The 54,478-nt window shown below is 59.2% G+C and carries 62 protein-coding genes (2 of these 62 cut by a window edge); 36 read left to right on the top strand and 26 right to left on the bottom strand.

Translation table 11 applies throughout. From position 1 onward, the window contains the following. A protein-coding gene (glnA, locus tag ACR0LI_RS03375) for a type I glutamate--ammonia ligase (RefSeq protein WP_480718007.1) crosses the window boundary here: on the bottom strand, positions 1-508 show its start. It extends 899 nt beyond the left edge of the window; only the first 508 of its 1,407 coding nucleotides appear in the window; the start codon lies at positions 506-508; its stop codon lies beyond the left edge, outside the window. Between the two features lie 41 nt (positions 509-549). Continuing rightward, a complete protein-coding gene (locus ACR0LI_RS03380; RefSeq protein ID WP_152458342.1) occupies positions 550-888 on the bottom strand; it encodes a P-II family nitrogen regulator in 339 nt (112 codons plus the stop codon). Positions 889-1,059: 171 nt separating this feature from the next. Here ACR0LI_RS03380 and ACR0LI_RS03385 point away from each other — a divergent pair, with 171 nt between their 5' ends. From ACR0LI_RS03385 to tig, 3 genes are all read left to right on the top strand, one after another. Then, positions 1,060-2,661, top strand: a complete 1,602-nt coding sequence (locus tag ACR0LI_RS03385; protein ID WP_480718008.1) for an NAD(P)H-hydrate dehydratase — start codon at positions 1,060-1,062, stop codon at positions 2,659-2,661. A 308-nt stretch (positions 2,662-2,969) separates the two neighbouring features. Continuing rightward, complete coding sequence (locus ACR0LI_RS03390; RefSeq protein WP_171631603.1) at positions 2,970-4,094, top strand: porin; 1,125 nt, start codon at positions 2,970-2,972, stop codon at positions 4,092-4,094. A gap of 184 nt (positions 4,095-4,278) precedes the next feature. Then, positions 4,279-5,610 carry a trigger factor gene (gene tig, locus ACR0LI_RS03395; RefSeq protein ID WP_171631608.1) on the top strand — a complete coding sequence of 444 codons (1,332 nt, stop codon included), beginning with the start codon at positions 4,279-4,281 and terminating at the stop codon, positions 5,608-5,610. 101 nt (positions 5,611-5,711) lie between these two features. On the opposite strand, the gene ACR0LI_RS03400 is transcribed toward tig, so the two are convergent. The 6 genes from ACR0LI_RS03400 to rpsF form a co-directional block, all read right to left on the bottom strand. After that, complete coding sequence (locus tag ACR0LI_RS03400; RefSeq protein ID WP_171631612.1) at positions 5,712-6,566, bottom strand: acyl-homoserine-lactone synthase; 855 nt, start codon at positions 6,564-6,566, stop codon at positions 5,712-5,714. Positions 6,567-6,673: 107 nt separating this feature from the next. Then, positions 6,674-7,375, bottom strand: a complete 702-nt coding sequence (locus ACR0LI_RS03405; RefSeq protein WP_171631615.1) for an autoinducer binding domain-containing protein — start codon at positions 7,373-7,375, stop codon at positions 6,674-6,676. A gap of 236 nt (positions 7,376-7,611) precedes the next feature. Then, entirely contained in the window at positions 7,612-8,097 is a 486-nt protein-coding gene (locus ACR0LI_RS03410) for a lytic transglycosylase domain-containing protein (protein ID WP_171723044.1), read from the bottom strand. Between the two features lie 156 nt (positions 8,098-8,253). Next, the gene (gene rplI, locus ACR0LI_RS03415) at positions 8,254-8,874 is read right to left on the bottom strand and encodes a 50S ribosomal protein L9 (RefSeq protein WP_480487922.1); all 621 of its coding nucleotides are present in this window, start codon (positions 8,872-8,874) and stop codon (positions 8,254-8,256) included. Between the two features lie 12 nt (positions 8,875-8,886). After that, positions 8,887-9,114 (bottom strand): 30S ribosomal protein S18, encoded by a 228-nt coding sequence (gene rpsR / locus ACR0LI_RS03420; RefSeq protein WP_005608650.1) that lies wholly within the window; start codon positions 9,112-9,114, stop codon positions 8,887-8,889. Between the two features lie 28 nt (positions 9,115-9,142). Further along, complete coding sequence (rpsF, locus tag ACR0LI_RS03425; RefSeq protein WP_152458335.1) at positions 9,143-9,496, bottom strand: 30S ribosomal protein S6; 354 nt, start codon at positions 9,494-9,496, stop codon at positions 9,143-9,145. Between the two features lie 283 nt (positions 9,497-9,779). Here rpsF and ACR0LI_RS03430 point away from each other — a divergent pair, with 283 nt between their 5' ends. Together ACR0LI_RS03430 and ACR0LI_RS03435 are read left to right on the top strand one after the other, a co-directional pair. Next, complete coding sequence (locus tag ACR0LI_RS03430) at positions 9,780-10,298, top strand: hypothetical protein (RefSeq protein ID WP_171167615.1); 519 nt, start codon at positions 9,780-9,782, stop codon at positions 10,296-10,298. A gap of 125 nt (positions 10,299-10,423) precedes the next feature. After that, positions 10,424-10,996 carry a YceI family protein gene (locus tag ACR0LI_RS03435; RefSeq protein WP_171631627.1) on the top strand — a complete coding sequence of 191 codons (573 nt, stop codon included), beginning with the start codon at positions 10,424-10,426 and terminating at the stop codon, positions 10,994-10,996. A 60-nt stretch (positions 10,997-11,056) separates the two neighbouring features. Here the strand turns inward: ACR0LI_RS03435 and ACR0LI_RS03440 are convergent, their stop codons facing one another. Continuing rightward, positions 11,057-12,283: a cytochrome b/b6 domain-containing protein gene (locus tag ACR0LI_RS03440; RefSeq protein WP_480718009.1), complete on the bottom strand. Its 1,227-nt coding sequence runs from the start codon at positions 12,281-12,283 to the stop codon at positions 11,057-11,059. Between the two features lie 174 nt (positions 12,284-12,457). On the opposite strand from ACR0LI_RS03440, the gene fabD reads away from it, so the two are divergent. From fabD to mltG, 7 genes are all read left to right on the top strand, one after another. Further along, positions 12,458-13,396: an ACP S-malonyltransferase gene (gene fabD, locus ACR0LI_RS03445; RefSeq protein WP_480718010.1), complete on the top strand. Its 939-nt coding sequence runs from the start codon at positions 12,458-12,460 to the stop codon at positions 13,394-13,396. A gap of 43 nt (positions 13,397-13,439) precedes the next feature. Beyond that, complete coding sequence (fabG, locus tag ACR0LI_RS03450) at positions 13,440-14,177, top strand: 3-oxoacyl-[acyl-carrier-protein] reductase (protein WP_152458330.1); 738 nt, start codon at positions 13,440-13,442, stop codon at positions 14,175-14,177. Between the two features lie 206 nt (positions 14,178-14,383). Further along, complete coding sequence (locus ACR0LI_RS03455; protein WP_008756330.1) at positions 14,384-14,617, top strand: acyl carrier protein; 234 nt, start codon at positions 14,384-14,386, stop codon at positions 14,615-14,617. A gap of 138 nt (positions 14,618-14,755) precedes the next feature. Continuing rightward, positions 14,756-15,295, top strand: coding sequence for a GNAT family N-acetyltransferase (locus tag ACR0LI_RS03460; RefSeq protein ID WP_171631641.1), 540 nt, complete (start codon positions 14,756-14,758; stop codon positions 15,293-15,295). A gap of 123 nt (positions 15,296-15,418) precedes the next feature. Continuing rightward, positions 15,419-16,162 (top strand): 1-(5-phosphoribosyl)-5-[(5-phosphoribosylamino)methylideneamino]imidazole-4-carboxamide isomerase, encoded by a 744-nt coding sequence (locus ACR0LI_RS03465; RefSeq protein WP_171631644.1) that lies wholly within the window; start codon positions 15,419-15,421, stop codon positions 16,160-16,162. 183 nt (positions 16,163-16,345) lie between these two features. After that, positions 16,346-17,611: a beta-ketoacyl-ACP synthase II gene (gene fabF, locus ACR0LI_RS03470; protein ID WP_171631648.1), complete on the top strand. Its 1,266-nt coding sequence runs from the start codon at positions 16,346-16,348 to the stop codon at positions 17,609-17,611. After that, the gene (gene mltG, locus ACR0LI_RS03475; protein WP_480490465.1) at positions 17,612-18,769 is read left to right on the top strand and encodes an endolytic transglycosylase MltG; all 1,158 of its coding nucleotides are present in this window, start codon (positions 17,612-17,614) and stop codon (positions 18,767-18,769) included. Between the two features lie 81 nt (positions 18,770-18,850). Here mltG and ACR0LI_RS03480 read toward each other — a convergent pair whose 3' ends face one another. Next, the gene (locus ACR0LI_RS03480) at positions 18,851-20,116 is read right to left on the bottom strand and encodes a DEAD/DEAH box helicase (protein ID WP_480490464.1); all 1,266 of its coding nucleotides are present in this window, start codon (positions 20,114-20,116) and stop codon (positions 18,851-18,853) included. Between the two features lie 298 nt (positions 20,117-20,414). Further along, complete coding sequence (locus tag ACR0LI_RS03485; RefSeq protein WP_480490463.1) at positions 20,415-20,951, bottom strand: winged helix-turn-helix transcriptional regulator; 537 nt, start codon at positions 20,949-20,951, stop codon at positions 20,415-20,417. A 40-nt stretch (positions 20,952-20,991) separates the two neighbouring features. Here ACR0LI_RS03485 and ACR0LI_RS03490 point away from each other — a divergent pair, with 40 nt between their 5' ends. The 3 genes from ACR0LI_RS03490 to ACR0LI_RS03500 all read left to right on the top strand — a co-directional run bounded on the left by ACR0LI_RS03490 (position 20,992) and on the right by ACR0LI_RS03500 (position 23,169). Then, complete coding sequence (locus tag ACR0LI_RS03490; protein ID WP_480718011.1) at positions 20,992-21,366, top strand: VOC family protein; 375 nt, start codon at positions 20,992-20,994, stop codon at positions 21,364-21,366. Positions 21,367-21,545: 179 nt separating this feature from the next. Next, the gene (locus ACR0LI_RS03495; protein WP_480490459.1) at positions 21,546-21,890 is read left to right on the top strand and encodes a hypothetical protein; all 345 of its coding nucleotides are present in this window, start codon (positions 21,546-21,548) and stop codon (positions 21,888-21,890) included. Then, positions 21,799-23,169: a DNA-packaging protein gene (locus ACR0LI_RS03500; RefSeq protein ID WP_480718012.1), complete on the top strand. Its 1,371-nt coding sequence runs from the start codon at positions 21,799-21,801 to the stop codon at positions 23,167-23,169. Before ACR0LI_RS03495 ends, ACR0LI_RS03500 begins: the two co-directional genes overlap by 92 nt. 25 nt (positions 23,170-23,194) lie before the next feature. Here ACR0LI_RS03500 and ACR0LI_RS03505 read toward each other — a convergent pair whose 3' ends face one another. Next, complete coding sequence (locus ACR0LI_RS03505; protein WP_480718013.1) at positions 23,195-23,683, bottom strand: hypothetical protein; 489 nt, start codon at positions 23,681-23,683, stop codon at positions 23,195-23,197. 521 nt (positions 23,684-24,204) lie between these two features. On the opposite strand from ACR0LI_RS03505, the gene ACR0LI_RS03510 reads away from it, so the two are divergent. The 16 genes from ACR0LI_RS03510 to ACR0LI_RS03585 all read left to right on the top strand — a co-directional run bounded on the left by ACR0LI_RS03510 (position 24,205) and on the right by ACR0LI_RS03585 (position 36,879). After that, complete coding sequence (locus tag ACR0LI_RS03510) at positions 24,205-25,365, top strand: phage portal protein (RefSeq protein WP_480718014.1); 1,161 nt, start codon at positions 24,205-24,207, stop codon at positions 25,363-25,365. Then, positions 25,358-25,576 (top strand): GTA head formation protein, RCAP_rcc01685 family, encoded by a 219-nt coding sequence (locus ACR0LI_RS03515; protein WP_171723054.1) that lies wholly within the window; start codon positions 25,358-25,360, stop codon positions 25,574-25,576. The genes ACR0LI_RS03510 and ACR0LI_RS03515 overlap by 8 nt, the downstream gene beginning before the upstream one ends. Before the next feature lie 26 nt (positions 25,577-25,602). Then, positions 25,603-26,148 carry an HK97 family phage prohead protease gene (locus ACR0LI_RS03520; protein ID WP_253283233.1) on the top strand — a complete coding sequence of 182 codons (546 nt, stop codon included), beginning with the start codon at positions 25,603-25,605 and terminating at the stop codon, positions 26,146-26,148. A 34-nt stretch (positions 26,149-26,182) separates the two neighbouring features. After that, complete coding sequence (locus ACR0LI_RS03525; RefSeq protein ID WP_480718015.1) at positions 26,183-27,361, top strand: phage major capsid protein; 1,179 nt, start codon at positions 26,183-26,185, stop codon at positions 27,359-27,361. Between the two features lie 170 nt (positions 27,362-27,531). Next, entirely contained in the window at positions 27,532-28,131 is a 600-nt protein-coding gene (locus ACR0LI_RS03530) for a head-tail connector protein (protein ID WP_480718016.1), read from the top strand. Next, on the top strand, positions 28,128-28,466 hold the full coding sequence (locus ACR0LI_RS03535) for a phage head closure protein (protein WP_171723058.1): 339 nt from the start codon (positions 28,128-28,130) through the stop codon (positions 28,464-28,466). The genes ACR0LI_RS03530 and ACR0LI_RS03535 overlap by 4 nt, the downstream gene beginning before the upstream one ends. Then, the gene (locus ACR0LI_RS03540) at positions 28,463-28,876 is read left to right on the top strand and encodes a DUF3168 domain-containing protein (RefSeq protein ID WP_171723059.1); all 414 of its coding nucleotides are present in this window, start codon (positions 28,463-28,465) and stop codon (positions 28,874-28,876) included. Before ACR0LI_RS03535 ends, ACR0LI_RS03540 begins: the two co-directional genes overlap by 4 nt. 20 nt (positions 28,877-28,896) lie before the next feature. Next, complete coding sequence (locus ACR0LI_RS03545; protein ID WP_171723060.1) at positions 28,897-29,310, top strand: phage major tail protein, TP901-1 family; 414 nt, start codon at positions 28,897-28,899, stop codon at positions 29,308-29,310. A gap of 4 nt (positions 29,311-29,314) precedes the next feature. Then, positions 29,315-29,635: a gene transfer agent family protein gene (locus ACR0LI_RS03550; protein WP_171723061.1), complete on the top strand. Its 321-nt coding sequence runs from the start codon at positions 29,315-29,317 to the stop codon at positions 29,633-29,635. Next, positions 29,632-29,841, top strand: coding sequence for a rcc01693 family protein (locus tag ACR0LI_RS03555; RefSeq protein WP_209832770.1), 210 nt, complete (start codon positions 29,632-29,634; stop codon positions 29,839-29,841). The genes ACR0LI_RS03550 and ACR0LI_RS03555 overlap by 4 nt, the downstream gene beginning before the upstream one ends. Further along, positions 29,828-30,490 carry a phage tail tape measure protein gene (locus ACR0LI_RS03560; RefSeq protein WP_480718017.1) on the top strand — a complete coding sequence of 221 codons (663 nt, stop codon included), beginning with the start codon at positions 29,828-29,830 and terminating at the stop codon, positions 30,488-30,490. Before ACR0LI_RS03555 ends, ACR0LI_RS03560 begins: the two co-directional genes overlap by 14 nt. Positions 30,491-30,505: 15 nt before the next feature. Next, positions 30,506-31,138 carry a DUF2460 domain-containing protein gene (locus tag ACR0LI_RS03565; RefSeq protein ID WP_171723064.1) on the top strand — a complete coding sequence of 211 codons (633 nt, stop codon included), beginning with the start codon at positions 30,506-30,508 and terminating at the stop codon, positions 31,136-31,138. Next, positions 31,138-32,025: a DUF2163 domain-containing protein gene (locus ACR0LI_RS03570; RefSeq protein WP_480718018.1), complete on the top strand. Its 888-nt coding sequence runs from the start codon at positions 31,138-31,140 to the stop codon at positions 32,023-32,025. Before ACR0LI_RS03565 ends, ACR0LI_RS03570 begins: the two co-directional genes overlap by 1 nt. Continuing rightward, on the top strand, positions 32,022-32,468 hold the full coding sequence (locus ACR0LI_RS03575) for an NlpC/P60 family protein (RefSeq protein ID WP_210092500.1): 447 nt from the start codon (positions 32,022-32,024) through the stop codon (positions 32,466-32,468). The genes ACR0LI_RS03570 and ACR0LI_RS03575 overlap by 4 nt, the downstream gene beginning before the upstream one ends. Further along, positions 32,468-36,583, top strand: a complete 4,116-nt coding sequence (locus tag ACR0LI_RS03580; protein WP_480718019.1) for a baseplate multidomain protein megatron — start codon at positions 32,468-32,470, stop codon at positions 36,581-36,583. The genes ACR0LI_RS03575 and ACR0LI_RS03580 overlap by 1 nt, the downstream gene beginning before the upstream one ends. Continuing rightward, on the top strand, positions 36,583-36,879 hold the full coding sequence (locus ACR0LI_RS03585; RefSeq protein WP_152458306.1) for a DUF7742 family protein: 297 nt from the start codon (positions 36,583-36,585) through the stop codon (positions 36,877-36,879). The genes ACR0LI_RS03580 and ACR0LI_RS03585 overlap by 1 nt, the downstream gene beginning before the upstream one ends. Here the strand turns inward: ACR0LI_RS03585 and ACR0LI_RS03590 are convergent. Continuing rightward, a complete protein-coding gene (locus ACR0LI_RS03590; protein WP_171631697.1) occupies positions 36,860-37,198 on the bottom strand; it encodes a TraR/DksA family transcriptional regulator in 339 nt (112 codons plus the stop codon). The two genes, ACR0LI_RS03585 and ACR0LI_RS03590, sit on opposite strands and share 20 nt — an antisense overlap. Positions 37,199-37,281: 83 nt before the next feature. On the opposite strand from ACR0LI_RS03590, the gene cysE reads away from it, so the two are divergent. Beyond that, positions 37,282-38,091 carry a serine O-acetyltransferase gene (gene cysE / locus ACR0LI_RS03595; protein WP_152458304.1) on the top strand — a complete coding sequence of 270 codons (810 nt, stop codon included), beginning with the start codon at positions 37,282-37,284 and terminating at the stop codon, positions 38,089-38,091. Between the two features lie 4 nt (positions 38,092-38,095). Here cysE and ACR0LI_RS03600 read toward each other — a convergent pair whose 3' ends face one another. The 7 genes from ACR0LI_RS03600 to ACR0LI_RS03630 all read right to left on the bottom strand — a co-directional run bounded on the left by ACR0LI_RS03600 (position 38,096) and on the right by ACR0LI_RS03630 (position 44,410). Then, positions 38,096-38,338, bottom strand: coding sequence for a hypothetical protein (locus ACR0LI_RS03600; RefSeq protein ID WP_480718020.1), 243 nt, complete (start codon positions 38,336-38,338; stop codon positions 38,096-38,098). A gap of 154 nt (positions 38,339-38,492) precedes the next feature. Continuing rightward, the gene (locus tag ACR0LI_RS03605) at positions 38,493-39,800 is read right to left on the bottom strand and encodes a pyruvate dehydrogenase complex dihydrolipoamide acetyltransferase (RefSeq protein WP_480718021.1); all 1,308 of its coding nucleotides are present in this window, start codon (positions 39,798-39,800) and stop codon (positions 38,493-38,495) included. Positions 39,801-39,814: 14 nt separating this feature from the next. Continuing rightward, positions 39,815-41,188: a pyruvate dehydrogenase complex E1 component subunit beta gene (locus tag ACR0LI_RS03610; protein ID WP_171631707.1), complete on the bottom strand. Its 1,374-nt coding sequence runs from the start codon at positions 41,186-41,188 to the stop codon at positions 39,815-39,817. A 15-nt stretch (positions 41,189-41,203) separates the two neighbouring features. Further along, positions 41,204-42,193 (bottom strand): pyruvate dehydrogenase (acetyl-transferring) E1 component subunit alpha, encoded by a 990-nt coding sequence (pdhA, locus tag ACR0LI_RS03615; protein ID WP_171115415.1) that lies wholly within the window; start codon positions 42,191-42,193, stop codon positions 41,204-41,206. A 170-nt stretch (positions 42,194-42,363) separates the two neighbouring features. Further along, positions 42,364-42,663 carry an FtsB family cell division protein gene (locus ACR0LI_RS03620; RefSeq protein WP_171115419.1) on the bottom strand — a complete coding sequence of 100 codons (300 nt, stop codon included), beginning with the start codon at positions 42,661-42,663 and terminating at the stop codon, positions 42,364-42,366. 140 nt (positions 42,664-42,803) lie between these two features. Beyond that, positions 42,804-43,148 (bottom strand): lysozyme inhibitor LprI family protein, encoded by a 345-nt coding sequence (locus tag ACR0LI_RS03625; RefSeq protein ID WP_480718022.1) that lies wholly within the window; start codon positions 43,146-43,148, stop codon positions 42,804-42,806. Between the two features lie 71 nt (positions 43,149-43,219). Next, positions 43,220-44,410 (bottom strand): phosphoglycerate kinase, encoded by a 1,191-nt coding sequence (locus ACR0LI_RS03630; RefSeq protein WP_480718023.1) that lies wholly within the window; start codon positions 44,408-44,410, stop codon positions 43,220-43,222. A 133-nt stretch (positions 44,411-44,543) separates the two neighbouring features. Between ACR0LI_RS03630 and ACR0LI_RS03635 the strand changes: the two genes are divergently transcribed. Further along, positions 44,544-45,050 (top strand): peptidylprolyl isomerase, encoded by a 507-nt coding sequence (locus ACR0LI_RS03635; RefSeq protein WP_152458298.1) that lies wholly within the window; start codon positions 44,544-44,546, stop codon positions 45,048-45,050. Then, a complete protein-coding gene (locus ACR0LI_RS03640; RefSeq protein ID WP_171723071.1) occupies positions 45,043-45,600 on the top strand; it encodes a peptidylprolyl isomerase in 558 nt (185 codons plus the stop codon). The genes ACR0LI_RS03635 and ACR0LI_RS03640 overlap by 8 nt, the downstream gene beginning before the upstream one ends. A gap of 62 nt (positions 45,601-45,662) precedes the next feature. On the opposite strand, the gene aqpZ is transcribed toward ACR0LI_RS03640, so the two are convergent. The 6 genes from aqpZ to ACR0LI_RS03670 all read right to left on the bottom strand — a co-directional run bounded on the left by aqpZ (position 45,663) and on the right by ACR0LI_RS03670 (position 50,756). Then, positions 45,663-46,352 (bottom strand): aquaporin Z, encoded by a 690-nt coding sequence (gene aqpZ, locus ACR0LI_RS03645; RefSeq protein ID WP_171639294.1) that lies wholly within the window; start codon positions 46,350-46,352, stop codon positions 45,663-45,665. Positions 46,353-46,464: 112 nt separating this feature from the next. Continuing rightward, positions 46,465-47,274 carry a M90 family metallopeptidase gene (locus ACR0LI_RS03650; RefSeq protein ID WP_480490435.1) on the bottom strand — a complete coding sequence of 270 codons (810 nt, stop codon included), beginning with the start codon at positions 47,272-47,274 and terminating at the stop codon, positions 46,465-46,467. A gap of 121 nt (positions 47,275-47,395) precedes the next feature. Next, complete coding sequence (locus ACR0LI_RS03655) at positions 47,396-47,896, bottom strand: bactofilin family protein (protein ID WP_117868644.1); 501 nt, start codon at positions 47,894-47,896, stop codon at positions 47,396-47,398. Further along, positions 47,886-49,217, bottom strand: a complete 1,332-nt coding sequence (locus ACR0LI_RS03660; RefSeq protein WP_480718024.1) for a DUF5930 domain-containing protein — start codon at positions 49,215-49,217, stop codon at positions 47,886-47,888. The genes ACR0LI_RS03655 and ACR0LI_RS03660 overlap by 11 nt, the downstream gene beginning before the upstream one ends. A 174-nt stretch (positions 49,218-49,391) precedes the next feature. After that, the gene (locus ACR0LI_RS03665) at positions 49,392-50,234 is read right to left on the bottom strand and encodes a ferritin-like domain-containing protein (RefSeq protein ID WP_480718025.1); all 843 of its coding nucleotides are present in this window, start codon (positions 50,232-50,234) and stop codon (positions 49,392-49,394) included. A gap of 60 nt (positions 50,235-50,294) precedes the next feature. Beyond that, positions 50,295-50,756, bottom strand: coding sequence for a peroxiredoxin (locus ACR0LI_RS03670; protein WP_171115431.1), 462 nt, complete (start codon positions 50,754-50,756; stop codon positions 50,295-50,297). An 80-nt stretch (positions 50,757-50,836) separates the two neighbouring features. Between ACR0LI_RS03670 and ACR0LI_RS03675 the strand changes: the two genes are divergently transcribed. Both ACR0LI_RS03675 and queA read left to right on the top strand, forming a co-directional pair. Beyond that, the gene (locus ACR0LI_RS03675) at positions 50,837-54,211 is read left to right on the top strand and encodes a YhdP family protein (protein ID WP_480718026.1); all 3,375 of its coding nucleotides are present in this window, start codon (positions 50,837-50,839) and stop codon (positions 54,209-54,211) included. Between the two features lie 42 nt (positions 54,212-54,253). Further along, a protein-coding gene (gene queA, locus ACR0LI_RS03680; protein WP_171631735.1) for a tRNA preQ1(34) S-adenosylmethionine ribosyltransferase-isomerase QueA crosses the window boundary here: on the top strand, positions 54,254-54,478 show its start. Its footprint extends 822 nt past the window's final position; the window shows 225 of its 1,047 coding nt (coding positions 1-225); the start codon lies at positions 54,254-54,256; its stop codon lies off the right edge, out of view.

The raw sequence follows: 54,478 nt of genomic DNA on the forward strand, positions 1-54,478 counted from the left end.
TGTTGCCCATCTCATATTCGGTGTCGGTGTTCCACGACGCATCCGTTGCATCAATTTCGAAGGATACCTTGTTGATGCTGTTGGAAAAACGAACGTCATCGAACAGGAAGAATTCAGCTTCGGGACCCATATAGGCAACGTCACCGATACCGCTGGACTTCAGGTAGGCTTCGGCTTTCTGCGCGGTTCCGCGCGGGTCGCGGCCATAGGCTTCACCGGTGTCGGGCTCAACGATCGAGCAGTGCAGACACAGTGTCTTTTCCGCATAAAACGGGTCGATGTAAGCCGAGGTCGTGTCGGCGATCAGTTTCATGTCCGAGTTTTCGATCGACTTCCAGCCCGCAATGGACGAGCCGTCAAACATGAAGCCTTCTTCCAGGAAGTCTTCGTCGACCAGATCGACGTCCACCGTGACGTGTTGCAGCTTGCCGCGCACGTCGGTGAAGCGGATGTCGACATAGGCGACGTCTTCTTCGCGGATTGTATTGAGAACTGCGTCTACGCTCATTCCCTTTGTCCTTTTGATAGATGTGTCAGTAATCGTGTGAGTTAGAGCGCTTCCGAGCCGGTCTCACCGGTCCGGATGCGAATGGCCTGGTCGACGGGCGAGACGAAAATCTTGCCGTCTCCGATCTTGTCGGTTTTGGCGGCCGACACGATGGCTTCGATCGCGGCGTCGACCTGGTCGTCGTCCAATACGACCTCGACTTTAACTTTGGGCAGAAAATCGACGACATACTCGGCGCCGCGATACAGTTCGGTATGGCCTTTCTGGCGACCGAAGCCTTTGACCTCGATGACGCTGAGGCCCTGGACGCCCACATCCTGCAAGGCCTCTTTTACTTCGTCCAGTTTGAACGGCTTGATGATCGCTTCGATCTTTTTCATCCCGGTTCACCTTGAATGGTTGTCTCAGGGGCAGTGATCACGTCTAAGATCGGGCGGCAATGTGATTGCGATATCGTGCAGGTCGGGATGCTTGGAAAAACGGTCGGGTGCTAATTTTTGAGCGACTTGCACAAAAAGTAATCAAAACTGAATCAGGCGCGGGGTGAAAGGATGGAATTGCTGACAGCGGCACAGATGCGGGCCATTGAGCAGGCCGCCATCAAGTCTGGTGACGTGACCGGTCTGGAACTGATGGAGCGGGCCGGCCAGGGTGTTGTTGACGCGATTTTCGAAGAATGGCCCATGTTGGACAGGCGAGGGGCCAGCCCCTCGCGCTCCCCGGGATATTTAGGGCCAGATGAAGAGGATCCGCTGCGCGCAGTGGTGCTGTGCGGACCGGGCAACAATGGGGGTGACGGGTTTGTCGTGGCGCGGCTTTTGCAGAAGCAGGGGTGGGCGGTTGAGGTGTTCCTGTATGGAGACCCGGAAAAGCTGCCTCCGGATGCGCGGGTGAATTATGAGAGATGGGGGGCAAAGAACGAGGTTCGCGTCTTCGCTGTCGACTCCGCCCCGTTGGCGGACGATTTTCTTGGGTTTCCAAAGAGCATTGATCTGGTTGTCGACGGGGCTTTTGGCACGGGTCTCACCCGGCCATTTGCAGGGGCGTTTTCCATGTTGGCCAATGCGCCGGTCAGAGACCTGCTGCGAGATCGAGGCGTAAAGGTCGTTTCAATTGACGCGCCAAGCGGCTTGTGCGCCGACAGTGGTCGCATTCTTGGTCAGGCGATAGTTGCAGACATGACGGTGACGTTTCACAGTAAAAAGCTTGGGCATGTTCTGGGCGATGGTCCGGTGACCTGCGGGACGGTCCGAACCAAGTCGATCGGGCTTGAACCACTGGAAGACGGTCAGATCGTTCACACGACTGAGGCTGACGGGGTGAAGCTTTCGAAAGTTTCGGTTGGCCACAAATACTCACACGGTCATGCTTTGATCCTGTCCGGGGAGGCGGGCAAAACAGGGGCCGCGCGTTTGGCGGCGCGGGGGGCTTTGCGGGTTGGAGCGGGGTTGGTGACGCTGGGTGTGCCGCCGTCTGCGCAGATGGAGGTTGCCAGCCAGATCACGGCCCTCATGTTGCAGCGGGTTGATGGGGCTGATGGATTGTCTGAAATACTTGAGGATACGCGCCTGAATGCGCTCTGCCTGGGGCCTGCCCTGGGATTCGAGCGGGCGCGGGCGCTCGTGTCGATTGTCCTAGCTGCACGGCGGGCGACCGTGTTGGATGCGGATGCTTTGTCAGCTTTTGCCGAGGATCCCGGCGCCCTGATCGCGCGATTGCACGACAAATGCGTACTGACACCGCATGGCGGGGAATTTGCACGGGTATTCCCGGACATTGCCGCGCAGATGAACGCGCAACCGGCCAAAGGCCCGGCGTTTTCCAAGGTGGACGCAACGCGTGCTGCTGCAAAACGGGCTGGGTGCGTAGTTCTGTTCAAGGGCCCGGACACGGTGATCGCTGTGCCGGATGGCCGGTGCGTGGTCAACTTGGCCGTATACGAAAGAGCGGCCCCATGGTTGGCGACGGCCGGGTCCGGTGATGTGCTGGCAGGGTTCATCGCAGGTTTGTTGGCGCGAGGTTTGCCACCAATGCGGTCGGCGGAAACTGCGGCGTGGCTGCATGTGGAATGTGCGCGCCAGTTCGGGCCGGGTTTGATCGCGGAAGATTTGCCGGAACAGGTGCCGGAGGTTTTCAGAAAGTTGAATATTTGAGTTTGTTGGGCGTGGAACGGCTCAATTCACGGCGAGTCGGCGGAAATCCGCCGTCAAGGTTCACATCAATGCAGACCGAATGTTTGCCAGATGCATAGCTGGACGTCACAATTTATTTGCACACTGTGCTTTGGATCTTCGAATGGATTCGTAACCGTATGAAATAAAATGAAAAATAACCAATTTTTCGATATGCCATGTTGCGAATTTGCAATGCTTGCGAGGGAGTGAATGCGGGCCACTGGAACGCTCGCATTTCGTAAACAATTGGACAGTACCTGAAACCCGAACCTTTCATGGTGAGTGAAATGACCCTTAACATCAAACCGATATCAATAGCCGCTGTTCTGACTGCGACGACCGCCATCCCGGCTGTGGCGGAAATGAAGTACGAAAACAATAGTGGCGGATATGTACTGTTGTATGGACAGCTGCACCCCGCCTTGATCTCGGTGGATGACGGACAGGATACCGAGACCCGTGTTCTCGACAACGATCTGTCAAACAGCCGTGTTGGCCTGCGTCTTGTGCAGCCATATGGAAGCAACGAATTCCAGTTTTGGTTCGAAACAGGCCTTGGCCTGCCGGGTTCGGCGTCTGCCGATCAATTCGGAACCAACGCAGATGGATGGAATCGCGAAGACATTCGCCATGTGGACTTTTCGTTGAAAGGTGGCTACGGCAAGTTTTCGGCAGGTCAGGGCAGCATGGTCGCCGATGGCGCCGCAGAGGTTGATCTGTCATATGTCGGAACCGCGCTGTATTCGTTTACCAACGATGAAAATGCAGGGTTCTTCTATCGCGACACGACCGGAATGCTGAGCGGTATTACGGTGGGTGACAGTTCCAGCAACTTTGATGGCGCGCGGCGTGGTCGTGTGCGGTATGATACGCCGTCGTTCAATGGGTTCTCCGCCGGATTCGCTTACGGTCAGAACATTTTGTCCAGCAGCGACGACGACGACTATTATGACGTCGGTCTGTTTTACGAAAACACTTTTGCCGGTGGTGTGGAGTTCGCTGCAGCCGTTGCCTATTCGGTAAGAGACCGGGATAACAATTCGGGGGATCGCAAAGATACGATCGGTTCTGCTTCTGTCCTGCTTCCCAGTGGCCTGGGTTTTACGATTGCGGGCGGTACGCGCGACGATGATCAGGCCGGTGCCACGGATCCGAACTATTGGTACGGTAAGATCTCGTACGAAGGCAACTGGGTGTCCTGGGGCAAGACTGGCGTCGGTATCGACTATTATGATGGCTCGGATTTCCAGAGCAACGGTTCTGACACCAAAGCCTGGGGTATCGCGGTCGTGCAGAAAGTCGAACCGATCAACACGGATGTCTATCTGAAATACCGCAACCACGATTTCGATGACGGCACATCCTTTGACAACAACGAGGCATGGGTTCTGGGCGCACGCTGGAAGTTCTGATTGCCCGGCTGGAACAAGCGCGAACGCCCCGGTTTCCGGGGCGTTCTTTTTTGCGGTTTTGGCGATCAAATACCACTGGATTCAGCCTTTGCCCCTTGCACGTGGGCGGCTGGGCAAATAGAAGGCTTCAAATTTGCCCGGCGCGCCCTTTTTGCGCGCCCCGAATCCTATGGGGACTACCATAATGCAGGTTACCGAGACGCTGAACGAAGGTCTGAAACGTGGCTACAACATCGTTGTGTCAGCAGCCGAGCTGGACGAGAAGGTCAATGAAAAGCTGACCGAGGCGCAGCCGGAAATCGAAATGAAAGGTTTCCGCAAAGGCAAGGTGCCAATGGCGCTGCTGAAAAAGCAGTTTGGCCAGCGCCTGTTGGGCGAGGCGATGCAGGAAACTATCGACGGCGCCATGAACAAGCATTTCGAAGACAGCGGTGATCGCCCCGCGCTTCAGCCCGAGGTCAAGATGACCAATGAGGACTGGAAAGAAGGCGATGACGTGGAAGTCGCCATGTCCTACGAGGCGCTACCAGCGATCCCGGAAGTTGACCTGAAATCGGTCGAGTTGGAAAAGCTGATCGTCAAGGCCGATGACGCCGCCGTCGAAGAGGCGCTAAACAATCTGGCGGAAACCGCTCAGGACTTCAAAGCGCGCCGCAAGGGGTCAAAAGCCAAGGACGGCGACCAGATCGTGTTCGATTTCGTTGGCAAGGTTGACGGCGAAGAATTCGAAGGTGGTTCGGCAGAGGATTACCCGCTGGTTCTGGGCTCGAACAGCTTCATCCCCGGCTTCGAAGATCAACTGATTGGCGTGAAAGCCGAAGAAGTAAAGGACGTCAACGTTACGTTCCCTGAAGAGTACGGTGCCGAGCATCTGGCCGGAAAAGACGCCGTGTTCACCTGCACAATCAAGGAAGTCAAAGAACCGGTTGCTGCGGAAGTGAACGACGAACTGGCCAAAAAATTCGGCGCCGAAGATCTTGAAGCCCTGAAAAGCCAGATCGCAGAGCGCCTGGAAGCTGAATATGCAGGTGCATCTCGCGCCGTGATCAAGCGCGCTTTGCTGGATGCGCTGGACGAGAAGGTGTCGTTCGATCTGCCGCCGTCGCTGGTTGAAGCCGAGGCCAAGCAGATTGCGCATCAACTGTGGCACGAAGAAAACCCAGAAGTCGAAGGCCACGATCATGACCCGATCGAGCCCACGGACGAGCACACCAAGCTGGCCGAGCGCCGCGTGCGCCTGGGCCTGTTGCTGGCTGAACTGGGCCAGAAGGCCGAGGTTGAAGTCACCGACGCTGAGATGACACAGGCAATCATGAACCAGGCACGTCAGTACCCGGGTCAGGAACGTCAGTTCTTTGAGTTCGTTCAGCAGAACGCACAGATGCAACAACAGCTGCGTGCGCCGATCTTTGAAGACAAGGTTGTGGACTACGTTTTGGAGCTGGCTCAGGTCACTGACAAGGAAGTCAGCAAAGACGACCTTAAGAAAGCCGTTGAGGCACTGGAAGAGGAGTAATCCTCTTCCTTCCCTTCATCGGAAGAAGGGAGAAAAAAACGGAGCCGCCTGCAATCAGACGGCTCCGCATGGGTGGCTTTTGTATCTATGAGGTGAGGGGGTCAGGCCTCATGAGCAAAAGCACGGGGGGTTTCCAAAAGAGCGGTTTTTTGTTCTGGCGTGAAGGTATCCGTAAGCGCTTCGATCAGCTTGAGGACATCTTTCCGTTCAGCTTCGGTTTTTGCCGCGCTCATCTGTTCCACAAAGTACTTCTCTAGATCGGTGAGTGGTTTGTGATCCTGATTCGCAGGATTCTTGGCTGCGGCTTTCTTCGCGGCAAACAGGGCCAGCGCTTCTTCGTCGTCCATGAAGACGTCATTGTGAATGTCCGCAAATTCACGCAGACCGGCGATACGTTCTTCGGTGCAGTCCAACAAAGCAGCCAATGCGTGAACCTTGCCCATTGGAACCGTCTTGCCGACATAGTCATAAGGCGCGCAATTCGAACGCTTCAGCACCCGATCCATGACCGGATCGATCACGGTGATGATGTCCTGAATACCTGCGTTTTTCGCATATTCCAAAGAACCGATCATCAACTCGCAAGTCGCGTAGGAGACTGAGTTCTTTTCCTTGCCACGCGTGAGGCGTTGGGTGTCTACGCAGAAACGGGTGGATTCCCACATGGTTGCGCTGCGAAGAGGTGCTTCGCCGCAAAGGATCGCCGAGAAGACATCCGACAACATGTGTGGTCCGGTGGTCTGGAGGGCACGCACGGCTGCGACGACATTCCCCTCATCGTCGAGTCCGATTACATATGCCGGGTCCAGTTGATCGAACTCGTCGATTTCTTTTCCGTCTTGAATGTTGACGTCCCATCCCAGGCGCCCACCAAAAACACGTGCTCTCAGCTCGAACATTTCGTCAAGAACTTCGCTGAACATATGTCTGTTCAGGCCATCTACCACGATGATCATTTCTTCCCCCTTCGAGTGGTTGTTCGGTAATTTAGAAGTTACCGGGCCCGGGGAGATTTTCTATTGGGGGTTTCCCGTATTTTGGCGAAATTTGGCGATTTTTTTGTTTAACTTGGGGTAATAAGCCCAATTGCAATCGCGCGGCCAACGGCCTGAGGGGTGGTCAGCGCACTAAGCTTTTCTCGGCTGGAACGCAAGTGCACTTCTACGGTTCGGTGCGAAATGGACAGAATATCGCCGATATCCTGTTGCGATTTCCCCGCTGCAACCCACTGCAATATCTCTGTCTCACGTCTGGAGAGCGTTGGATGATACAGCGCGCTGGTCAATTCGTCTGATGAAACCACGTTGTCATGGATGTGTACTGCCATCGACTGCAAGTCACTGATGACATGCGTATAAAGCTTGCGCCATTCCTCTTTGCTGCAATTGCGCGTTGCGCTCAGCAGGCCGATATCCCCATAGGGGCCGCGCACGGGAATCGTAACGCCTTGGTTCGGCAATCCAAAATCATGGGCATCCCGGAATACACGTTGGAAATCGGGGCTGCGCTCGAGGCGGCTCCAATCCACCGGCGCGATGCTGCGGCGGGCCATGTGGATGGTCGGGTCGATCATGATCAGACCCTGGTTCTGGTAGTGCTTGTTCCAAGCGTCGTCATAGGTCACAAAGCCTGCCACCGTACCGGCGGCCGGGTTCATGCCAGCATATGCAGCATGATCCATATCATGCTTCTCACAGATTTGCCTTAGAAATTCGGTGTATCGAACTTCTGAATCCGGCAGAGTGCTCAGATCGACAATTTCCATGTGGTGCCTACCAGCTGCGGCCCATCTTACAGCCCGATGGTGTCGTCGAGCATGCATATAACACAGAGTGGAACCCGTTTACCTCACCGAGCCAGAACACCATAATTTCCTAAACATGACAAGGCGAGGTACTAATTGTCTGCGCAATTCCAAATAATGAGACACTCAATAGAACATTTTTGTCACTATTCGGCAAAAAGTGCTAATTTCACGCAGCTTTCTGACGCTAATCACCGTCAGTTGGCGGGTTTTAGCCCAGTTTCCACCAGCAATCCGCGCGCTTTGGCTTCGGGGTAAAAGCCCTTGGCATAAAGAAATATCGCCCGATCCTGGTTGCCATCAGACAGAAGCCAGGCACCGCGAAGGTATTTCCCTGCAAATTCAAGGTTGGTGTCCGCGTCCAACAAGCCTTTGGCGTTTCCGGTGTACCCCATGGAACGCGCGGTGGCTGGAAGGATTTGCAGCAGTCCATAATAGGGTCGGTTGACCGCCCAGGGGCGATGCGTGCTTTCACGAATGGCAAGCTTGTGAACAAGCTCTCGCGGAAGCTCGTAATGGTCCGCCCATTTGTTGATCGACGCGCGAAGTTCCGGCGTTTCGTTTGGATAGAGCATAGGGTTGAACTGTGATGTTTCGGCCTTGGAGACTTCTCCTGCACCGCAGGCAACCAACGGGGCTGTCAGTAAGAGTGCCAAGAGATTGCGACGGGTGAACGGGGGCATGAGTTTCTCCGGGGTTTCGAGTGGTAATGATATGGCCTGAGTATTTGGCTGCAAGATTATGGATGGAGTTGGGCTGAAATTTGCTGGTTTGTCTCGTAGACAAGAAAAAAGGCCGCGCTGAAGCACGGCCTTTGTTGTGTTCGAAACCTTGCCGGATCAGGCTTTGGCTTCGTCTTCCTCGGCAGGAGAGGCTTCCGGAGCCAGCTCTTCGTCCTCGGATGCGGCCGAGCCGATGTCGTCGAACAGTTCGGCGATCTCGAATTCAGCGGCTGCTTCTTCTTCGGCGGCCAGTTCTTGGATCGATTTGCCCGAGGCCTGAAGCTCGGCTTCTTCTTCCGAACGCGCCACGTTCATCTTGATTTCAACTTCGACTTCGGGGTGCAGCTTGACTGCAACCGAGTGCAGGCCCAGTTCCTTGATCGGATTGACCAGAACAACCTGCTTTTTGTCGACAGTGAAACCAGCTTCGGTTGCGGCGTCAGCGGCGTCACGCGGGGTGACTGAGCCGTACAGAGCGCCAGCATCCGATGCCGAGCGAATCACGATGAACTGCTGTCCGTCCAGCTTTTCAGCCAGTGCTTCAGCTTCTTTCTTGGTTTCCAGGTTGCGGGCCTCAAGCTGCGCTTTCTGGGCTTCGAACGACGCGATGTTGGCATCGGACGCGCTCAGGGCTTTGCCCTGGGGCAGCAGGAAGTTGCGGGCGTAGCCGGGCTTGACGTCAACGACGTCGCCCATCTGACCCAGTTTCGCAACGCGTTCCAGAAGGATAACTTGCATGTCAGTCTCTCCTTACTTCACGGCGTAGGGCAGCAGGGCGAGGAAGCGGGCGCGCTTGATAGCACGGGCCAGTTCACGCTGCTTTTTCGCCGAAACGGCGGTGATGCGCGAAGGTACGATCTTGCCACGCTCAGAGATGTAGCGCTGCAGCAGACGGGTGTCTTTGTAGTCGATTTTCGGCGCGTTCTCACCCGAGAACGGGCAGACCTTGCGGCGGCGGAAAAATGGTTTTGCGGCCATGGTTTAGTGTCCTTTCCTCAGGCGGTGATCAACGACGCTCGCGGCGGTCGCCACGTTCGTCACGCTTCTGCATCTGAACCGACGGGCCGTCTTCGTGACCGTCAACCTTGATGGTCAGAACGCGCATGACGTCATCATGCAGGCGCATCAGGCGTTCCATTTCCTGCACCGCGCCCGAGGGGGCATCGGTTTTCAGAAAGGCATAGTGGCCCTTGCGGTTCTTGTTGATCTTGTAGGCCATCGTCTTGACGCCCCAGTACTCGCTATCAACCAGCTTGCCGCCGTTGTCAGCCAGAACGGTGCCGAAATGTTCGACGAGGCTTTCCGCCTGCGCGTTGGACAGATCCTGACGCGCGATCATTACATGCTCATACAGTGGCATGTGCACTCCTGTTTATGTCAAGGCGCATTTCATAGGCGGGGCCATCCGGTCCTTCGCGACCCTGCCACGAGAGGCTGCGCGATTCATCTGATTGCGAAGGATGGCCCCGTATACACGTTTGAACCGCAGGAGCAAGCCCCGCCACATATGCCTTTGAGACGCCGCCCAATTTCCTTTGGGCCGCCCAAATGCTGACGCTTTTCGGCTCAAAGTTGTTTTGCATACCGGACGTTACCCGGACCAAACAGAAAATCGACAGTAACCTGATAAAAGGTGAAGTGTTATGACCGCGACCAATACAAACACATACCGGGAAGAGGCGGCAGGCTCGCGCTTTGAGCATTCGGTGCCGGTAATGATTGCCTTCGCGCCAAACTGGAAGGCCCGTTTGATCCTGGCGCGGTTGGTCGGAGCGTTCCTGATCTTTTCGGCGTTTTCGATGTGGCTGATGCCGGGTTCGATCGTGGGTGCAGATGTCTGGCCGATCAAGATGGTGGCATCCATGCTGTTTCTGATCGTCGGTGTCAGTTTGCTGACGATCGAAGTACTTGATCAGCGCCCGGATGCCTATTTCGATCCGATCCGCCGCGAAGTCCGTGTTCTGCAAAAGAACGAAGACGGACGCCCTCAGACGGTGCTGCGCCGCAGCTATGAATCGCTGGGTGGTGCGCGTTTTGAGGAAAACGAAGTCCACTTGTTTGATGTGGATGGGAGCCTTTTGATGAAGCTGCCCCTTGAATCGGCGGATGTCAGCCGAGCGTTGAAAGGGCAACTGAGCAAGAGCGTAACAATTTTCGGCTGAACTTTATTCTGTTCAAAAAGGAACAGATGTTGTGACTCGAAAAAGGTTGTGTGCCGCCGACAGGCGGCACATTTTGTTTGTGAGCAACCCAGACGGTTTGCATTCACAAAAACGCGGAGATTGTTATGAAATCCACCCTTCTTGCTGCTGCACTGGCCGTATCGGCGACCACGGCATTCGCCAGCGCCGAGAAATACGTGCTGGACCCGAGCCACAGCCAGGTTGTCTTCAGCTATGACCACCTGGGCTTTTCAACCACAACCGGCATGTTCTCGGGCTTTGAGGGCGAGATCATGTTCGATCAGGAAAATCCCGCCGCCTCCAGCGTGAGCGTGTCGATGCCGGTATTGGAGATGCTCACCGGTTGGAAGCCACGTGAAGATCACTTCATGACCGAGGATTTCTTTGGTGCGACCGAGGGCGATCTGATCACCTTTACCTCGACGGGTATCGAAGTGACCGGTGAAGACACGGCCAAGATCACCGGCGACCTCACCATGAACGGCGTGACCAAATCCGTTGTTCTGGACGCCAAACTGAACAAGGTTGACACCCACCCGATGGCGAACAAGCCATGGGCCGGTTTCAACGCCACCACGACCCTTGTCCGCAGTGAATTTGATCTGGGCCAGTTCGCACCGTTCGTAAGTGACGAAGTGCAGGTGCAGATCTCGGTCGAAGCGCAAAAAGCCGAATAAGCGCAAGACAACGAACACGAAAACCGCCGGTGATCCTGTCACCGGCGGTATTTTTTGGCATTACTGACTGCGGGACGCGGCGAGTTCCACAGCGACGGTGACGATGAAGCCGAGCGAGTCTTCGGTGGGCTGCGATGCGCCGATGCCGAAATCCAACCTGTTCAGATCAACCGAGCCCGTCATGGTCGCGGTGTCGTCCTGAAGGTCCAGTGAAAACGGGAGTATGATATCGATCGTCTTGTCGCGGATTGTCAGTGGTCCGCGTGCCTCATATCCGCTTTCGGTTTTGAAAAGGTCAGCCGCGAACCGGGCCGTCGGAAACTGGGCGTTGTTGAAGAAATCCGCACCCATGGCCTGTTCGGTTACGGTTCCGAGGCTGAGAGACCCTATTGCGATCGTGACCTCGACGGACCCGGCCGGGCCAGGCTCGGCAGGGTCGTCAAAAGCAATTGCGGCTGTCCAGTCGGAAAACGAGCCGGTGACCGGGCTGCCCAATTGGGAAATCGTGATGGACAGGGTGCCGTTCTGAACCTGCCAGTCTGATTGCACCTCGGCCAGTTGGACGTCGGCGTCATCATCGTCGGCCTCACGCGCAAATTCGCCAGAGACCCAGCCACCGGTGAGGACAAGCGCCCAAACGGCCACCGCGGCGACGGCGGGCACAAGGGAATGATGCTGGTGCGGAGGCTCCGGTGCATCTGACCCACTCGGCAACATCCTGCGCAACGTGCTGTCTTTGTCTATGACGTGATGCTTCAACGCTCCGGCAACATGCAGGACCAGCGCGCCGACGAGCGTCCACATGAACAGCCAATGCAGAACGCCTGTCACCTCGGCCACAAAGGTTGATTTCGCTACAAAAGGCAGATTTTGGCCGAAGGGCCAGAGGATTGGAGCAAACCCTTCGGTTGCGGCGTGGTGCACCCAACCGGTCAGTGGCACAAGCACCAGTGACCCATAAAGAAGCCAGTGGACGGTTTCGGCGGCAAAAGCCTCGGGCTTGTTGTCGGCATTCAGCAGGCCGGGCTTGGTTTGCGTGAAGGCCCACACTATACGAGCCAAAGCAACGAAGAACACGGTGACGCCTACGGTTTTGTGCAATGAGAACATGCGCGCCGCGCGTGCGATTTCGGCCTCGCTTGGGGCTGTGGAGGCATGCAAGACAGCATGGGCCAGGTTGTCCGCGATCCAGCCGAGCGGCAGGGCCGTGAAGATCAGCAACGCGGTGAGCCAGTGAAACGTCTTTGCGACACTTCCGTAGCTTGAGAAGGAATTGGTCGAGGCCATGGGTGTAACGCTCCGAGATTCTGTGCTGCGCCCAAGTTAAGGTTATCGGAAGTCGGCACAAGTAAGCGCTTGTGCACAGCCAAGGTGCCAGAATGCAGAACACAGGCAGTGCTTGTGCCAGACGATCAGTCAGTTTACACCCCGCCGCAACCTGACATCATCCATGAGGTTGCAATGACACTCGCGTTCGTTTTTCCGGGGCAGGGCGCCCAGACCATCGGTATGGGCAAAGCACTGGCCGATGCCTATCCGGCGGCGCAGGCCGTCTTCGATGAGGTGGACGAGGCACTGGGAGAGAAGCTGAGCAGATTGATCTGGGAAGGCGACATCGCCGACTTGACGCTGACTCAGAACGCCCAGCCTGCTCTTATGGCGACATCCATGGCGGCAATGCGTGCGCTGGAAGCCGAAGGCGTTTCGGTTGGTCAGGCAGCTTTCGTGGCGGGTCATTCCTTGGGTGAATACTCGGCCCTTGCGGCAGCGGGGGCTTTGTCGGTTGCGGATACTGCGCGCTTGCTGCGCACCCGCGGTCTGGCGATGCAAAGTGCCGTACCGGTGGGCGAGGGCGCAATGGCGGCCATTCTTGGATTGGACCTGGAGGCGGTGCGCGCCGTTGCAGAAGAAGCCGCGCAGGGACAGGTCTGTCAGGCTGCCAATGACAACGATCCAACCCAGGTCGTTGTGTCCGGTTCCAAGGCTGCCGTGGAGCGTGCCGCCGAGATTGCCAAGGAAAAAGGCGCAAAACGTGCTGTTATGTTGCCTGTAAGTGCTCCATTTCACTGTGCGCTGATGCAGCCTGCGGCAGATGTCATGGCGGAAGCGCTTGCTGCCGTCGAGATAAAGGCGCCTTCCGTGCCTTTGGTGGCCAATGTGCGCGCCGAAGCCGTCAGTGATCCGGATCTGATACGTCAGTTGCTGGTGGAACAGGTAACGGGGTCGGTTTGCTGGCGCGAAAGCGTTCAGTTCATGGCCGCGCAGGGCGTGACTGAAACGTGGGAAATCGGTGCTGGCAAAGCGTTGTCCGGCATGATCCGCAAGATCGATCGTGCCATTGCAGGCAAGGCAGTGGGCACACCGGAAGATGTTCAAAAGGCCATTCAGGCCGAATCGTAAGCTCAAAAAAGCGTCGTGGCCGACGCACCAAGAGGAAAACCGAATGTTTGATTTGACAGGTAAGAATGCGCTGATCACTGGTGCTTCGGGCGGTATCGGAGGCGACATTGCACGTGCGTTGCACGGTGCTGGCGCAGCGGTCGGATTGTCCGGTACACGTGTCGAGCCATTGCAGGCTCTGGCAGACGAACTGGGCGAACGCGCGCATGTGTTGCCTTGCAATCTGAGCGATCCGGAGGCCGTCGAAGCGTTGCCAAAGCAAGCGGCCGAGGCGATGGGATCGGTGGATATCCTGGTGAACAATGCGGGTATCACGCGCGACAACCTGTTCATGCGCATGTCCGATGAGGAATGGCAGAGCGTTATTGACGTGAACATGACCTCGACGATGAAACTGTGCAAAGGTGTGATCCGCGGCATGATGAAGTCACGCTGGGGCCGGATCGTGAATGTCTCGTCCGTGGTGGCCGCAATTGGCAACCCGGGGCAGGCAAACTATGCTGCGTCAAAAGCCGGGATGATAGGGTTTTCCAAGGCTTTGGCTCACGAAGTGGCAACGCGCGGAATTACCGTGAATGCCGTGGCTCCGGGCTTTATCACCACGGCAATGACAGAGAAGCTGACCGAGGAGCAGAAAAAGGGTCTGTTGCTCAAGGTTCCGGCGGGTCGCATGGGTGAACCCGAAGAAATTGCAGCGGCTGTACTGTATCTTGCCAGCCCCGAAGCGGGTTATGTTACCGGAAGCACCTTGCATGTGAACGGCGGTATGGCCATGTTGTGATCGCCACAGGGGCAGCGCGAAAGCGTTTGCCTCTTGCGTCGACTATGCTATAGGCGGCGCATCTATGCGGGGCCGGTTGTTCAGGTCGGCCTTCGACTTCCCGGTTCGCCGGGACCCAAACCGCCCGAAACGGGCAAATCAAAGCCAACCCGTGCGGGCAAGGGCAGAATCGGGCAGACCGCCCTGTAAAGGAATGAGGAATAGACATGAGCGACGTCGCAGATCGCGTTAAGAAGATCGTTGTTGAGCACCTGGGTGTTGAAGAAGATAAAGTCGCGGAAAACGCGTCCTTCATCGATGATCTGGGCGCAGACAGCCTGGACACCGTTGAACTGGTCATGGCCTTCGAAGAAGAGTTCGGCATCGAAATCCCCGATGACGCAGCCGAGACCATCCAGACCTTCGGCGACGCCGTAAAGTTCATCAGCGAAGCGTCCTAAGCGTTTCCCTCTGTACAAATGCGGCGCTTCCGGGCAACGGAGGCGCCGTTTTTTTATGCTTGTTCAAAATTCATGCTTGCGCGGTCATTTTTGGATGCGCACTGTTTCCATTGAGGCAAAATTCAAAGTGGACAGGGCATGATAAGATCCACTCCCATGATAAATACCGCGCGTTTGACGCTGTGTGCCATGCGCCCGGAGGACTTTGACCGGTTCGCCGAGATCTGGAGAGATCCGTGCGTCGTTCAGCATATTGGCGGCTCACCCCGATCGCGCGGAGAAGCATGGGATTCCTTTTTGCGCAATGCCGGGCATTGGCACATGGCCGGGTTTGGACAATGGGGTGTGCTGCAACAATCGGATCGAAAGCTGATCGGACAGGCCGGTTTCTTTTACGGAAACCGCCGGATGGGCGAGGATTTCGACGGGTTTCCCGAGGCGGGTTGGGTTCTGGCGCCCGAGGCGCAGGGGCAGGGCCTGGGGTATGAGGCGGCCAAGGCAGCGCATGACTGGTTTGACCGGGTGATTCCCGGGCCTTTGGTTGCGATGGTGAATGCGTCCAACGCCTCGTCGCAGAAGCTTGCCAAAAAGCTGGGCTATGTATTGATGCGGGAAGGGGTGTATAATGAAACCCCGGTGCATTTGCTTCGGCGCAACGGGCCACCTGCGCTCGCGTAAATCCGCCACTTCGACACTATGCCGCAAAATGACCAAACTGTGCCGATCCCGGTGATATTGGGAGGGCGTTCCAGGTGTATGCTGCCGGGGATTTTCAGAGCGATTGAGCGGAGGACCGAGCTCATGAGGATATACCCCACTATGGAGTTGCAGAACGGCCGGTGTGTCACGTTAGACAAAGGTCGTTTGGACAACGCTATGATTTGGCACGTAAACCCGGTTGAAACGGCGCGAAGCTGGGCCGAAGCGGGTGCCGAATGGATGCACCTGACTGATTTCGATGCGATAGAGGGCAAAGATACCAACGTCGAATTGATTGAAGAGATTATCCGCGCGGCCGAAATCCCGGTTCAGTTGGCAGGTGGTATGCGGACCCGCGAACAGGTCGAGCGCTGGATCGACAAGGGCGTCGGTCGAGTCGTGATAGGGACGCTGGCAGCGCGCGAGCCGAAGCTGGTCAAGGAATTGGCCACGCTCTACCCGGATCAAATCGTGCTGTCGGTCGATGTCTGGCAAGGTTTTGTAATGACGGATGGCTGGCGCAGCCAAAGCGTATTCACGCCCGAAGCGTTTATCGACGCGTTCGAGGGGGCGCCGTTTGCTGCTATCGTGGTGACCGATATCGACAGCGATATGGAGGACGTCGAAGCTCAGCTTGGTTTGATCTCGGGGATCGCCAGTCAGTCGCGCACCCCGGTGATAGCAAGCGGGGTTGTACGTACCGCGGATGACATCTCGCGGCTGGCGTATATTCCCAATATCTCGGGTGCGATCGTGGGGCGTGCATTGTTTCGCAAGACACTTGACCTGACGGATGCTCTGGAAATGGCAAAATCGGCGCATGAGCCGGTGGCACAGTTCCAATAAATACGCTTCGCCCTTTCAACCGGAATCGTGAAAGGGCGGGCACCGATTTCCGTAACCCAAAGCGGTACTGCTTCGGTTACCCGGCGGCGGGAAGCCCGCATGAAATCGCCGTTGCTCTTGCCCCCGGACCCCGGGCCGGGGTAAGAGCGGTTCTCATAACAGGAAGCAGGCAAGAGGCACTTCATGCGCAGAGTCGTTGTAACCGGTCTTGGATTGGTCACTCCTTTGGCCAGCGGGGTCGAGGAAACCTGGTCGCGGCTGCTGGACGGAGAGTCCGGCGCTGGTCCCATCACGCATTTTGATGCGGAAGGCAGTGGTGTCACCACGACCTACGCCTGTGAGGTGCCCCGCGGGGACGGAACCAACGGGACCTTCAACCCCGATGACTGGATGCCGCCGAAAGAGCAGCGCAAGATCGAGGACTTTATCCTGTATTCCATCGCAGCCGCTGAAATGGCGTGCAAGGATGCGAACTGGTTGCCGGAAGATGAAGAGGACCGCCTGCGAACAGGTGTTCTGATCGGTTCTGGCATCGGGGGGTTGGGTTCGATCGCGAATACCGCCAATCTGATCCGCGACAAAGGCCCGCGCCGGGTTTCACCGTTCTTTATTCCGGGTGCTCTGATCAACCTGGCATCAGGTCAGGTGTCGATCCGGCATGGCTTCAAGGGGCCGAACCATTCGGTCGTGACGGCGTGTTCCACCGGTGCCCATGCAATCGGTGACGCCAGCCGTATCATTCGGGCAGGGGACGCAGACGTCATGGTCGCTGGTGGCGGCGAAGGCTGCATCTGCGAGATCGGCATCGCCGGGTTCAACGCATGCAAGGCGTTGTCGACCAAATATGCGGATAATCCAAAGGCGGCCAGCCGACCCTATGACGTTGACCGCGACGGATTCGTCATGGGCGAAGGTGCGGGCATCGTCATCCTGGAAGAGTATGAACACGCGAAGGCCCGCGGTGCGAAGATTTACGCCGAGGTGCTGGGCTATGGCATGTCGGGCGACGCATATCACATCACGGCACCGTCCGAGGACGGTGACGGGGCAGAACGTTCGATGAAAGCCGCGTTGCGCAGCGCGGGGCTGGAGCCGAAGGACCTGGACTACATCAACGCCCATGGCACCTCGACCATGGCGGATACGATCGAACTGGGTGCGGTCGAACGTCTGCTGGGAGACCACGCCGCGAACGCCACCATGACGTCGACCAAATCGGCAACCGGTCACCTTTTGGGTGCAGCGGGGGCGATCGAGGCAATCTTCTCGATTCTGGCGATCCGCGATCAGGTCGCACCTCCGACGATCAACCTGGACAACCCCGCGGTGGAGACACCGATTGATCTGGCCCCGAACGCCAAGCGTGAGCGCGAGATCAACGTGGCCCTGTCGAACTCGTTCGGGTTTGGCGGCACCAATGCCAGCGTGATCTTCGGAAAGGTCAACTAAATGTGGCGGGCCATTGCTTCGAACGCGCTGACCATTCTGGTGGTCGGCTTGTTTCTGATGGGAGGACTGATCCTTTGGGGTCAGACCCAGTACAAGGCCGAAGGCCCGCTTGAAACCGCAATCTGTCTTCAGGTCAGAAGCGGATCGAACATGACACGTGTCAGTCAGGAACTGGAAGAGCAGGGCGCGATCCGCAGTGCCACGATCTTTCGGATGGCCGCCGATTACACGGATCGGGCGCAGCAGTTGAAAGCCGGCAGCTTTCTGGTGCGGGAAGGCGCGTCGATGGAGCAGATCATCGACGAAATTACCAGCAGCGGTGCCAGCACCTGTGGATCCGAGATTGAGTATCGTATCGGTGTGACGCGTGCTCAGACCCGTGTGCGCGAGTTGAACCCTGCGACCCTGGATTTCGTCGAAATCGCGTCGTTTGATCCGTCGGAAGAAGAGGTGCCTGAGGCCTATACCGAGAAACGCAACGAGGCGGACACCCGTTACCGCGTGTCGCTGGCCGAAGGTGTGACCTCGTGGCAGGTGGTCCAGGCGTTGAAGGCGTTCGACGCATTGACAGGTGAGGTGACCGAGATCCCGGCCGAAGGGATGCTGGCGCCTGACAGTTACGATGTTGTGGCGGGCCTGGACCGTAACGACATTTTGCAGGCGATGCAGGACAAGCAACAATTGCGGATCAACGCCGTTTGGGAAAGCCGTCAGGACGGGTTACCGCTGCAAAGTCCCGAAGAAATGCTGATCCTTGCGTCGATCATCGAAAAGGAAACCGGAGTTCCGGAAGAGCGCGGGCAAGTGGCCAGTGTTTTTGTGAACCGGCTGAAACAGGGGATGCGGTTGCAGACGGACCCGACCGTCATCTATGGCGTCACCAAAGGGCAAGGCACGTTGGGGCGCGGGCTGCGCCGCAGCGAGCTGAACCGACCAACCCCATGGAACACCTATCAGATAGACGGTTTGCCGCCGACGCCGATTGCCAATCCGGGCTTGGCCAGCCTTGAAGCTGCTGTTGCGCCGGATGAAACGGATTTCGTGTTCTTCGTTGCCGATGGCACGGGTGGCCATGCATTTGCCGAAACTTTGCAGGAGCACAATCGCAATGTCGCCAAATGGCGCGAGATTGAGGCAGAGCAGAATTCGGGAAATTGATCTGAACGAAAAATGGTTTCGTTCATCGTGTTGCGCCAACGCCGGTCATTGAACCGGCGTTGGCTTTTTTGTGTTCCGATCTTAGGCCGCCGGACGTTTGCTGCGTGGACGACGCCGTTTGTTTGCTGCGGGTTTTCCTTCCCCGTTGGCAGGCTTGGGTTTGAACCCCCGGCGACGGTTGTTCGGGCGGCGCGCCGGTTTTTCAGGTTGCACGGCTTCGGGCATCGCGCCACTGGCCACCGGAATTTCGATCTTCATCAGCTTTTGAATTTGACGCAGCAGATCGACTTCCTCGGCCGAGCAGAAAGCGATGGCCTCGCCCTCGCGCCCGGCGCGGGCGGTGCGGCCGATGCGGTGGACATAGTTGTCGGGCACTTCGGGCAGGTCGTAGTTGATCACATAAGCCACGCCGGGGATGTCGATGCCGCGCGCGGCGACATCTGTGGCGACGAGGATGTTGATCTCACCCGCGCGGAAGGCCTTGATGGCGCGGTCGCGCTGGCCCTGGCTTTTGTTGCCGTGGATGGAGGCCGCGTTGTAGCCATCGGCGACGAGGCCTTTCATCAGCTTTTCAGCCCCGTGTTTGGTACGGGAAAAGACCAGCGTCAGGGCGTCCATATCCGCCGACAGGATTTCGCGCAGCTTGGCGGGTTTTGCGGGCTTTTCAACGAAGTGGATCGACTGGGTGATCTTGTCGGCCGCTTTGCCCGGAGGCGAGACCTGCACCCGCTGCGGGTTGGTCAGATAAGCGCGGCTGAGTTCCTCCATCTGCTTCGGCATGGTGGCCGAGAACAGCATGGTCTGGCGCGGCGTGCCCAGTTCCGGCGCGATGCGACGCAGGGCGTGGATGAAGCCCATGTCGAGCATCTGATCAGCCTCGTCCAGCACCAGATGGCGGACCGAGCTGAGGTCGACGGCGCGGCGCTCCATCAGGTCGATCAGGCGACCGGGGGTCGCGACAAGGATATCGGTGCCGCGCGACAGGAACATGATCTGCTTGTTGATCGACTGGCCACCGACGACGGTGGCGACGCGCAGTTTGGTCTTGTTGGTGAGGGTGCGCAGGCTGTCGGCGATCTGGTTGACCAGTTCGCGGGTCGGAGCAAGGATCAGCGCCTTGGCGGTTTTGGGATCGGGCTTTCCGGGTTGGGCCAGCAGGTGATCGATCAGCGGCAAGCCGAAGGCCAGCGTCTTGCCGGTGCCGGTCTGGGCCAGGCCAAGGATGTCGTGGCCGTTCAGGGCCAGCGGGATCGCCTGGTTCTGGATTGGTGTGGGTTGGGTGAAATTGGCGCGTTGCAGCGCGTCGTTCAGGGCGGGCGCGAGGCCCAGCATATCGAAGTCGAACAAATAACTATCCTTTGTCGCCCGAGGGGTTGGACCACGGGCAAGTCGCAATGGGCCGCATCCGCGACCGGCAGGGGTTGTGCGAGACCTCGGGACAGGCAGGCGGTTCCTGCGGTGTCCGGTCGTCGCGTCAAGAACCCTGCGTGATGGGGAACTATGGGTGGATCGGGCGCTGTGGGGGCTTTGGATGGCCCGGATGCTCACGCGGCAGCGCTGTTTGAGGGGCACATGCGGGTTGGGCGGGGGAATGTCAAGCTTTAGGCTGGGGTTTGTTACGTTCTGATTGAGGGTGTTGCTGCCCCTACTGGCCCAGTCCAACCGCCTGATGGATCGCAAATCCGGTGTTGACCGCGCGATAAGTCGGGAAGGGCATCCGCCCCGAGGTTTCGATATCGCGTCTTATCCAGTCGTGGTCTTCGAGCTGATGCAGCGAGGAGGACAAGGCGCGATCGGTGATGGGGGGCAGGTCCGATTTGATGGCCGAAAAGCGATGCGGGGTGCCGGTCAGGGCCAGGATCGGAACGGTCCAGGATTTACGGAGAAGCTTGCGGGTGCTGTCCTCGGGGGTGATCTTGAGGATTTCGTGGGCGGTCCGGGCGGCTTGAGCCCCGGCTTGGGTCAGGCGGAATTCGGGGCGCAGGGGATGGCCATGGCCGGGGTTCCGCTCGATCAGGTTGAGTTGGACAAGGTGGCCGAGGCTGGCCGCGAAGGCCGTTCGGCTGGCGCTGGTGGCGGTGAGCAGAGAGGCCTGACGTCCGGGCACGCCTGTGTGCATCAGCGCCAGAATGTTCAGCGACCACGCGCGCGAGGTGAGCTTGACAAGTAGTTTAATGTCCATAAAGTATAGTTACTATATTATCAGACATAAGGGAAGCTCGATGCCGCTTGTTTCATTGAAGAACACCATCACGTTTGCGATTTCAGTTAGGGACCGTCATGCCAGCGCGGATTGGTATCGCGACATGCTTGGCTTCGAGCTGGTCCACCATATCGACGAAGCGGGGTGGAGCGAAATGCGCACCAATGTCGACGGTGTGACCTTGGGTCTGGGGGAGCAGGCAAAGCCGTCGCCGGGCAATTGCGTGCCGGTCTATGAGGTTGCTGATATTGCTGTGGCGCGCGGCGCGTTGGAGGTGGCCGGGGTGGCGTTTGACGGCCCGACAGAGACGATCGAAGGCATGGTCAGCACGGCCACATTCTATGATCCGGACCAGAACGCCATGATGCTGGCGCAGGATCTGACCGACGGCTGATCTTAACACGGCGTACGGTGCGTGTTGCGTCGATGTTGCGTAACACATTGACTTTGCGAACTTAATCCCGTACAACTTATGTCATGCTAGAAGAGGTGGGCAACGGCCCCGGGGCGACCCGGTGGCCGTTTTTCGTTTCTCTCGTGCGGAAAAACTCACGCATGAGGTCACAGGCAAACATGACTTTGATTACCCCGGAAGAGCGGATTTCTCAGACGGCTGATTTACTGCAGTCGCTTGAGCGATCCATTCGCGATCTGCGTCAGGCAGCGGAAGAACTGCGAAAACAGATCGGCGCCGGGGAGGATGCAGACCTTGCCGGAACAGGCAAGCAACTGGGTCAGCTAGAGGGGCTGATCCGCAGTTGCCAGAAAGTGGAGACAAGCTTTGTCGAACAACATCACAGACAAGCCGGAATTGCCCAAGGGGGCTATGCGCTCGACCTTGATCGAGCTCGGTTTGAAGTCGGGTGCAGGCTGGCTCGCCTCCGCGCCTGTTGCGGTGCAGGACAGATTTCTGAGTGAGATCGGGGAGGGAGGGCTGTGTGCCCTCCCTTTCCTGTTCGAATTCTGGGCGATGCCGCATCAGTTGCCACCCGAGGGTGACTGGCGGTCCTGGGTGATCATGGGCGGGCGCGGTGCGGGCAAGACGCGCGCCGGGGCCGAGTGGGTACGGTCGATGGTCGAGGGGTCTTTGCCATTGGATAAGGGCCAGGCCTGTCGGGTGGCTTTGGTTGGTGAGACCTTCGATCAGGTACGCGATGTGATGATCTTTGGCGACAGCGGGATATTGCAATGTTCGCCCCCGGATCGGCGACCCACGTGGAAGGCATCTGAGCGCAAGCTGATCTGGCCCAACGGGGCCGAGGCTCAGGCGTTTTCGGCACATGATCCCGAAGGGCTGCGCGGGCCGCAGTTCGATGCGGCCTGGGTGGATGAGCTGGCCAAGTGGAAGAAAGCGGGCGATACCTGGGACATGCTGCAATTTGCGCTGCGTTTGGGCGAGAGGCCCCGGGTCTGCGTGACCACGACGCCGCGCAATGTGAAGGTGCTGAAGGATCTGCTGGCGTCGCCCTCCACGGTGCAGACCCATGCACCGACCGAGGCGAACAGAGCCAATCTGGCGGCGTCGTTTCTGGAGGAAGTGCGCGCGCGCTATGCCGGCACGCGGCTGGGGCGGCAGGAGCTGGACGGGGTGTTGCTGTCGGATGCGGACGGCGCGCTGTGGACGGGTTCGATGCTTGAGGCGGCGCGCTGCGCACAAGTGCCCGAATTGGATCGCATCGTGGTGGCGCTGGACCCGGCGGTGACGTCCGGGTCAGGCGCGGATGCCTGCGGGATCGTGGTGGTTGGCGCGCAAGTGCAAGGCCCGCCCGAGGCGTGGCGCGCCTATGTGCTGGCTGACCGGACGGTGCAGGGCGTTGGCCCGGCAGGCTGGGCGAAGGCGGCGATTGACGCGATGGACGAATTCGGGGCCGAACGGCTGGTGGCCGAGGTCAATCAGGGTGGGCAGTTGGTGGAAGAGGTCGTGCGGCAGGTGGACCCTCTGGTCCCGTTCCGGCCGGTGCGTGCGTCACGTGGCAAGGTCGCGCGGGCAGAGCCTGTGGCGGCCCTGTATGAGCAGGGACGGGTGTCGCATGTTGCCGGGTTGGACGCGCTGGAGGAGCAGATGTGCCAGATGACCGCGAGGGGGTTCGAAGGGCAGGGCTCACCCGACCGGGTCGATGCTCTGGTCTGGGCGTTGCATGAGTTGGTTGTGGGGCCTGCGGGGGTGTATCGGCGGCCTCGGGTGCGGAGTCTGTGAAGGCCTTGTTCTCTTGTGGCTATGATCACCCGGTAAAAGTGCAATATTCTTCTTGATATTTGCGCAGCAGGGTCAGTAGACGACGAGGCCGTTCGTCATCTTGCAATTCAGCCATGCCAAACGGGTAGTACTTTACTGGTGCATTAGGAATGGGGATGTGAGGGTTACCATGCGGAGTAGGCGTGTAGGGATCTGTAAACAAGAAAATCATGTCTGCGAATTTGACGCAACTCTCTAGTTCTACGAACCTCCAAAGTGCGCTGTCAGTGTTATGGGGGTCAGGAACCTGAGTCCGAGCCAAATCAAACGTCAGGCCGTATATGCGCGTCCCTTGCTTTCTGGTTTCTTCGATTTCAACAGTTGCGTCGCAACCTGCCACCTTGATTTGCTGTTTGACACGTATTTCTGGAAACCAGTGGTTGCCAACCTTGTTTCCTCCTGAAACCTGTCGGGTCTCGGACACCTCTTGAATCTCATGAGCGAGAGATAATCGCGCGTCTTTGGCAAGCGCCATGTTGCAATCTAAGGGCAACAGAGAAAATAGGATTGAGACCATTCTGACGTAATTTACTGTCAACGACGCAGATCCTTACATACGTTGGCGGAAGCGCGGGATAATTCGAGTATGGTCCTCGATTGACACCAACACGCCAAGTTGTAAAGGGTTTGGGGCCTGCAATCTTAAGGTGTTGAAAATGTCCTGCAAAAAAACGTATTTCTTACTTGTTGCTTTGGCGCTTCTTGGGTGTTTTGGCACGCTTTGGTACTTTGATCAGCCCGGCTTCAGCGGGAAGCACAGAATGGGAACTTTGCTGGTTACAGCATTGATAATCGCAGGTCTTACAAGGCACTATTTTGTAGGTATGCGAGACGACGACTAGCCTTGGCGGATATGCCTTTAGTGTTCTGCGCATTTCTTTGACAGATATCCACCCGTTGCCCACCCCCCGTACGCCCCATTCCCAAGCCTTAAACTTCTTTCCGTCATAACTCCTTTCAACAAGCCGGGCAGAGCGGCGGCAGAAAGGAGCACAGATGGTATTCGATTTCTTGCGTCGTGGATCGGCTGAAGCGGCGCCCGAGGCAAAAGCAAGCGCGGCTGGGCCGGTGGTGGCGTGGCAGACGGGCGGGCGCGTGGCCTGGAGCCCCAGGGACGCGGTGTCGCTGACGCGGACGGGGTTTTTGGGGAACCCAGTGGGGTTTCGATCCGTCAAGCTGATTGCCGAGGCGGCAGCGGCGCTGCCTTTGGTGCTGCAGGATCAGGCGCAGCGCTTTGATGCGCATCCGATCCTGTCCCTGATGCGCCGTCCGAATGCGACGCAGGGGCAAGCGGAGTTGATGGAGGCCTTGTTCGGGCAGTTGCTGTTGTCGGGCAATGCCTATGTCGAGGCGGTTCAGGCTGAAGAAGGGCTGCCGGTTGAGCTGCATGTGCTGCGATCCGACAGGATGAGCGTGGTGCCGGGGTCGGATGGATGGCCCAAGGCGTATGACTATGCGGTTGGCGGCAAGAAGCATCGGTTTGCGGCGGAAGCCATCAGCCATATCAAATCGTTTCACCCTCAGGATGACCACTACGGGTTCTCGCCGATGCAGGCGGCGGCGATGGCGATTGATGTGCATAACAGCGCGTCGCGATGGTCGAAATCGCTGCTGGACAACGCGGCGCGGCCTTCGGGGGCTTTGGTCTGGAAAGGCGATGGCCACGGGGTGATGGCCGAAGATCAGTTCCGGCGTCTGTCAGACGAGATCGAGGCGAACTATCGCGGGGCGCGCAATGCAGGCCGTCCGATGGTTCTGGAAGGCGGGCTGGATTGGAAGCCGATGGGGTTCTCTCCGTCCGATATGGAGTTTCAAAAGACCAAGGAAGCCGCCGCCCGCGAGATCGCGCTGGCCTTCGGTGTCCCGCCAATGCTGCTGGGGATCCAGGGTGACGCGACCTATTCGAACTATCAGGAGGCCAACCGGGCGTTCTATCGCCTGACCGTTCTGCCCCTGGTGACGCGGGTGGCGGCGGCGGTGTCGGACTGGCTGGCGGGCTTTACCGGCGAGAAACTGGTGTTGAAGCCTGACCTGGATCAGGTGCCCGCGCTGTCGGCAGAACGTGATGCGCAATGGGCGCGGGTCAACGGGGCCGATTTTCTGACGGATGCGGAAAAGCGCGCGTTGCTGGGGCTGCCGGAGCGTGCAGATGGGTGAGGGGTATCCCTCGTTCGAGTGCGCGCCAGGTCTGCGTCTGGCCGCGCATGAGCGGGTGGCCGAGATTCAGCACGCGCATCTGTGTCGGCGTCTGGATCAGATCGAAGAGATGATGGAGCGGCTGGACCGCCGGCTGTGGCTGACGGTCTATGGCGTGGCGGCGGTGATCCTGGCACAGGCGTTTCAATCCCTCTTGGTGGTCGCGCCATAAGTTCAATGGGTTACATGGAGAAGTTCATGGATTTAGAGCATAAATTCGCACGGTTCGGCGACGGTTTTTCGGTTACGGATGACGCGGCAATCGAGGGCTATGCCAGCCTGTTTGGGCAGGTCGATCAGGGCAGTGACGTGGTGCAGCGTGGCGCCTATCGCGGCTCGCTTGACAGGCTGGCCAGAGCGGGTCAGCGCGTCAAGATGCTGTGGCAGCATGATCCGGCCCAGCCCATCGGCGTGTGGGACGAAGTGCGCGAGGACGACAAGGGCCTGTGGGTCAAGGGGCGTTTGCTGGAGAGCACGCAGAAGGGCCGCGAGGCGGCAGAATTGATCCGGGCAGGTGCGATGGATGGTCTGTCGATCGGCTACCGCACCAAACGGGCCGTGAAGAATGACAAGGGCCAGCGGGTCCTGACCGAACTGGAGCTGTGGGAGGTGTCATTGGTGACCTTCCCGATGCTGCCCAGTGCGCGGGTGGCGGCGAAGGGAAGGACACCTGACGCCGAGGAAGCCCTGCGCTGTATTGCCGACGTATTCAACGATGCCCGGCAGGAGCTGGCGCGGACCTAGCGCGCCTCAAAACCACTCAGAACAGGACATGCTGATGAGCAAGACCGAAACCCCGGCCTTGACCGGAGAGGGTGCGCCCCTGGTTCAGGAGGTGAAGCGGGCGATGGCTGGCTTCGTGAATGAATTCAAGGGCCTGAAAGCCGAAGTTAATACAAAACTGCAACAGACAGAAGAGCGACTGACCATGCTGGATCGTAAATCAACAATCGCGGTACGCCCGCATCTTGCCGCTTCGATCGAAGACGGAGCCCCGCATCAGAAGGCATTTGACGCCTATGTGCGGTCCGGCGAAGATGACGGGCTGCGTGGCCTCGAGATGGAGGGCAAGTCCCTGTCAGCAGCGGTCAACAGCGACGGTGGCTATCTGGTTGATCCGCAGACTGCCGAGACGATCAAGTCGGTTTTGAACTCGACCGCCTCGATCCGTTCGATTGCATCGGTCGTGAATGTCGAGGCAAATTCGTTCGACGTGCTGATCGATCACACCGATGTAGGTGCGGGCTGGGCTGACGAAAACTCGGCCACAGCGGAGACCGGAACACCGTCGATCGATCGCATCTCGATCCCGCTGCACGAGCTGAGCGCGCTGCCCAAAGCGTCGCAGCGCCTGCTGGATGACAGCGCCTTCGACGTCGAGGGCTGGCTGGCCGGGCGCATTGCCGACAAGTTTGCACGCGCCGAGGCGGCGGCATTCATCAACGGCGATGGCGTCGACAAGCCCAAGGGGTTGATGATCCACCGAGCGGTGCCGAATGATGGCTGGTCCTGGGGCAGCCTTGGCTATGTAGCGACCGGTATTGATGCGGGTATTGATGCGGATGCGATTGTCGATGTGGTTTATGCGCTGGGCGCGCAGTACCGGGTCAACGGGACCTTCGTGATGAATTCGAAGACCGCAGGTGTGATCCGCAAGCTGAAGGACAGCGATGGCCGCTTCCTGTGGTCCGATGGTTTGGCCGCAGGTGAGCCGGCGCGTCTGATGGGGTATCCGGTTCTGATCGCCGAGGACATGCCGGATGTGGCAACCGACAGTTTCTCGATAGCCTTTGGTGACTTCCAGGCTGGTTACACCATTGCCGAACGTCCTGATCTGCGCGTGCTGCGCGACCCGTTCAGCGCCAAGCCACATGTCCTGTTCTATGCGACCAAGCGCGTCGGCGGCGATGTCAGCGATTTTGCTGCGATCAAGCTGGTGAAATTCGGCACCGCCTAACGCGTGCTGAATCCGGGGGGCCTTGGCCCCTCGGACGGCGGGCGCGGGCCGGAGTGAGATCCTCTGCGTTGTCTAGCTGTTCCCCTCCGTCCGAGCAACGTGGGGCGGCGCGTGCCCGCCATTTTCCAAGGATGGGGCCCTGGAGGGGTCCGAGATTGCGGAGTGAGTGGATGATGTTGATCGAAGAGACCGCCATCGCGGATGCGGCGCTGCCGGTGGAACAATTCAAGGCGCATCTGAGGTTGGGCACGGGCTTTGCCGAGGATGATGTGCAGAATGAAGTGTTGAAGGGGTTCCTGCGGGCCGCCATCGCGGCGATCGAGGCGCGTACTGGCACGGTTCTGATCACACGGGATTTCTCGTGGAGTTTGCACAGGTGGCGCGACCCGTCGGGCGAAGTGCTGCCTGTGGCCCCGGTGGTTTCAGTGCAGGCCGTGACCCTGACTGACAAACAAGGAGGTGAAACAGTTGAGGACGCCGCGACCTATCGGCTGGAGCATGATAGTCAGCGGCCCCGGATCCGCCCATTGGGTTTCAGCCTGCCTGCCATCGAAACGGGTGGTTCCGTAAAGATTTCGTTTGTCGCGGGGATGGCGCAGGATTGGGGCGGGTTACCTGCCGATCTTGGGCAAGCCGTGCTGCTGCTGGCGGCGCATTACTATGAATACCGGGATGAAACCTCATTGGGCGCTGGATGTATGCCCTTTGGTGTCACCAGCCTGATCCAGCGCTATCGCGTGGTGCGTTTCGGGGCGGGGGTATCGCAATGAATACGCCGCATCTGAACCGTAAGTTGGTGCTGGAGGCGCCCATGCGAAGTGCTGATGGGGCGGGAGGCTATACCGAAACATGGGCTGCGATGGGGACACTGTGGGCCGAGGTGACGGCGCGCAGTGGCGCGGAACGGCAGATCGCCGGAGCGTCTGTGTCGCGTGTCGGGTACCGCATCGTGGTACGCGGAGCGCCCATGGGATCTTCGATGCGCCCCGCGCCAGATCAGCGGTTTCGCGAGGGAAATCGCTGTTTCGTAATCCGGGCCGTGGCCGAGCATGACCCGCGCGGCAAGTTCCTGACCTGTTTCGCAGATGAAGAGGTGGCGGCATGAGCTATGGCGTTTCCGCTGCTTTGCAGGCGGCCGTGTATCAACAGCTTTCAGCGGACGCGGCAGTCAGCAGCCAATCGGGGGGCGCGATCTATGATGCCGTACCCGCAGGAACCGTGCCGCAGACCTATGTGACGCTGGGCCCCGAAGAGGTGCGGGACGCGTCGGACCGAACAGGCGCGGGCGCGATACACCGCTTCACCGTTTCGGTGGTGTCCCAGGAGGCAGGGTTCGGTGCTGCCAAAACACTGGCCGGCGCGGTGTGTGACGCGCTGGAAAACGCGCCACTCAACCTGGGTCGCGGGCGTTTGGTGGGGCTGTGGTTCGAGCGGGCCTCGGCCCGGCGCACCGGGACCGGCGGCACCATCCGCCAGATCGACCTGAAATTCCGCGCCCGCGTGGAAGATGACTAAGCAATCAACGGAGAGAGCACATGGCTGCCCAGAACGGAAAAGACCTGTTGGTCAAAATGGATATGAACGGTACCGGCCTGTTCCAGACCATCGCGGGGCTGCGGGCCACGCGCATAAGTTTCAATGCTGAAAGTGTGGATGTCACCAGTCTGGAAAGCCAGGGTGGATGGCGCGAGCTTTTGTCCGGGGCGGGGGTCAAATCGGCTTCGATCTCTGGCTCGGGCGTGTTCAAGGATGCTGGCACGGATGAACGCGCGCGGCAGTTGTTCTTTGATGGCGAAACTCCAGCCTTTCAGGTCATCATCCCTGATTTCGGGATTGTAGAAGGCCCGTTCCAGGTGACCAGCATCGAGTACGCGGGCTCGCACAACGGTGAGGCGACCTATGAGATGAGCATGGCCAGTGCCGGTGCTCTGACCTTCACGGGGCTTTGATCCGATGGCCAATCCGTGGACAGGCGAGGTGGCGCTGACCATCGATGGCGAGCAGCGGGTGCTCAAACTGACGCTTGGTGCTTTGGCGGAGTTGGAGCAGGAGCTGAATGCTGGGTCGCTGGTTGAGCTGGTGCAGCGGTTTGAGGGCGGTGCGTATTCCAGTGCGGATGTTCTGGCGCTGATCGTTGCCGGTTTGCGGGGCGGTGGCTGCCACATTGCCCGGACCGACCTTATGCATGCCGAGATCGAAGGCGGCCCCATGGCTGCCGCCAGAACCGCAGCCGAATTGTTGGCGCGCGCCTTCATGGTGCCGGAGGGCGCATGAGCGGGTTCGACTGGCCTGTCCTGATGCGGGCCGGATTTCTGGGGCTGCGACTGACGCCGGATCAATTCTGGCGTCTGACCCCGGCAGAGCTGCGGCTGATGCTGGGGCAGGGTTCCGGAGCGCCCGCAATGAACCGGGCGGGGTTGGACGCTTTGCAGGCGGCCTATCCGGACAAGACACAAGGAGAGCGTGATGACAGATCGTGACGGGTTTGATGACCTGCAAGAACGAGGCGAAGCGTTGGGCGATTCCCTCGGCGATGCTGCGACTATGGCGGCGGCGTTTGACAGCCAGATGAAGCGCGTCAGCGCCGCATTTGAAGAGACCGGCAAGGATGTCGCGACGCTGGAGCGCGGCATGTCCAGCGGATTGCGCAAGGCCTTCGATGGTGTCGTTCTGGATGGGATGAGCCTTTCCGGTGCGTTGGATATCCTGAAGAACTCTTTGATCCAAACGGCTTATGCGGCTGCGATCAAGCCGGTGACGGACCACTTTGGCGGCATGCTGGCCAACACGGTCGGCGGGTTGGTGAAGGGAATTCTGCCCTTTGCCGATGGCGGAAGCTTCAGCCAGGGCCGGGTGATGCCCTTCGCCAATGGCGGTGTGGTCAGCGGCCCGACCATGTTTCCCATGCGCGGCGGCACCGGGCTGATGGGAGAAGCCGGGCCAGAGGCGATCATGCCGCTTGCGCGCGGGGCCGATGGCAAGCTGGGCGTGCGGACGCAAGGCGCCGGGCGTGCCGTGAATGTGGTGATGAACATTTCGACACCTGACGTGCAGGGGTTCCGCCGCTCTCAGGGGCAGATTGCGGCCCAGATGAGCCGCGCGCTGGGGCGCGGCAATCGCAACAGGTAAATCAGGGAGCAGCTGATGAATTTCCACGAGGTGAGATTTCCCGCCAGCCTGAGCTTTGGCTCGGTCGGGGGGCCGGAACGGCGCACGGACATCGTGACGCTGGCCAATGGTTTTGAAGAGCGCAACACGCCGTGGGCCCATTCGCGTCGCCGATATGATGCGGGGCTGGGGATGCGGTCGCTGGACGATATCGAGACACTGATTTCGTTCTTCGAAGCGCGGCAGGGCCAGATGTTCGGCTTTCGCTGGAAAGACTGGTCGGATTTCAAATCCGGCAAGGCCACGGCGGACATCAATTTCGGAGATCAGGTGATCGCGAAAGGCGACGGAACACGCACCGAATTCCAGTTGATCAAGACCTACCAATCGGGCGGGGTAAGCTATGCGCGCCCCATCGTGAAACCGGTATTGGGGACGGTGCGTCTGGGGCTGGATCAGGATGAGGTCCGCGAGGGTGTGGATTTTGACGTTGATCTGACGACGGGCAGGGTCACGTTTGCGGACCCGCCGCCGGAAGAGGTCGATATCACCGCGGGTTATGAATTTGACGTGCCGGTGCGCTTTGACACCGACAAAATCCAGACCAGCGTTGCCAGTTTTCAGGCCGGCGACGTACCGAACGTTCCAGTGGTCGAGGTGCGCATCTGATGGCTGAAGATATCAAGGGCCTGCACGCGCATCTGCAAAGCGGGTTGACAACGGTCTGCCGCTGTTGGGCGATCAAGCGCACGGACGGTCAGGAATACGGTTTCACCGACCACGACAGGGAGCTGAGTTTTGACGGGTTGACCTTCAAGGCAAGTACCGGCCTGACGGCCGCCGCCATCGAGCAGGCCACGGGCCTGTCCATCGACAACACAGAAGCGATGGGCGCACTGGCTGACGCGGCCATTCGCGACGAGGATATCGAAGCGGGGCGTTTTGACGGGGCCGAAGTGCGCGCCTGGCTGGTCAATTGGGCAGATCTGGATCAGCGCATCCTTCAGTTCCGTGGTTCAATCGGTGAGTTGCGCCGCTCTGGCGGCGCGTTCCATGCGGAATTGCGTGGCCTGACCGACTTGCTGAACCGCCCTTTGGGGCGTGTTTACCAAAAGCCGTGCACGGCTGTGTTGGGGGATCGGGCCTGCCGGTTCAACACCGACACGCCGGGGTATTGGTTCAACGGTGTGATCTCGGGTTTCGATGGCGGCACCCTTTTGCATGTTGCAGGAGGTCAGACCATTGAAGAAGGCTGGTTCGAACGGGGGCGCGTGGACGTTTTGTCCGGTTCTGCCAAGGGGTTGTGGTCTTCGATCAAGAACGACAGGCAGACGGCAACCGGGCGGGAAATCACGCTTTGGTCCGGTTTCGGGGCCAGCCTGGCGATCGGCGACAGCGTGAAACTGCGGGCAGGATGCGACAAGCGCATGGAAACCTGCCAGTTCAAGTTCAACAACTTTCTGAATTTTCAAGGGTTTCCAGATCTTCCAGGCGAAGACTGGGTCATGGCTGTTCCCAAGAAAAGCAAAACCAATAGCGGAGGCAGCTTACGGTGACGATACGTAGAGAGGATATTGTGACAGAGGCGCGCAATTGGCTTGGAACGCCTTATGTGCATCAGGCCTCGGTCAAAGGTGCCGGTGCGGATTGTCTGGGCCTGTTGCGCGGCGTTTGGCGCGCCGTGATCGGGCGGGAACCTGAATCTGTTCCGGCCTACAGCATGGACTGGTCCGAACCGCAGGGCGAGGAACGGATGTGGGTGGCTGCCAGGCGGCATCTGGTCGAAAAACCAATAGGCAAGATGGCATCGGGGGATGTTCTGCTGTTTCGGATGCGCGACGCAAGCGTCGCCAAGCATCTGGGCATCGTCAGTACTACGCACCCCGAACCCCGCTTTATTCACGCGTATTCCGGCCACGGCGTGGTGGAAAACGCACTGAGCAGGCCTTGGTGCCGCCGTATCGTTTCCTGTTTCGAATTCCCGATGGAGATGCATTGATGGCCACTATTCTTCTTTCTGCAGCCGGGGCCGCGCTGGGCGGTTCGATCGGGGGCACGGTTGCGGGCCTTTCAACCGCAATTATCGGTCGGGCTGTTGGTGCGACGGTCGGGCGGATCCTTGATCAGAAGTTCTTTAACCAGTCCGTTATGGGCAGTGGCAGTGAAGTCGTCGAAACCGGTCGCATGGATCGGTTTCGGTTGACGGAAACCGGCGAAGGTGCGCCGGTGACCACCGTGTTTGGCCGTATGCGTGTGGGCGGTCAGGTCATTTGGGCTTCGGATTTTCTGGAGACCCAGACAACGACCACAGAGGGTGGCGGCGGCGGGGGCAAGGGGAAACCCAAGACCCCTGAGGTGACTACCGTCACGTACAGTTACTCGATTTCGCTGGCGATTGCGGTTGGTGCCGGTGAGATCGCCGATGTCGCGCGCATTTGGGCGGATGGAGAAGAACAAGATCGATCCGGCTTCAATATGCGGGTTTACCATGGCACGTGGGACCAGTTGCCGGACCCGCTGATCGAGGCGATTGAAGGCGCCGGAACGGTTCCGGCTTATCGCGGAACCGCCTATGTCGTGATCGAGGACTTCCCGCTCGGCACTTTTGGCAATCGGGTGCCGCAGTTTTCATTTGAAGTTGTGCGCCCCACGCAGCAGGACATGCCCGATCACGACAGTGCATTGCCTCAGATCGTGCGCGGGGTTGCCATGATACCGGGGACCGGGGAATACGCTCTGGCCAGCTCTCAGGTGAATTATTCACAATCTGGCAAGAGCTGGCCTGCCAACGCACATTCCGCGTCCGGCACCTCGGATCTTGTCTCCTCGACCCGAGCGCTGGAAAGCGAGTTGCCCAATTGTGATGCCGCATCTTTGGTGGTGTCGTGGTTCGGCGATGACCTGAGATGCGGACACTGCAAGATCCGGCCAAAGATCGAACAGCGTGAGATCGACAGCAGCGACATGCCCTGGATCGTATCTGATCAGGCCCGAAGCGACGCCGGGCTTGTGGTGCGACAAAACGGCCGCCCGGTCTATGGGGGGACACCGGCCGATGTGGCCGTGGTCGAGGCGATCCGCCATCTGAACCAATCCGGCAAGCGGGTAATGTTTTACCCCTTTATCCTGATGGAGCAATTGACGGGGAACGGGCTGCCTGATCCCTGGTCGGATGCGTCAAGTCAGCCTCACCTGCCATGGCGTGGGCGGATCACCTTGGATGTGGCGCCGGGGCGTCCCGGTTCCGCGGACCAGACGGCATCTGCCGATGCGCAGGTCGCCGCGTTCTTCGGAACAGCACGTGCGCAGGATTTTGCGATCAACCAGGATACGAACGGATCGGGCGGCACCGGTGGTGGCTCGGGTGGTCTGGTCAGGCCCAGACCGGGTGGTCGGCCTGACGACAGAGGGGATACCGGTTTAACTTGGGTCTCCGGGGGCGGTACCTTTGGCGGGCTGCTGGGGGACAGCGGCGTCACGGCCAAAGAAATCATCCAATATTCCGGCCCTCAGGAATGGAGCCTGCGGCGTTTCATTCTGCACTATGCCATGCTGTGCAAGGCTGCCGGCGGCGTTTCGTCATTCTGCATCTCGTCGGAGATGCGTGGCCTGACCCAGATCAGGGGGGCTTCGGGCTTTCCGGCCGTTGCGCAGCTTCGCGCCTTGGCGGCCGAGGTGCGTCAGATTCTGGGGCCGGACACGAAAATCGGCTATGCAGCGGATTGGAGCGAGTATTTCGGATACCAGCCAAAAGGCACCAGCGACAGGTATTTTCACCTCGACCCTCTTTGGGCGGACGACAACATCGATTTCATCGGCATCGACAACTACATGCCGTTGTCCGATTGGCGTGACGGTGAACACCATCTGGACGCCGAGGCCGGCGCGCCTTCGATTTACGACCTGGGGTACCTTCGCAGCAATATCGAAGGCGGTGAAGGGTATGACTGGTACTACGCCTCTCCGGAAGAGGCGGAAGCGCAGATCAGGACTCCGATCGAAGATCAGGGGCATGACGAGCCGTGGATCTGGAGATACAAGGACCTGCGCAACTGGTGGTCGAATCCGCATCACGAACGGATCGGAGGTGTGCGTCAATCCAATCCGACCGATTGGGTGCCCGCATCGAAACCGATCTGGTTCACCGAGTTGGGGTGTGCGGCAATCGACAAGGGCACGAACCAGCCGAACAAATTCCTGGACCCGAAGTCATCGGAATCGCTGTTGCCCGCGTATTCAAACGGGCTGCGCGACGACTTCATTCAGGTTCAGTATCTGACGGCGATGCTTGGCTATTGGAGCGATCCGAAGGTCAATCCGATCTCGGACATCTACGGCGCGCCGATGCTGGACATGGCAAACGTGTATGTCTGGGCATGGGATACCCGTCCGTTTCCGACCTTTCCGAACCTGAAAAGACAGTGGGACGATGGCGAGAACTATCCCAGAGGGCACTGGCTGAACGGTCGGTCCGGGTCTCGTACGTTGGCCTCCGTGGTGACCGAAATCTGCCACGGTGCAGGTGTCACGGATATAGACGTCTCTGGTCTGTACGGTGTGGTTCGCGGGTATGTCCTCGAAGACGTGACGAACGCCCGTTCCGCCTTGCAGCCGCTGATGCTGCGCTATGGGTTTGATGCGATCGAAAGGGATGGAGTGTTGAAGTTCCAGATGCGCGACGGGTACGGCGCAGTTGCCTTGAACCCCGACCATCTGGCGATCAGCAGCGATCTTGAGGGCACGGTCGAACACCGGCGCGAGGCCGAGGCCGAAATGACCGGGCGCGTTCGTCTGCGCTTTGTTCAGTCGGACGCGGATCATGACGTCGTCGCGGAGGAGGCGGTTTTGCCCGATGATCGCACCCATTCCGTATCGGTGAATGAGATGCCTCTGTCCATGACCCGCACCGAAGGGCGGCAAACGACCGAACGCTGGTTGAGCGAAGCCAGAGTTTCCCGCGATACGGTTCGGTTTGCGCTTCCGCCGTCTCAAATGCACCTGGGGGCAGGGGATCTGGTTCGTTTGACAGACGCTGAAACCGGGCCGGTGTACCGGATCGACCGGTTGGAATCCGCTGACCTGCAACTGGTTGAAGCGGTCCGGATCGAACAGGGCGTGTACAAGGCGTCCGAATTGAATGATGACCCGGCAACGGTCAAACCATATGCGGCGCCGGTCCCCGTGCTGCCGGTTTTTCTGGATCTGCCCTTGATCACGGGCGCCGAGGCCCCTCATGCGCCCTATCTGGCCGTTACCGGGGATCCATGGCCCGGGGCGGCAACGGTCTATTCCTCGTCCAGTGATGATGGCTATCGCCTGAGCGACGTCATTGCCCAGCGGGCAGTGGTCGGCGTGACCGAAACACCGCTGAGGCGCGCCAGTGTCGGTGTCTGGGATGAGGGCCCTGCCTTGAAGGTCAAACTGCTTACGGGTCAGTTGGAATCCCGTCCGCGCAGCTCGGTGATGAATGGCGTCAATCTGGCTGCAATCGGTGACGGAACACCGGGTAACTGGGAGGTTTTTCAGTTCGCTGACGCGGCGCTCGAGGCCCCGGATGTATACGCGTTGTCCGGGCGGCTCAGGGGTCAACTGGGAACAGACGCTTTGATGCCTGATGTCTGGCCGGATGGATCAGTATTCGTGCTGCTGAATGACAGGGTGCAACAGATCAGCCTGCTGCGAAACGAAAGGCGTCTTGCCAAACACTATCGCATTGGGCCTGCGACCCGCGGCTATGATGATCCGTCCTATCAACACCTGATTGCCTCGTTTGCAGGCAACGGATTGCGCCCCTATGCGCCTGTGCACATGCGGGTTCGGTCTGGTACCGCCGGGGATGAGCTTACGTGGATCCGACGTGCCCGAACGGATGCGGATGACTGGTCGGGGCTGGAGATTCCCTTGGGCGAAGAAAGCGAATCCTACCTGGTCCGTGTCATTGCGAGTGGAACCGTTCTGCGCGAAGAACTGACATCCGAACCAAGGTGGACCTACTCGACGGCCATGAAAGCGGCGGATGGTCTGTCCGGGGGCTATGAGGTCGAAGTGGCCCAGGTATCTGCTGTATTCGGACCGGGTGCCTGGTCGCGTCTTGCGGTTGGGCACGCTGCCTAATGCGGCCGGTTCTGCATGGGGATGTCAGTGCTGCGGCGCGCGCCTTGCTGGCCGTGCCGCAGCCGGACAGGGGGGCTTTGTGTGTGCGGATGATCCACGAGGCGGAATTGGCCGACAGGCATTTGGAGCGCACGGGCAAGCTCCACCCGGTTTACGGCAATGGTTCTCTCATGGCCGTTGCACGAAACAGGGCCCTGGCCGATGAACCCGGGTTTGACGATCTGCAATATTGCCAGTGTTTTGAGATGGTTCTGCACCAGCTTGCCAGATTTCAGGCTAGCCGGACGCGCAGCTGACGCATTTGCTGGCGGCCAGATCCAGATTCAGACGCCCATCCGGAATGCGCTCGCCGCAGTCTTCGCAATATCCGAACTCGCCGTCGTCAAGCCGGTCCAACGCTGCCAGAAGCCGGCGTGTTTCCACATCGCGATTGGCCTGCTGTGCCTTGGCCATGGCCTGATTTTGCAGCGCATCCATGCGGCTCAGCCGTCCAACGGCCTGTTGATCCAGTTCGACAACGGCCTGAGCCTGCTGCCCCGACGCTGACATCTGCTGCAATTCCACCAATCGCACGCGAATTCGTGTTTCGAAATGGGTGCGCTCTGACTCATTCATTTTCGTTACATGACCGATCATGGGTTTGCGTTTGGTCTTTTTGCCACTAAATGGCATTCTAGGCGCAGCAAAGGATCAAAGCCATGTTCGAAAAGCGCAGCCATGTGACACCGGTTGATCCGGTCTGGACCCGTATCACATCCGAAGCCCATGCGGCCGTCGAGAAAGAGCCCCTCATGGGGGGGCTCGTGCACGCCTGTATCCTGCATCACCGCAGCCTTGAACGCGCGCTTTCATATCGGGTGGCGGCCAAGCTGTGTTCGAACGAAATGTCGATGATGGTTCTGCGTGAAATCGTGGATGAGGCATATGCCGACGATCCGGGTTTGCTCGAAGCTGCTCGGGCGGACCTTATGGCCGTTTACGAACGTGACCCGGCCTGCCATCGGCTGTTGCAGCCGATCCTGTATTTCAAAGGGTATCAGGCCATGCAGGCATATCGCGTGGCCCATTGGTTGTGGCGCAAGGGGCGCTATGATTTGGCCTATTTCTTCCAGATGCGTTCGTCCGAGATTTTCGGGATCGACATTCACCCGGCAGCCAAAATCGGAAAGGGCATCATGATCGACCATGCCCATTCCATCGTGATTGGCGAGACGGCAGTGGTGGGCGACAACGTGTCGATGCTGCACTCGGTGACACTGGGCGGAACGGGCAAGGAAGAAGAAGACCGTCATCCAAAAATCGGAGACGGTGTTCTGATCGGGGCCGGGGCCAAGGTGCTGGGCAACATCACCATTGGGCATTGCAGCCGCATCGCTGCCGGTTCGGTGGTGTTGCAAGAGGTGCCGCCCTGCAAGACCGTCGCCGGTATCCCCGCCAAGATCGTGGGGGAAGCCGGGTGCGACCAGCCTTCGATCTCGATGGATCATATGCTGGGCAAGGATCAGTAGCAGCTCAGCGAGAGCGGTTGGCGCGTTTGTCCAACCGCTTGCGCCGCCGTTCTTCCCGTTTTTGTTTGCGAAGCTCTTGCCGTGTGTCCTGTGCGGCTTTCTGCCGGGCAATCGCGGCCGGATCGTTTGGCTTGAACTTTGAATGCTCACCCGGATAGCCGTTGGGCTTTGCCAAGGCAAAGTCAGGTGACATGGCTGCCGGAAACGCCGAAACAGTCAGGCTGAGAAAGAGATTTTTTGAGAGCATCGCGCACCTGCCTTCCGTCTGCTTCCAATGGAAGGAAGTGGGGCGTCTTGATGCATCGGGCAATCGGTGCCCCGATCACGCAAGTCCAACTCAGTGAAAACACTTGAGGCTGCCCGCGCTCCGGCTGTCCGGGGCACAGGCATTATTCGGGTCGTCAAGCCAGCATGACCATCGGGTTTTCCAGGTTGTCGACAATAGCCTTGAGCAGTTCTGCCCCCAGCGCGCCGTCGATGACGCGGTGATCGACGGACATGGTAACGGACATTACGGTCGCCACCGTCAGTTCTCCATCATCCCCGACAACGGGCTTTTTCACGCCGGTACCCACCGCCAGAATGCCGGCATGAGGCGGGTTCACGATGGCGTCGAAATTGTCGATGCCGAACATACCGAGGTTCGAGATGGCAAACGTGCCACCCTGATACTCGTGCGGTGCCAGCTTGCGTTCGCGGGCGCGAGCGGCGAGATCCTTCATCTCGGTCGAAAGCGCCGACAGAGATTTCATGTCGGCGTCCTGAAGAACCGGGGTGAACAACCCGCCCTCGATCGCGACCGCTACGGCCACGTCCGACGGCTTGAGTTGCAACACGCGGTCGCCCGCCCAGACGGCGTTGCAGGCTGGAACCTGCTGAAGCGCGTTGGCGACGGCCTTGATGATGAAGTCGTTGACGCTCAGCTTCACGCCACGGCCTTCCAACTGCTTGTTCAACTGGCTGCGGAACTTCAGCAGCGCGTCCAGCTTGATGTCGCGGCGCAGGTAGAAATGCGGGATGGTCTGTTTGGCTTCACCCAGGCGTACGGCAATGGTTTTGCGCATACCGTCGAGCTTGATTTCCTCGTACGGGCGGCCTTCGTACATCCGCGCGACCATATCCGCCGATGGACCAGACGGAGCTGCAGGGGCAGCTGCGGGCGCGGCGGCGGGAGCTGTGGCAGGAGCTGCTGCCGGAGCGGTGGCAGTTGCGCCTTCGACATCGACCTTGACGATGCGACCGTGCGGGCCGGAACCGGCAATCTGCGTCAGGTCGAGACCTTTTTGTGCAGCAATCCGGCGGGCCAGCGGCGAGGCAAAAATCCGACCACCATCCGCCTTGGCCGGAGCGGCCGGGGCAGGGGCAGGCGCCTCGGGTGCCGCTGGCGCGGCAGCCTCGTTGCCCGCGGCGGCTGGTGCCGCCTCCGGGGCTTTGGCCGGGGTCGCGGCGATGTCATCGGCGCTTTCGCCATCTTCCAGCAAAATCGCGATAGCGGTGTTGACCTTGACCCCTTCGGTGCCTTCGGGGATCAGAATCTTGCCGATGGTGCCTTCGTCAACGGCCTCGAACTCCATCGTGGCCTTGTCGGTTTCGATCTCGGCCAGCAGATCACCGGAGGAGACGGTATCGCCTTCCTTAACCAGCCATTTTGCAAGCGTACCTTCCTCCATCGTCGGGGACAGGGCGGGCATCAGAATTTCTGTAGGCATCTGTCTGTCGCTCCTTACCGGTAGGTCACTTGTTTGACGGCGGCGATCACCTCATCGGTGGTGATCAGGGCCAGCTTTTCGAGATTGGCGGCATAGGGCATCGGCACGTCCTTGCCAGTGCAATTGATGACCGGCGCGTCGAGGTAATCAAACGCCTCCTGCATCACGACCGAGCTGATATAGCTGCCCACCGAACCTTGCGGCCAGCCTTCTTCCACAGTCACCAGACGGTTGGTCTTCATCACCGAGTTTATGATCGCACCGGTATCCATCGGACGGATGGTGCGCAGATCGATGACCTCGGCGCTGATGCCGTCTTCGGCCAGCTTGTCTGCGGCTTCCAGTGCGTATTGCATGCCGATGCCGAAGCTGACGATGGTCACGTCCGAGCCTTCGCGCCAGATGCGCGCCTTGCCCAGCGGCACGGTCAGGTCATCGACCTGCGGCATGTCGAAAGTGCGACCATAGAGGATTTCGTTTTCCAGGAAGATCACCGGGTTGGGGTCGCGGATGGCCGATTTCAGCAGACCTTTGGCGTCGGCTGCCGAATAGGGCATGACGACCTTCAGGCCGGGGATCTGCATGTACCAGGCGGCATAGTCCTGGCTGTGCTGGGCAGCCACGCGCGCGGCGGCGCCGTTGGGGCCGCGGAACACGATCGGACAACCCATCTGACCGCCGGACATGTACAGCGTCTTGGCGGCCGAGTTGATGATCTGGTCGATCGCCTGCATCGCGAAGTTGAACGTCATGAACTCGACGATCGGCTTCAGACCGCCAAAGGCCGAACCCACGGCGATGCCGGCAAAGCCGTGCTCGGTGATCGGTGTGTCGATCACGCGCTTGGGGCCGAATTCGTCCAGCAGACCCTGGGAAATCTTGTATGCGCCCTGATATTCCGCGACTTCCTCGCCCATCAGATAGACGTCTTCGTCGTTGCGCATTTCTTCGGCCATCGCGTCACGCAGAGCTTCGCGAACGGTTTCGGATTTCATCTCGGCATCTGCCGGCCAGTCGGGCGACAGGTCGACCACCGGCGCAGCGGGGGCCGCAGCGGCAGGAGCGGGGGCCTCGACCGCCGCCGGGGCGGCTTCGGTCACCGCTGCGGCTGCGGGTGCAGCCGCGGTCACGGCCGAGGCGTCTTCGCCTTCCTCGACCAGAACCGCAATCGGGGTGTTCACTTTGACCCCTTCACTGCCTTCGGCGATCAGGATCTTGCCGACGATGCCCTCGTCGACAGCTTCAAATTCCATTGTCGCCTTGTCGGTCTCGATTTCGGCCAGGATGTCACCGCTGGATACGGTGTCGCCTTCCTTGACCAGCCATTTGGCCAGCGTGCCCTCTTCCATCGTGGGCGAAAGGGCGGGCATGAGAATTTCGGTTGCCATGTCTTATTCGTCCTCTCAGGCGTAAATGTCGGTCCAGAGCTCTTCAACGGCGGGCTCGGGGCTTTCTTTCGAGAATTCGGCGGCTTGGTTCACGATCTCTTTGATTTCCTTGTCGATCGCCTTCAGGTCATCCTCGGTCGCGTGTTTGCCGGTCAGCAGCAGCTCGCGCACATGTTCGATCGGGTCGCTTTGTTCGCGGACTTTCTGAACCTCTTCGCGGGTGCGGTACTTGGCCGGGTCGGACATCGAGTGGCCGCGATATCGGTAGGTCTTTACCTCAAGAATGTATGGGCCCTTGCCGGCGCGGCAGTGGGCAACGGCCTTTTCACCAGCGGCTTTGACGGCCAGCACATCCATTCCGTTGACGATCTCGCCGGGGATGCCGAAGGCTTCGCCGCGTACATAAATATCGGGTGACGAGGTCGAACGCGCCTGGGCTGTGCCCATGGCGTATTGGTTGTTCTCGATCACGAAAACCACGGGAAGATCCCACAGAGCGGCCATGTTGAACGTCTCATAGACCTGGCCCTGGTTTGCGGCACCATCGCCGAAATAGGTAAAGGTCACGCCGCCATTTTCCTTGTACTTGTCGGCAAAGGCCAGACCTGCACCCAAAGGCACCTGCGCGCCGACGATGCCATGGCCCCCATAGAAATGCTTTTCTTTCGAGAACATGTGCATCGAACCGCCCTTGCCCTTGGACAGGCCGCCTTCGCGCCCGGTCAGTTCGGCCATCACGCCGCCCGGGTCCATGCCACAGGCCAGCATATGGCCGTGGTCACGATACGAGGTGATCCGCTTGTCGCCGTCCTGTGCTGCCGCTTCGAGCCCGACAACAACCGCCTCTTGACCGATGTACAGGTGGCAGAACCCGCCGATCAGACCCATGCCATAAAGCTGACCCGCCTTTTCTTCGAATCGACGGATCAGAAGCATCTCGCGGTAGTATGTCTTGAGTTCTTCCGCAGAAACATTTGGTTTCTTTGTGGTTTTTCGCGCAGCCATAGTGGCGATCTCCCCCTTTCGGCAAGATAGTTTAGCGTTAAACTATCTCATAAAGCATTTGGAGCTTTCTGGCGAGGGGAAATGTGACGCAGCGTCCGCGCGGGCGAGGCGCAGCCGACGGGCAAAGCGGTGCGACGATGGTCCGACAATATCCGGCGGCCCAAACAGGATCAGCGGATCACGATTTCATCCGCTCGGATCATACCAAGAACAGAACGTGCCTGCTGATCGAGCAGGTCAAGATCCAGATAGGTGTCGGACAGGCGCCGGGTCAGGTTCTCCAATTCGGCGATTTGGGCGTTCAGCTTTTCCAGGTCCTGTGACAGCGCGTCCCGTTCCGCAGCAATTTCGACCCGCCGAAACAGGCCATAGTCACCTTGTACGGCGGCAAAGGTGAAATACACACCAAGCATGAAAGCCACCGAGAAAAAGATGATTGAGCCCAAACCGGGCCGATGGGAACGGGACACTCTGTTTACCGCCGTATGAAAACTAGCCTCAAAAACGTGCCCTTTGCGAGCATCTGAACACACTATGTCACAGGTGATTCGGGTTGTGAATCCCCTGTTTCGATTTTTTCATCAGTAATTTAAGCGCGTCCTGATCCTCGTCAGCGCCAGGATTCCAGCGCCTGATTTCGCGCGACGGTCTGTTCTTTCATGCAGGTCCAGTAGAACATCGGCGCAGCGCTGCCGCCGCCTGGCAATTCCTTGTCGCAGGTTGCGTCTCGGACCTTCAGCCAGACGCGTTGTTCGGCCAGAAGAGCATCGCCGTCGCCGCGCGCATCGGCTGCGGGTTTGATCTGTGCCCACAGCCGGTTGAGTTCGCGATCTGCGGCCTCCCATTGTTCCTTGGCGCAGAAATTGGCGTCAAGCTGGGTTTGGCCGCCGCAACTGGATTGAGCGGCGGCAGAGCAGGGCAGCATCATTAGGACAAGAAAATAAATTGGCTTCACGGTAATATCCCCCGTTCAAAAGGGGATAATACCATGGACCATGTCAGGCGATCAAAGGCGGCAAGCAGTGCTTACTGATCCAGCGCTGCGACACCGGGCAGCGTTTTGCCTTCCATCCATTCCAGAAACGCGCCACCCGCGGTTGAGATATAGGTGAAGTCCTTGGCGGCACCCGAGGCGTTCAGGGCAGCAACCGTGTCTCCACCTCCGGCGACCGAGATCAGCTGACCCGAACGGCTGAGCGCGGCCGCCTTCAAGGCGGCGGCATTGGTGGCGGCGTCGAACGGTTCCAGTTCGAATGCGCCCAGCGGACCGTTCCAGATCAGGGTTTTGCTTTTGTCGAATATCTCGATGATCGCGGCCACGCTTTCGGGGCCAGCATCCAGGATCATGCCATCCTCGGGGCATTGATCCGCGGGCAAAACCTGATGAGGGGCATTGGCTTCAAACTTTTTGGCAACCACGACGTCACGTGGCAGAACGATCTGGCAGCCGGTGCTTTCGGCCTTGGCCAGAATTTCGGCAGCGGTGTCTTTCATCGCAGTTTCGGCCAGCGATTTTCCGACACTGACACCTTGCGCGACGAGGAACGTATTGGCCATGCCGCCACCGATCACCAGATAATCGACCTTGTCGATCAGATTGCCCAGCAGTTCCAGCTTGGTCGAGACCTTGGCCCCGCCCACAACCGCTGTTACCGGGCGTTTGGGCGCGCCCAACGCGCTTTCCAGTGCCTGCAACTCGGCCTGCATCAAACGGCCCGCACAGGCAGGCAGCAGGCGCGCGATGGCCTCGGTCGAGCTGTGGGCCCGATGCGCCGCTGAAAACGCGTCGTTGCAGTACACGTCACCCAGCCTGGCCATACCTGCGGCCAGATCGGCATCGTTCTTGGTTTCCTCCGCGTGAAAACGCGTGTTCTCGAGCAACAGCACCTGGCCGGGCTGCAAGGCACCGGCGGCCAGTTCCGCCTCGGCCCCGACGCAATCGGCAGCAAACTGCACCTTTGCGCCAAAAGCGCTTTCCAATGTCGGGACCAGTTGTTTCAGCGACAGGCTTTCACGCCGTTCGCCACCGGGACGGCCAAAATGAGCCAGAAGGATCGGTTTTCCACCAGCGGCCAGAATATCGCGCACCGAGGGGACGATCCTTTGAATGCGGGTGGCGTCGGTCACAACACCGTCAACCACGGGCACGTTGATATCCACACGCACCAGCACGCGTTTGCCGTTCAGGTCCATATCGTCCAGTGTTTTCCAGCCCATTGTGCGATCCTTGTCATTGGCAAATGATTTAGGCGGTTCTTTTCCTGCAATTTGCCCTCAGGTCAATGCGTCACTTGGCATTCGTACGCGTGCGTCATAGGTATTTGCGCAAGATAAACGACAGGAGGGCCTCATGGCCGAGATCAAGGATCCCGAAAACACGATCATCATCGAGCTGAAAGACGGCAATGTCGTCATCGAGCTGCTGCCGGATGTGGCGCCTTTGCACAGCGCGCGGATGAAAGAACTGGCCCGCAGCGGAGAATACGACAACGTGGCCTTTCACCGAGTGATCGACGGCTTCATGGCCCAAACCGGTGACGTGCAGCACGGCGACATGGAAGATGGGTTCAACCTGCGTATGGCGGGGACCGGCGGTTCGTCGCTGCCGAACGTGCCGGCAGAGTTTTCCAAGCTGCCCCATGATCGCGGTACGCTGGGCGCGGCCCGGTCGCAGAACCCGGATTCGGCCAACTCTCAGTTCTTCATCAACTTCAAGGACAACCACTTCCTGAACGGTCAGTACACCGTTTATGGCCGCGTCATCGAAGGCATGGAGCATGTGGACGCGATCGTACGTGGCGAGCCGCCTGCGAACCCCGACCGCATGATCAGCGTCAAGGTGGCCGCAGATGTATAAGCTTGCCGCCGCCTTTGCCCTGCTGGCAAGCCCGGCGCTGGCCAGCGGTTTGCAGATCGAGGTCGAAGGGGAAGGGGCCAATGGCACGATCTCCATCGATCTGTTCGAAGATGTCGCGCCGAAGCACGTGGAACAGATCACGGCATTGGCTGCGGACGGCACGTACGATGGTGTGGTGTTCCACCGCGTGATCGAAGGTTTCATGGCCCAGACCGGCGATGTTCAATACGGCAATTCCACCGCGAACGGCTTTGACATGCGGTATGCCGGGCGTGGCGGGTCAGACCGCCCGGATCTGCCGGCTGAGTTTTCTGATCTGACCTTTGATCGTGGCGTGGTCGGCATGGCCCGATCGCAGAACCCGGATTCAGCCAATTCGCAGTTCTTTATCATGTTCGAACCCGGCCCGTTTCTGGATGGCCAGTACACCGTGGTCGGTCAGGTGACCGACGGTATGGACGTGGTGGATGCGATCAAACGGGGGCATTCCCAGACCGGAGCGGTTACGGGACAGCCCGACATGATGAAAAAAGTCACCGTCACCGAATGAACCGAAACAGCCCGGCGTTCCAAAAAGCGCCGGGCTGTTTCTTATGGTCGATTGAACAAAACTCAATCGTCTTGTGACATCGCTTTCCAGATGACCGCACCGATCGCGCCGCCGATCAGCGGGGCCACCCAGAACAGCCACAGCTGTGACAGGGCAGGGCCGTCGGCAAACAGGGCGACGCCTGTGGACCGGGCCGGGTTGACCGAAGTGTTGGTGACCGGAATTGACACCAGGTGGATCAGGGTCAAGGCCAGACCAATTGCGATGGGGGCGAAACCGGCCGGCGCCTTGTCCGAGGTTGCACCCAGGATGATCAGGATGAAGAAAGCGGTCATCACGATCTCGATCACCAGAGCGGACATCAGAGAGTATCCGCCGGGTGAGGCCTCACCATATCCGTTGGACGCAAATCCCCCGACGCCGGCGAACTCGGGCGCACCGCTGACGATCAGATACAGTACCACTGCGGCGGCTATGGCGCCGATGACCTGAGCGATCCAGTAGGGCAGCAGATCCTTTGCCGGAAACCGCCCGCCGATCATCAGACCAAGGCTGACCGCCGGATTGAAGTGCCCGCCCGAGATATGGCCAACCGTGTAAGCCATTGTCAGAACCGTCAGGCCGAAGGCGAAGGAAACGCCAAGCCACCCAATGCCGACATCTGCAACGCCCGCTGCCAATACGGCACTGCCGCAACCTCCGAGAACCAGCCAGAAGGTGCCGAAGAACTCGGCCAGTAGTTTTGATGACATGAAATTTCCTCCACAATGCAATGAGCTTAAGTGTAATTCATAAATTAACTTTTGTTAAATTGAGCCGAACGGGGAATTTTCCCGGCACCCGCGCACCAGGGGTCGCAAAGCCTTAGTGCCATTGAGAAGGATCCAGGTGAAACAGCTTGGACAGTTGCTTGTAAACCTCCGGGTCCGACCTGCGCAGGGCCTTTGGCCGCTCAAAGAACACTTCAACCGAAACGGCGAAAAACTCCTCGTGCCCTTCCGCGCCATAAGGGTCGATTACGGTTGGCTGCCCGGATTCAACGGCGCGTACATGCGCGTCATAGGCTGTCAGGAATGAGGATTCCCATTCTGAAAAGCTTTGGTCGTCGCTAAGTACGGGCACTCCGTTGGCCGACCCTGTCAGATCGTCGATCTGATGGGCAAATTCGTGAAACACAACATTTTGGCCGTCATGATCGTTCATGGCTCCGCGCTGGCTATGCGCCCAGGACAGGATCACCGGGCCGCGGTTCCAGCTTTCCCCTGTGCGCACGATTTCCTTCTCGGTGACGACATAGCCGCTGTGCCGGCTCTGTCTGGATTTGAATGCGCTGGGATAGATCAGGATGGTGGTCAGATTGTCATACCAGAGATCGGTATTCACAACCAGCAGACAGGCTTGCGCGGCGATGGACAGTTGCATGTCTTCGGAAACGTCCAGGCCGTCACACCCAATGAATTCAACCTGATCAAGGAACAGGTTGATCTTGCCCTCCAGCTTTGCGCGCAGGCCTTGCGGCAGTTTCCGCAAGATCGGGACCTGAGCGTCGACAAGCTGCCGTTGCTTGTCAGTCAACGGCGCGGCCAACAGGGCGTGGCGCGCCTGTCGTTTGGACCAGAAGTAAAAGGCCAGACCTGTGGCGACCACCGCAACAAGTGTCAGAAAAATCAACATGGCCCGACCCTAACGTGATCCCGGCGGGATCAAAACAGGTTTCCCGGATACAGGCTGCGGTGCAAAAAAGAAACGCCTCGGGTCTCCCCGCGGCGTTTCCGATCTGACCTGATGGGTCGAATTACTGCTTGACGTCTGCTGCCGGGTTCGATCCGGCTTTGGCGCTGCGGCCCGGATTCAGCGGATCGTCCTGCCGCTGTACGGATCCTTCGAAATGCGCTCCGCTTTCGATGGCGATGGTCTTGTGGATGATGTCGCCTTCGACACGTGCGGTCGATGTCAGACGCACCTTGAGACCACGTACGCGACCCACGATACGTCCGTTGATCACGACGTCATCTGCGGTGACTTCACCTTTGATCGTTGCCGACTCACCAATGGTCAGAAGGTGAGCGCGGATGTCGCCTTCGACTGTGCCTTCCACCTGTATGTCACCAGAGGTTTTGATATTGCCAGTGATGTGCAGATCCGAAGACAAAACCGACGCAGGCGGTTTGGGCTTGGGTGCAGTGGCAGGTTTCGACTCGGTCGGTGCAGGGGCCGCTGGGGTCGCCGGAGCGGCTGGTTTGGCCGCCTCGGGTGCCTTGGATGCGGGCTCGTTGATTTTGCTTTTAGAAAACATTTCTCGCAGCCTTGATGTAAGTCATTGGGTTTACGGGTTTTCCGTTCACGCGCACCTCATAGTGCAGATGCGTGCCGGTCGACCGTCCGGTGCTACCCATATCAGCAATATGATCCCCGCGCGAGACCCTTTGACCAACCTTCACGTTGATCTTGGTGTTATGAGCGTAAAGTGTCTCAATTCCGAATGCGTGCTTGATTTTCACAAGCCGTCCGAAACCGGATTGCCAGCCTGCGTGGGTAACGACGCCGTCTGCGGTCGCAAAGATATCCGTGCCTTGCGGCCCGGCAAAATCGACCCCGTTATGCATCCGGCGACCACCGGTTTTGGGGTCGCGCCGGCTGCCATAGCCGCTGGTAAAACGCACGGCCGAATGTACGGGATTGGCAAAGGGGGCCTTTTCCGCAGCAAGTCGGTAAAGGTTCAGCTGATCCATCTGTTTCAGCAATGTATTCGCGCGGGCTTCCTCGGCGGACACCTCGTCCACCTCACCGCGCGTGCTAAGGGATAAAGGGGTCAGCGGACCGCCCATACCGCTATATCCGCGCCGGACCTCTTCGATGATGCGGTCTGTTGGCATTCCCGCCTGACGGAACATCTTGTCCAGCGGCTCGACCGAGATCACCATGGCCTCTTCCAGCTGTCGGAAAATCTCGTCGCTGCGTTCCTGCATAAGGCGGATTTCCAGCTCAAGATCATCGCGCTGGTCCAGTGCCTCTCGGGCGTCGGCGGCGATCTGATCGCGTTCCTCGGCCGTGCGCGCCAGAGCATCCGTCATGAAGGCCATCTGTACCGGCGCGCTGGAGGTCGTTACGTACATGTCAGCCTTGCTGTTTTCCTGCTTCAGCGCCGCCAGTTCCTTCCGCGCATCTTCGCGCTGTTTCATGGTGGTGCGCAGCGTGGTCTGAATGACTTCGATCCCCGTCTCAAGTTCGCGACGGCGGTTTTCCGAAGCCAGCAGTTCGGACTGCATGGCGGATATCTGTTCCAGCGCGGCATTGAAACGATCCTGAGCGGCGAGCGCTTCCTGCGCACGGGCGTCGCGTTCTGCGGACAGGATATTCAATCGTTCTTGATAGGTTGCCTGGTCGCGTTTCGCCTGTTCCCGGAAGTTGCCCGAACCAATGCTGTCCATCAGCAGAATGGCAGTTGCTACCGCGGTCCATCCGACCATGACGGCAACACCGGCCACCGCGACCACCTGCGTTTCCGAGCTGAGACGGATAAAACGTGTATCTTTGTCAGACTTCAGAAAAACCCGGCGTTCCGGAAAGTACCGTTCAAATGCGGAGTGTATTTTTATTGCCAGACGTGTTCGCACGCGTCCTACCTCTCATCCCCAAGATCGGGACCGGTTGTGGGTGCCGGCCGCTCCTTGGGCCGACTGCATAAAGGGCAGGCAGCGTTCGGGCAAGTTTGTTGATCAGTCCGGCGCCAACTGCGTAGAAATCCCCCCAAAGATCGGCGGGAAATTGCCGAAAACAATCTTGAGGCGTCAGTTTGGGATTCCCCCGGGCGTGGGCAGGTCTTCGGTCAGCGGCCAGTAGAAATCGGGCGGCAACCCGGCCTCGGCCCGTTTTTCCTCGTTGAAGGGTGGTTTGAGGACGCCGTGGAAATACCGGCGTACCAATGCGTGAAACACATCCTTGGGGTCCGTGTTTTCACGGCCGCACAGGAAGTGAAACCACTTGGACCCATAAGCGACATGGCCGACTTCTTCGGCATAGATCACCTCAAGCGCCGCGATGGCCTGTTCAGACTTGGCCTTGCGAAAAATCTCGATCATGCCGGGGGTCACATCCAGACCACGCGCTTCGAGCACCATCGGCACGACCGCAAGCCGTCCCATCAGGTCGTCTGCGGTGTCTTCGGCCGCGCGCCACATGCCCGCATGGGCGGGCAAGGCGCCATAGTGGCTGCCCATCTGTTCCAGGCAATCGCAGACCATCTCGAAATGGCGCGATTCCTCTTCGGCGCATTTTACCCAATCGTCATAAAACCCGATCGGCATCGGCACATGGCCAAAGCGGGCAATGATATCCCAATGCAGATCGACGGCGTTCAGTTCGATATGCGCCACGGCGTGCAAAAGGGCGATGCGGCCCGCCTCGGTGCCCGGTTTGCGCTTTGGCACCTCGCGCGGAGACAGGAGTTCGGGCCGTTCCGGGCGCGCGGGTCGCAATGGGGGAGATGCCGTACCGATCTCGATCGGGGGCGCGTCGCCCTTGCGCGAGGCAAACCACGCTACGGCGTGCTGTTTGGACAGGGCGGTCTTTTCCCGACCTTCCGCCTTTGCAAGAACTTCGGTCGCCATCTGAGTCAGCGATTTGGACACCATTATTCTCCGCCTTGTTGATCCTGTGGCTCTTAAACCGGATGGCGACCGTGGTCGAGGACGTTACAGCGCGCGCACGGCTTCCAGCACCTCGTCCACGTGGCCGGGAACTTTGACCTTGCGCCAAACGCGGGCAATTTTGCCTTCGGGGTCGATGATGAAAGTCGAACGTTCGATCCCCATCGATTTGCGCCCATACATGTTTTTTTCGACCCACACGCCGTAGTCTTCACAGACGGTCGAGCTCTCATCCGACAACAGCGGTGTGGTCAGCCCATGCTTGGCGACGAATTTGTCATGTTTGGCGACGCTGTCGCGCGAGATGCCGAAAACTTGTGCGCCCGCATCGGCAAAGGCCTGAAGTTGTTCCGAGAAACCGATGGATTCCTTGGTGCAGCCCGGCGTATCATCGCGGGGGTAGAAAAACAGAACCACGGTGCTACCGCGCAACGCCGAAAGCGTCACCTCGCCGCCGCCGTCGCGCGGCAAAGTGAAGTCAGGGGCGATGTCTGAAACGTCGGGCATTGGAAACTCCGCTAAAGGTTTTTAAAGGCTGCCTGATATCATAGGGCAACGCGTGCGGGTTGGAAGGCGTGGATAGCAATTTGAAGCAGCACGAAGACGGTGACGGAGCACAGCCGGATAAGCCCGCGCGCCGTCGGTCTCGCCGTCGGGCCGCTGGTCTGTGGGCCATGCGCGGCACTTTCGTGCTGGTGTTGCTGGCGCTGTTCACCGGTTTCATGGTTGTCGGGCAAAGAATGCACGCACCCGTTTGGCTGCGGGACAGGGTCGAGGCGCGGCTTGAACAGGCATTGGGCGGGCTGCAAATCCGGTTTGGCGACGTGAGTTTCATCATTCACGAGGGATGGCGACCCCGTCTGCGTCTGACCGATGTGGCCATCAGCGACGCTGAGGGTCGGCAAATTGCGCAGGTGTCCGACATGCGCGCCAGTCTGGCGATGCGCCCCTTGTTGCGGGGGCACGTTCGTCCCAAAAGGATAATTCTGAGGGGTGCGCAGGTCGCCGTGACCCGGGACAAGGACGGGGCGCTGAGCCTTACGGTCGGGTCCGGCAGCGCACCGGTGCAGGAGGCCCCGAACCTGGCACAGCTTATCGAGGCTTCGGATCAGGTCTTCCTGTCTCCGGCCCTGTCGGCGCTGACCTCGGTCGAGCTTGATGCGATCACACTGGATTATCGTGATCTTCGGCAGGAGCGGTCCTGGATTCTGGACGGTGGGCATATTCAAGCCAACCGAGCCGGCAACGAAGTGCGCTTGGCAACCGGGTTTTCGGTTCTGGCGGGGCGTGACTATGTCAGTGCCATCGAGGCCAATTATACAAGCGTTCTGGGCACACCTGCCGCACATTTCGGAATCTCGGTCACCGATCTTCCGGCCGAGGACATCGCGGGCCAAACGCCCGCACTTGCCTGGTTGCAGGTTCTGCGGGCCCCGATCTCGGGTGCCTTGCGCGGTGGTGTCGATGAAAACGGCGCGATAGGAACCTTGTACGCCACGCTGAATCTGGGGGCGGGGGCGGTGCAGCCAAACCCGGAAACACGCCCGGTTCCTTTCGAAGCAGCGCGCACCTATTTCACCTATGATCCCGAAGGCCAGATCCTGAATTTCAACGAAGTTTCGGTGGTCTCGGCCTGGGGTGAAGTACAGGCTGACGGAAAGGCGTTTCTGGAAGGTGTGGAAGATGGCGTGCTGGACAGCCTGTCTGCACAGTTGCGGCTGTCCGGTATCAACGTAAACCCGGCAAACCTGTTCCCGCAGCCTATTCAGCTTTCGCGGGCCAGTCTGGATTTCAAGATGGCCCTCAATCCGTTCCAGCTGAATCTGGGTCAGATGACCATAGAAGATCCGGGTCACACGGTGCGTGCCTTTGGTGTCCTGACCGGGCGGCCGGATGGTTGGGCCGTCAAGCTGGATGCCCATTTGGATCAGATGACCTCAGACAAGGTGCTCAGTTACTGGCCCGAACGTCTGGCCCCGAAACCGCGAGAGTGGGTGACCGAAAACCTGTACGAAGGGGTTCTGTCGGATATGGATTTTGCCCTGCGCCTGCTGCCCGGATCCAAACCCGATCTCTATCTGGATTTCGGGTTTGAAAAGGCGAAGGTCCGATTTGTCAAAACCCTGCCGCCGATCGAAAACGCTCAGGGTCAGGCCAGCTTGCTCAATCAACGCTTTACCGTCACTGCGCAGCAGGGCGTTGTGATTGCGGATGACGGCGGTGCTGTTGATGCGTCGGGGACGTCCTTCATCATACCCGATACGGATATCAAGAAATCCGCGCCGGCGATTGCGCGCATTCAGGCCAAAGGCAGCGTGACGGCCGCGTTGTCTTTGTTGGACCGGCCTCCGCTGGAATTGCTCAGCAAGGCGGGGTTACCCGTTGATGTGGCAAAAGGAACGGTGTCGCTTGCGGGAACCCTTTCCCTGCCCTTGAAAAAGGGTCTCAAGTTTGACGAGACCGAGTTCCATTTCGACGGAAGGTTGGCCAACCTGTTCAGTGACCGCTTGGTGCCCGGATTTGACATCAGTGCTGATCTTCTGGCCCTTTTTGGTGATCAGTCCGGCGTTCAGATTCAGGGGCAGGGGCAGTTCGGGGACGTACCGCTGACGGCGCTCTGGCGGCAGCCGATAGACGGCAAGTCTGAACAGCGAAGCACCCTGACCGGTCAGATCGAGCTGTCGCCGCGATTGATGGATGAGATCGGCGCCGGTCTGCCTCCGGGGATGCTGACCGGCAAAGGGATTGCAGATATCACGTTGGGGCTCGGCGCCGGGGTTGCCCCGAAATTGTCCGTCACGTCCGATTTGCAGGGTGTCGCGCTAGCCATACCCGAACTTGGTTGGAGAAAGGGGGCCAATTCGACCGGCTCTCTGACGGCCGAGGCGACTTTGGGGTCGCAGTTGAAGGTGGATAGCCTGCGCATAAATGCAGCGGGTTTGCGTACAACAGCCTCCATCACGTTTCGTGAAAACGGCGAATATGACCGGGTTCGCTTCACCTCTTTTGACCTGGGCGATTGGCTGGCGGTCCCGGCAGAGCTGATCGGGCGCGGAAACGCCATGCCGGATATCCGTGTGCTTGGCGGCGTCCTTGATATGGGCCGCGCGAATTTCGGCGAAAGCGGCGGATCGGGCGGCGGGGGCGGTGCCGGGCCGAAACTGGACGTGACGCTGGATCGCCTTCAGGTTACGGAAACCGTCGCGCTGACCGGGTTCCAGGGTGCCTTTCAGACGACCGGCGGAATACAAGGGAACTTCACCGCGCAGGTCAATGGTGGCGCGCCGGTCAGGGGGCAGGTCAGCCCCAGAGGGAACCGAAGTGCCGTTGACCTGACGTCGCAAGATGCGGGGTCCGTGCTGCGATCGGCCGGAGTACTGACACAGGCGCGGGGCGGAGAAATGACCCTCAAGCTCGAACCTGTGGCCGCAGCCGGCAGCTATGACGTGATACTGAGAATCACCAACACACGGATCACCGACGCCCCGGCCATGGCGGCCTTGCTGAATGCCATCAGTCTTGTGGGCTTGTTGGATGAAATGGCGGGGCAGGGTATCTTTTTTGCAGCAATCGATAGCCGGATGCGTGTCACCCCCACAGACATCAAAGTGCTCAGCGGCAGTGCCGTCGGCCCGTCGATGGGCCTGTCTTTTGATGGCACCATCGACACGGTGAACGGATTGCTGAACCTGCGCGGTGCGATCTCGCCCATATACCTGCTCAACGCAGTTGGCAGCGTGTTTACGCGCAAGGGTGAAGGCGTTTTTGGCTTCAACTACACTCTGACCGGCCCGCTTGCCTCGCCCAAAGTGTCGGTAAATCCGTTGTCCGGTCTCGCACCTCTGTTCCTGCGCGACCTGATGCGCGCCCCGGCCCCCAAAGTTCAGGATGGTCCGAACGCAGTGCCGCAGAAGCCGGATGAACCCAAACGCACATTCGGCTCATCCCCAAGTGACCGATGACAGGATATGGCCGAATCTGATGCAGGGTTGTAAGGCGCGGGCATGAAACTCAGCGATTTTGATTTCCATCTGCCCGAAGACCTGATCGCCACGCGGCCGGCCAGCCCGCGTTCCTCTGCGCGTTTGCTGGTGGCGCAGGGGGATGCAATCACGGACAGCCATGTTTTCGACCTGCCCGATTTCTTGCGGCCCGGCGACCGGCTGGTGTTGAATGACACACGGGTTATTCCGGCGCGACTGAACGGCCGGCGTCACCGAGACAGCGCG

This window comes from Ruegeria sp. CL7, assembly GCF_056536445.1.

Coding starts and splice junctions, on each gene's coding strand:
- ACR0LI_RS03380 (WP_152458342.1), bottom strand. CDS start 888: ATGAAAAAGATCGAAGCGATCATCAAGCCGTTCAAACTGGACGAAGTA.
- ACR0LI_RS03385 (WP_480718008.1), top strand. CDS start 1,060: ATGGAATTGCTGACAGCGGCACAGATGCGGGCCATTGAGCAGGCCGCC.
- ACR0LI_RS03390 (WP_171631603.1), top strand. CDS start 2,970: ATGACCCTTAACATCAAACCGATATCAATAGCCGCTGTTCTGACTGCG.
- tig (WP_171631608.1), top strand. CDS start 4,279: ATGCAGGTTACCGAGACGCTGAACGAAGGTCTGAAACGTGGCTACAAC.
- ACR0LI_RS03400 (WP_171631612.1), bottom strand. CDS start 6,566: ATGATCATCGTGGTAGATGGCCTGAACAGACATATGTTCAGCGAAGTT.
- ACR0LI_RS03405 (WP_171631615.1), bottom strand. CDS start 7,375: ATGGAAATTGTCGATCTGAGCACTCTGCCGGATTCAGAAGTTCGATAC.
- ACR0LI_RS03410 (WP_171723044.1), bottom strand. CDS start 8,097: ATGCCCCCGTTCACCCGTCGCAATCTCTTGGCACTCTTACTGACAGCC.
- rplI (WP_480487922.1), bottom strand. CDS start 8,874: ATGCAAGTTATCCTTCTGGAACGCGTTGCGAAACTGGGTCAGATGGGC.
- rpsR (WP_005608650.1), bottom strand. CDS start 9,114: ATGGCCGCAAAACCATTTTTCCGCCGCCGCAAGGTCTGCCCGTTCTCG.
- rpsF (WP_152458335.1), bottom strand. CDS start 9,496: ATGCCACTGTATGAGCATGTAATGATCGCGCGTCAGGATCTGTCCAAC.
- ACR0LI_RS03430 (WP_171167615.1), top strand. CDS start 9,780: ATGACCGCGACCAATACAAACACATACCGGGAAGAGGCGGCAGGCTCG.
- ACR0LI_RS03435 (WP_171631627.1), top strand. CDS start 10,424: ATGAAATCCACCCTTCTTGCTGCTGCACTGGCCGTATCGGCGACCACG.
- ACR0LI_RS03440 (WP_480718009.1), bottom strand. CDS start 12,283: ATGGCCTCGACCAATTCCTTCTCAAGCTACGGAAGTGTCGCAAAGACG.
- fabD (WP_480718010.1), top strand. CDS start 12,458: ATGACACTCGCGTTCGTTTTTCCGGGGCAGGGCGCCCAGACCATCGGT.
- fabG (WP_152458330.1), top strand. CDS start 13,440: ATGTTTGATTTGACAGGTAAGAATGCGCTGATCACTGGTGCTTCGGGC.
- ACR0LI_RS03455 (WP_008756330.1), top strand. CDS start 14,384: ATGAGCGACGTCGCAGATCGCGTTAAGAAGATCGTTGTTGAGCACCTG.
- ACR0LI_RS03460 (WP_171631641.1), top strand. CDS start 14,756: ATGATAAGATCCACTCCCATGATAAATACCGCGCGTTTGACGCTGTGT.
- ACR0LI_RS03465 (WP_171631644.1), top strand. CDS start 15,419: ATGAGGATATACCCCACTATGGAGTTGCAGAACGGCCGGTGTGTCACG.
- fabF (WP_171631648.1), top strand. CDS start 16,346: ATGCGCAGAGTCGTTGTAACCGGTCTTGGATTGGTCACTCCTTTGGCC.
- mltG (WP_480490465.1), top strand. CDS start 17,612: ATGTGGCGGGCCATTGCTTCGAACGCGCTGACCATTCTGGTGGTCGGC.
- ACR0LI_RS03485 (WP_480490463.1), bottom strand. CDS start 20,951: ATGGACATTAAACTACTTGTCAAGCTCACCTCGCGCGCGTGGTCGCTG.
- ACR0LI_RS03490 (WP_480718011.1), top strand. CDS start 20,992: ATGCCGCTTGTTTCATTGAAGAACACCATCACGTTTGCGATTTCAGTT.
- ACR0LI_RS03495 (WP_480490459.1), top strand. CDS start 21,546: ATGACTTTGATTACCCCGGAAGAGCGGATTTCTCAGACGGCTGATTTA.
- ACR0LI_RS03500 (WP_480718012.1), top strand. CDS start 21,799: ATGCGCTCGACCTTGATCGAGCTCGGTTTGAAGTCGGGTGCAGGCTGG.
- ACR0LI_RS03505 (WP_480718013.1), bottom strand. CDS start 23,683: ATGGCGCTTGCCAAAGACGCGCGATTATCTCTCGCTCATGAGATTCAA.
- ACR0LI_RS03510 (WP_480718014.1), top strand. CDS start 24,205: ATGGTATTCGATTTCTTGCGTCGTGGATCGGCTGAAGCGGCGCCCGAG.
- ACR0LI_RS03515 (WP_171723054.1), top strand. CDS start 25,358: ATGGGTGAGGGGTATCCCTCGTTCGAGTGCGCGCCAGGTCTGCGTCTG.
- ACR0LI_RS03520 (WP_253283233.1), top strand. CDS start 25,603: ATGGATTTAGAGCATAAATTCGCACGGTTCGGCGACGGTTTTTCGGTT.
- ACR0LI_RS03525 (WP_480718015.1), top strand. CDS start 26,183: ATGAGCAAGACCGAAACCCCGGCCTTGACCGGAGAGGGTGCGCCCCTG.
- ACR0LI_RS03530 (WP_480718016.1), top strand. CDS start 27,532: ATGATGTTGATCGAAGAGACCGCCATCGCGGATGCGGCGCTGCCGGTG.
- ACR0LI_RS03535 (WP_171723058.1), top strand. CDS start 28,128: ATGAATACGCCGCATCTGAACCGTAAGTTGGTGCTGGAGGCGCCCATG.
- ACR0LI_RS03540 (WP_171723059.1), top strand. CDS start 28,463: ATGAGCTATGGCGTTTCCGCTGCTTTGCAGGCGGCCGTGTATCAACAG.
- ACR0LI_RS03545 (WP_171723060.1), top strand. CDS start 28,897: ATGGCTGCCCAGAACGGAAAAGACCTGTTGGTCAAAATGGATATGAAC.
- ACR0LI_RS03550 (WP_171723061.1), top strand. CDS start 29,315: ATGGCCAATCCGTGGACAGGCGAGGTGGCGCTGACCATCGATGGCGAG.
- ACR0LI_RS03555 (WP_209832770.1), top strand. CDS start 29,632: ATGAGCGGGTTCGACTGGCCTGTCCTGATGCGGGCCGGATTTCTGGGG.
- ACR0LI_RS03560 (WP_480718017.1), top strand. CDS start 29,828: ATGACAGATCGTGACGGGTTTGATGACCTGCAAGAACGAGGCGAAGCG.
- ACR0LI_RS03565 (WP_171723064.1), top strand. CDS start 30,506: ATGAATTTCCACGAGGTGAGATTTCCCGCCAGCCTGAGCTTTGGCTCG.
- ACR0LI_RS03570 (WP_480718018.1), top strand. CDS start 31,138: ATGGCTGAAGATATCAAGGGCCTGCACGCGCATCTGCAAAGCGGGTTG.
- ACR0LI_RS03580 (WP_480718019.1), top strand. CDS start 32,468: ATGGCCACTATTCTTCTTTCTGCAGCCGGGGCCGCGCTGGGCGGTTCG.
- ACR0LI_RS03585 (WP_152458306.1), top strand. CDS start 36,583: ATGCGGCCGGTTCTGCATGGGGATGTCAGTGCTGCGGCGCGCGCCTTG.
- ACR0LI_RS03590 (WP_171631697.1), bottom strand. CDS start 37,198: ATGAATGAGTCAGAGCGCACCCATTTCGAAACACGAATTCGCGTGCGA.
- cysE (WP_152458304.1), top strand. CDS start 37,282: ATGTTCGAAAAGCGCAGCCATGTGACACCGGTTGATCCGGTCTGGACC.
- ACR0LI_RS03600 (WP_480718020.1), bottom strand. CDS start 38,338: ATGCTCTCAAAAAATCTCTTTCTCAGCCTGACTGTTTCGGCGTTTCCG.
- ACR0LI_RS03605 (WP_480718021.1), bottom strand. CDS start 39,800: ATGCCTACAGAAATTCTGATGCCCGCCCTGTCCCCGACGATGGAGGAA.
- ACR0LI_RS03610 (WP_171631707.1), bottom strand. CDS start 41,188: ATGGCAACCGAAATTCTCATGCCCGCCCTTTCGCCCACGATGGAAGAG.
- pdhA (WP_171115415.1), bottom strand. CDS start 42,193: ATGGCTGCGCGAAAAACCACAAAGAAACCAAATGTTTCTGCGGAAGAA.
- ACR0LI_RS03630 (WP_480718023.1), bottom strand. CDS start 44,410: ATGGGCTGGAAAACACTGGACGATATGGACCTGAACGGCAAACGCGTG.
- ACR0LI_RS03635 (WP_152458298.1), top strand. CDS start 44,544: ATGGCCGAGATCAAGGATCCCGAAAACACGATCATCATCGAGCTGAAA.
- ACR0LI_RS03640 (WP_171723071.1), top strand. CDS start 45,043: ATGTATAAGCTTGCCGCCGCCTTTGCCCTGCTGGCAAGCCCGGCGCTG.
- aqpZ (WP_171639294.1), bottom strand. CDS start 46,352: ATGTCATCAAAACTACTGGCCGAGTTCTTCGGCACCTTCTGGCTGGTT.
- ACR0LI_RS03650 (WP_480490435.1), bottom strand. CDS start 47,274: ATGTTGATTTTTCTGACACTTGTTGCGGTGGTCGCCACAGGTCTGGCC.
- ACR0LI_RS03655 (WP_117868644.1), bottom strand. CDS start 47,896: ATGTTTTCTAAAAGCAAAATCAACGAGCCCGCATCCAAGGCACCCGAG.
- ACR0LI_RS03665 (WP_480718025.1), bottom strand. CDS start 50,234: ATGGTGTCCAAATCGCTGACTCAGATGGCGACCGAAGTTCTTGCAAAG.
- ACR0LI_RS03670 (WP_171115431.1), bottom strand. CDS start 50,756: ATGCCCGACGTTTCAGACATCGCCCCTGACTTCACTTTGCCGCGCGAC.